General features: G+C 73.9%; 48 protein-coding genes, 1 tRNA gene, 1 other RNA gene and 6 pseudogenes (1 of these 56 only partly in view). 24 read left to right on the forward strand and 32 right to left on the reverse strand.

Annotated elements, in window-relative coordinates; all coding sequences use genetic code 11:
• The 3 genes from MCAG_RS07070 to MCAG_RS07080 all read left to right on the forward strand — a co-directional run.
• The coding region (locus MCAG_RS07070; protein ID WP_198141514.1) for a BBE domain-containing protein at positions 1–337 on the forward strand (337 nt) is incomplete at its 5' end.
• Positions 334–567: a hypothetical protein gene (locus tag MCAG_RS07075; RefSeq protein ID WP_036372666.1), complete on the forward strand. Its 234-nt coding sequence runs from the start codon at positions 334–336 to the stop codon at positions 565–567. The genes MCAG_RS07070 and MCAG_RS07075, both read left to right, overlap by 4 nt.
• Complete coding sequence (locus tag MCAG_RS07080; RefSeq protein WP_050777894.1) at positions 515–1147, forward strand: acyltransferase family protein; 633 nt, start codon at positions 515–517, stop codon at positions 1145–1147. Before MCAG_RS07075 ends, MCAG_RS07080 begins: the two co-directional genes overlap by 53 nt.
• 75 nt (positions 1148–1222) lie before the next feature.
• Here MCAG_RS07080 and mptB read toward each other — a convergent pair whose 3' ends face one another.
• The 4 genes from mptB to MCAG_RS07100 form a co-directional block, all read right to left on the reverse strand.
• Complete coding sequence (mptB, locus tag MCAG_RS07085; RefSeq protein ID WP_036372669.1) at positions 1223–2650, reverse strand: polyprenol phosphomannose-dependent alpha 1,6 mannosyltransferase MptB; 1428 nt, start codon at positions 2648–2650, stop codon at positions 1223–1225.
• Positions 2644–3636 (reverse strand): hypothetical protein, encoded by a 993-nt coding sequence (locus tag MCAG_RS34510; protein ID WP_050777895.1) that lies wholly within the window; start codon positions 3634–3636, stop codon positions 2644–2646. Before MCAG_RS34510 ends, mptB begins: the two co-directional genes overlap by 7 nt.
• Before the next feature lie 677 nt (positions 3637–4313).
• Positions 4314–7436, reverse strand: a complete 3123-nt coding sequence (locus MCAG_RS07095; RefSeq protein ID WP_036372672.1) for a bifunctional [glutamine synthetase] adenylyltransferase/[glutamine synthetase]-adenylyl-L-tyrosine phosphorylase — start codon at positions 7434–7436, stop codon at positions 4314–4316.
• 7 nt (positions 7437–7443) lie between these two features.
• A complete protein-coding gene (locus MCAG_RS07100; protein WP_083802214.1) occupies positions 7444–8277 on the reverse strand; it encodes a type 1 glutamine amidotransferase in 834 nt (277 codons plus the stop codon).
• Between the two features lie 80 nt (positions 8278–8357).
• Here MCAG_RS07100 and MCAG_RS07105 point away from each other — a divergent pair, with 80 nt between their 5' ends.
• Positions 8358–9290: an LD-carboxypeptidase gene (locus MCAG_RS07105; RefSeq protein WP_007072289.1), complete on the forward strand. Its 933-nt coding sequence runs from the start codon at positions 8358–8360 to the stop codon at positions 9288–9290.
• Between the two features lie 56 nt (positions 9291–9346).
• Here MCAG_RS07105 and MCAG_RS07110 read toward each other — a convergent pair whose 3' ends face one another.
• Positions 9347–9829 carry a hypothetical protein gene (locus MCAG_RS07110; protein ID WP_007072290.1) on the reverse strand — a complete coding sequence of 161 codons (483 nt, stop codon included), beginning with the start codon at positions 9827–9829 and terminating at the stop codon, positions 9347–9349.
• 180 nt (positions 9830–10009) lie between these two features.
• Between MCAG_RS07110 and MCAG_RS07115 the strand changes: the two genes are divergently transcribed.
• Positions 10010–10576, forward strand: coding sequence for a hypothetical protein (locus MCAG_RS07115; RefSeq protein WP_007072291.1), 567 nt, complete (start codon positions 10010–10012; stop codon positions 10574–10576).
• 144 nt (positions 10577–10720) lie between these two features.
• Here MCAG_RS07115 and MCAG_RS07120 read toward each other — a convergent pair whose 3' ends face one another.
• Together MCAG_RS07120 and glnA are read right to left on the reverse strand one after the other, a co-directional pair.
• Positions 10721–11146, reverse strand: coding sequence for a DUF350 domain-containing protein (locus MCAG_RS07120; protein ID WP_036372675.1), 426 nt, complete (start codon positions 11144–11146; stop codon positions 10721–10723).
• A 106-nt stretch (positions 11147–11252) separates the two neighbouring features.
• Positions 11253–12602 (reverse strand): type I glutamate--ammonia ligase, encoded by a 1350-nt coding sequence (gene glnA, locus MCAG_RS07125; protein WP_036372678.1) that lies wholly within the window; start codon positions 12600–12602, stop codon positions 11253–11255.
• Positions 12603–12825: 223 nt separating this feature from the next.
• On the opposite strand from glnA, the pseudogene MCAG_RS07130 reads away from it, so the two are divergent.
• The 3 genes and pseudogenes from MCAG_RS07130 (at position 12826) to MCAG_RS32290 (ending at position 16283) form a co-directional block, all read left to right on the forward strand.
• Positions 12826–14602, forward strand: a pseudogene (locus tag MCAG_RS07130) (NAD+ synthase).
• Positions 14603–14807: 205 nt separating this feature from the next.
• The gene (panB, locus tag MCAG_RS07135; protein ID WP_007072295.1) at positions 14808–15653 is read left to right on the forward strand and encodes a 3-methyl-2-oxobutanoate hydroxymethyltransferase; all 846 of its coding nucleotides are present in this window, start codon (positions 14808–14810) and stop codon (positions 15651–15653) included.
• 117 nt (positions 15654–15770) lie between these two features.
• A complete protein-coding gene (locus tag MCAG_RS32290; RefSeq protein ID WP_007072296.1) occupies positions 15771–16283 on the forward strand; it encodes a hypothetical protein in 513 nt (170 codons plus the stop codon).
• A gap of 191 nt (positions 16284–16474) precedes the next feature.
• Here MCAG_RS32290 and npdG read toward each other — a convergent pair whose 3' ends face one another.
• The 4 genes and pseudogenes from npdG to MCAG_RS30515 all read right to left on the reverse strand — a co-directional run bounded on the left by npdG (position 16475) and on the right by MCAG_RS30515 (position 19833).
• Entirely contained in the window at positions 16475–17173 is a 699-nt protein-coding gene (gene npdG / locus MCAG_RS07145) for an NADPH-dependent F420 reductase (protein WP_036372681.1), read from the reverse strand.
• A gap of 81 nt (positions 17174–17254) precedes the next feature.
• Positions 17255–18698: pseudogene (locus MCAG_RS07150) on the reverse strand (RNB domain-containing ribonuclease).
• Positions 18699–18752: 54 nt separating this feature from the next.
• Positions 18753–19547 (reverse strand): hypothetical protein, encoded by a 795-nt coding sequence (locus MCAG_RS30510; protein ID WP_083802215.1) that lies wholly within the window; start codon positions 19545–19547, stop codon positions 18753–18755.
• A gap of 82 nt (positions 19548–19629) precedes the next feature.
• Positions 19630–19833 (reverse strand): hypothetical protein, encoded by a 204-nt coding sequence (locus MCAG_RS30515; protein ID WP_036372683.1) that lies wholly within the window; start codon positions 19831–19833, stop codon positions 19630–19632.
• A gap of 288 nt (positions 19834–20121) precedes the next feature.
• On the opposite strand from MCAG_RS30515, the gene MCAG_RS07165 reads away from it, so the two are divergent.
• The 6 genes from MCAG_RS07165 (at position 20122) to MCAG_RS07190 (ending at position 26598) form a co-directional block, all read left to right on the forward strand.
• Positions 20122–20898 carry a nucleotidyltransferase gene (locus tag MCAG_RS07165; protein WP_036372686.1) on the forward strand — a complete coding sequence of 259 codons (777 nt, stop codon included), beginning with the start codon at positions 20122–20124 and terminating at the stop codon, positions 20896–20898.
• Between the two features lie 106 nt (positions 20899–21004).
• Positions 21005–22231 carry a S8 family peptidase gene (locus MCAG_RS07170; RefSeq protein WP_007072301.1) on the forward strand — a complete coding sequence of 409 codons (1227 nt, stop codon included), beginning with the start codon at positions 21005–21007 and terminating at the stop codon, positions 22229–22231.
• A 305-nt stretch (positions 22232–22536) separates the two neighbouring features.
• The gene (locus MCAG_RS07175) at positions 22537–23157 is read left to right on the forward strand and encodes a hypothetical protein (RefSeq protein ID WP_007072302.1); all 621 of its coding nucleotides are present in this window, start codon (positions 22537–22539) and stop codon (positions 23155–23157) included.
• Positions 23158–23395: 238 nt separating this feature from the next.
• Complete coding sequence (locus MCAG_RS07180; protein WP_007072303.1) at positions 23396–24904, forward strand: SulP family inorganic anion transporter; 1509 nt, start codon at positions 23396–23398, stop codon at positions 24902–24904.
• Between the two features lie 108 nt (positions 24905–25012).
• A complete protein-coding gene (locus tag MCAG_RS07185) occupies positions 25013–25936 on the forward strand; it encodes a DMT family transporter (protein WP_007072304.1) in 924 nt (307 codons plus the stop codon).
• Positions 25933–26598 (forward strand): HAD family hydrolase, encoded by a 666-nt coding sequence (locus tag MCAG_RS07190; protein ID WP_007072305.1) that lies wholly within the window; start codon positions 25933–25935, stop codon positions 26596–26598. The genes MCAG_RS07185 and MCAG_RS07190 overlap by 4 nt, the downstream gene beginning before the upstream one ends.
• A gap of 11 nt (positions 26599–26609) precedes the next feature.
• Here MCAG_RS07190 and rnpB read toward each other — a convergent pair.
• An RNA gene (rnpB, locus tag MCAG_RS30070) (RNase P RNA component class A) lies at positions 26610–27025 on the reverse strand.
• Positions 27026–27200: 175 nt separating this feature from the next.
• On the opposite strand from rnpB, the gene MCAG_RS07195 reads away from it, so the two are divergent.
• Positions 27201–27962: a sulfite exporter TauE/SafE family protein gene (locus tag MCAG_RS07195; RefSeq protein ID WP_007072306.1), complete on the forward strand. Its 762-nt coding sequence runs from the start codon at positions 27201–27203 to the stop codon at positions 27960–27962.
• An 83-nt stretch (positions 27963–28045) separates the two neighbouring features.
• Here the strand turns inward: MCAG_RS07195 and mctP are convergent, their stop codons facing one another.
• The 7 genes from mctP to MCAG_RS07230 form a co-directional block, all read right to left on the reverse strand.
• Entirely contained in the window at positions 28046–29701 is a 1656-nt protein-coding gene (gene mctP / locus MCAG_RS07200) for a monocarboxylate uptake permease MctP (protein ID WP_036372689.1), read from the reverse strand.
• A gap of 58 nt (positions 29702–29759) precedes the next feature.
• Positions 29760–30002, reverse strand: coding sequence for a DUF3311 domain-containing protein (locus tag MCAG_RS07205; RefSeq protein ID WP_036372692.1), 243 nt, complete (start codon positions 30000–30002; stop codon positions 29760–29762).
• 205 nt (positions 30003–30207) lie between these two features.
• Positions 30208–31440 (reverse strand): bifunctional RNase H/acid phosphatase, encoded by a 1233-nt coding sequence (locus MCAG_RS07210; protein WP_007072308.1) that lies wholly within the window; start codon positions 31438–31440, stop codon positions 30208–30210.
• A 5-nt stretch (positions 31441–31445) separates the two neighbouring features.
• A complete protein-coding gene (locus MCAG_RS07215; RefSeq protein WP_007072309.1) occupies positions 31446–32183 on the reverse strand; it encodes a zinc ribbon domain-containing protein in 738 nt (245 codons plus the stop codon).
• Positions 32173–33132, reverse strand: coding sequence for a Nif3-like dinuclear metal center hexameric protein (locus MCAG_RS07220; protein WP_007072310.1), 960 nt, complete (start codon positions 33130–33132; stop codon positions 32173–32175). The genes MCAG_RS07215 and MCAG_RS07220 overlap by 11 nt, the downstream gene beginning before the upstream one ends.
• Positions 33133–33303: 171 nt before the next feature.
• The gene (locus tag MCAG_RS07225; protein ID WP_050777899.1) at positions 33304–33906 is read right to left on the reverse strand and encodes a flavoprotein; all 603 of its coding nucleotides are present in this window, start codon (positions 33904–33906) and stop codon (positions 33304–33306) included.
• Positions 33903–35129: a helix-turn-helix domain-containing protein gene (locus tag MCAG_RS07230; protein ID WP_007072312.1), complete on the reverse strand. Its 1227-nt coding sequence runs from the start codon at positions 35127–35129 to the stop codon at positions 33903–33905. Before MCAG_RS07230 ends, MCAG_RS07225 begins: the two co-directional genes overlap by 4 nt.
• Positions 35130–35373: 244 nt before the next feature.
• Between MCAG_RS07230 and MCAG_RS07235 the strand changes: the two genes are divergently transcribed.
• Positions 35374–36045 carry a bifunctional DNA primase/polymerase gene (locus MCAG_RS07235; protein WP_007072313.1) on the forward strand — a complete coding sequence of 224 codons (672 nt, stop codon included), beginning with the start codon at positions 35374–35376 and terminating at the stop codon, positions 36043–36045.
• A gap of 676 nt (positions 36046–36721) precedes the next feature.
• Positions 36722–36979, forward strand: a complete 258-nt coding sequence (locus MCAG_RS07240; RefSeq protein ID WP_007072314.1) for a DUF3040 domain-containing protein — start codon at positions 36722–36724, stop codon at positions 36977–36979.
• Between the two features lie 15 nt (positions 36980–36994).
• Here MCAG_RS07240 and MCAG_RS36150 read toward each other — a convergent pair.
• From MCAG_RS36150 to MCAG_RS07255, 4 genes and pseudogenes are all read right to left on the reverse strand, one after another.
• A pseudogene (locus tag MCAG_RS36150) lies at positions 36995–37248 on the reverse strand (hypothetical protein); the annotation flags it as partial.
• 169 nt (positions 37249–37417) lie between these two features.
• A pseudogene (locus tag MCAG_RS36155) lies at positions 37418–37991 on the reverse strand (SWIM zinc finger family protein); the annotation flags it as partial.
• Positions 37988–41188: pseudogene (locus MCAG_RS30520) on the reverse strand (SNF2-related protein). The pseudogenes MCAG_RS30520 and MCAG_RS36155, both read right to left, overlap by 4 nt.
• A gap of 108 nt (positions 41189–41296) precedes the next feature.
• A complete protein-coding gene (locus tag MCAG_RS07255) occupies positions 41297–41818 on the reverse strand; it encodes a DinB family protein (protein ID WP_007072317.1) in 522 nt (173 codons plus the stop codon).
• A 115-nt stretch (positions 41819–41933) separates the two neighbouring features.
• On the opposite strand from MCAG_RS07255, the gene MCAG_RS07260 reads away from it, so the two are divergent.
• Positions 41934–42140: a hypothetical protein gene (locus MCAG_RS07260; RefSeq protein ID WP_036372697.1), complete on the forward strand. Its 207-nt coding sequence runs from the start codon at positions 41934–41936 to the stop codon at positions 42138–42140.
• A gap of 125 nt (positions 42141–42265) precedes the next feature.
• Here MCAG_RS07260 and MCAG_RS07265 read toward each other — a convergent pair whose 3' ends face one another.
• Entirely contained in the window at positions 42266–43417 is a 1152-nt protein-coding gene (locus MCAG_RS07265) for a polysaccharide pyruvyl transferase family protein (protein ID WP_007072318.1), read from the reverse strand.
• 150 nt (positions 43418–43567) lie between these two features.
• Positions 43568–44179, reverse strand: coding sequence for a TetR/AcrR family transcriptional regulator (locus tag MCAG_RS35885; protein ID WP_036376587.1), 612 nt, complete (start codon positions 44177–44179; stop codon positions 43568–43570).
• Positions 44180–44245: 66 nt separating this feature from the next.
• On the opposite strand from MCAG_RS35885, the gene MCAG_RS07275 reads away from it, so the two are divergent.
• Positions 44246–44926, forward strand: a complete 681-nt coding sequence (locus tag MCAG_RS07275; RefSeq protein WP_007072320.1) for a dihydrofolate reductase family protein — start codon at positions 44246–44248, stop codon at positions 44924–44926.
• Here MCAG_RS07275 and MCAG_RS07280 read toward each other — a convergent pair.
• Positions 44898–45695 carry an alpha/beta fold hydrolase gene (locus MCAG_RS07280; protein ID WP_036372701.1) on the reverse strand — a complete coding sequence of 266 codons (798 nt, stop codon included), beginning with the start codon at positions 45693–45695 and terminating at the stop codon, positions 44898–44900. The two genes, MCAG_RS07275 and MCAG_RS07280, sit on opposite strands and share 29 nt — an antisense overlap.
• Positions 45696–45881: 186 nt before the next feature.
• On the opposite strand from MCAG_RS07280, the gene MCAG_RS07285 reads away from it, so the two are divergent.
• From MCAG_RS07285 to MCAG_RS07290, 3 genes and pseudogenes are all read left to right on the forward strand, one after another.
• Entirely contained in the window at positions 45882–46355 is a 474-nt protein-coding gene (locus MCAG_RS07285) for a hypothetical protein (protein ID WP_157547934.1), read from the forward strand.
• A 271-nt stretch (positions 46356–46626) separates the two neighbouring features.
• Positions 46627–46941: pseudogene (locus MCAG_RS34525) on the forward strand (DUF6204 family protein); the annotation flags it as partial.
• A gap of 78 nt (positions 46942–47019) precedes the next feature.
• Positions 47020–48057, forward strand: coding sequence for an NAD-dependent epimerase/dehydratase family protein (locus MCAG_RS07290; protein WP_007072322.1), 1038 nt, complete (start codon positions 47020–47022; stop codon positions 48055–48057).
• On the opposite strand, the gene MCAG_RS07295 is transcribed toward MCAG_RS07290, so the two are convergent.
• Complete coding sequence (locus MCAG_RS07295) at positions 48037–49257, reverse strand: hypothetical protein (protein ID WP_232290105.1); 1221 nt, start codon at positions 49255–49257, stop codon at positions 48037–48039. The genes MCAG_RS07290 and MCAG_RS07295 overlap by 21 nt on opposite strands.
• Before the next feature lie 546 nt (positions 49258–49803).
• On the opposite strand from MCAG_RS07295, the gene MCAG_RS07310 reads away from it, so the two are divergent.
• On the forward strand, positions 49804–51033 hold the full coding sequence (locus MCAG_RS07310; protein WP_007072324.1) for a helix-turn-helix domain-containing protein: 1230 nt from the start codon (positions 49804–49806) through the stop codon (positions 51031–51033).
• Positions 51034–51044: 11 nt separating this feature from the next.
• Here the strand turns inward: MCAG_RS07310 and MCAG_RS07315 are convergent, their stop codons facing one another.
• Entirely contained in the window at positions 51045–51899 is an 855-nt protein-coding gene (locus MCAG_RS07315) for an alpha/beta fold hydrolase (protein WP_007072325.1), read from the reverse strand.
• 49 nt (positions 51900–51948) lie between these two features.
• On the opposite strand from MCAG_RS07315, the gene MCAG_RS07320 reads away from it, so the two are divergent.
• A complete protein-coding gene (locus MCAG_RS07320; RefSeq protein ID WP_007072326.1) occupies positions 51949–52617 on the forward strand; it encodes a TetR/AcrR family transcriptional regulator in 669 nt (222 codons plus the stop codon).
• Between the two features lie 393 nt (positions 52618–53010).
• On the opposite strand, the gene MCAG_RS07325 is transcribed toward MCAG_RS07320, so the two are convergent.
• From MCAG_RS07325 to MCAG_RS07340, 4 genes are all read right to left on the reverse strand, one after another.
• A tRNA-Val gene (locus MCAG_RS07325) sits at positions 53011–53082 on the reverse strand.
• An 82-nt stretch (positions 53083–53164) separates the two neighbouring features.
• Complete coding sequence (locus MCAG_RS07330) at positions 53165–53632, reverse strand: peroxiredoxin (protein ID WP_007072327.1); 468 nt, start codon at positions 53630–53632, stop codon at positions 53165–53167.
• 97 nt (positions 53633–53729) lie between these two features.
• Positions 53730–54167, reverse strand: a complete 438-nt coding sequence (locus MCAG_RS07335; protein ID WP_007072328.1) for a DUF3052 domain-containing protein — start codon at positions 54165–54167, stop codon at positions 53730–53732.
• Positions 54168–54279: 112 nt separating this feature from the next.
• A protein-coding gene (locus MCAG_RS07340; protein WP_007072329.1) for a thiamine pyrophosphate-dependent enzyme crosses the window boundary here: on the reverse strand, positions 54280–56152 show its 3' portion. 884 nt of this gene lie beyond the right edge of the window; only the last 1873 of its 2757 coding nucleotides appear in the window; its start codon lies beyond the right edge, outside the window — the gene reads right to left on this strand; its stop codon occupies positions 54280–54282.

The raw sequence follows: 56152 nt of genomic DNA on the forward strand, positions 1-56152 counted from the left end.
CACCGTCAGCTCACCATGTCGGGGCACTCCCCGGCGACCACTCCCGGCTTTGGTCGGCGTCCGCGCCTGGGTCCGGGACTTCTACCGGGAACTCTACGGCACGACCGGCGGAGTGCCGGTGCCCAACGAAGTGACCGACGGCTGCTTCGTCAACTACGCCGACGTCGACCTGAACGACCCGGCCTGGAACAGCTCGGGCGTCGCCTGGCACGACCTCTACTACAAGGGCAACTATCCCTGGCTGCGGCGGGTCAAGGCGCGGTGGGACCCGCGCGACGTCTTCCGGCACGCCCAGTCCATCCAGCCGGCCGGCCGACTGACCGGGGCCTCGCGATGACAACCGTCAACTTCGACGTACGCCGGCCCGGCAGCCGGTTGCAGAGCCTCACCGGGCTGCGCTTCCTCGCCGCCCTGCTCGTCTTCGGCTTCCACCTGTCGCTCAACCGGCACCTGCTCGGCGAGGGCGGCGTGCCGGCTCCCGGACCGGCTGCTCTGGCCGGCCGCCGGCCTGGTGATGGCGACCATCCTGGCGCTGCCGACGGTCGCCGGGCTGCTACCGGCCGGTGACGTGTTCGGCGAGGCGCACCGCAACTCCCCGCTGTACCAGCACTCGATGAACCAGGTCTGGTTCCTGTACGCGTTCCCGCCCGTCCGGTTGCTCGACTTCGCCCTGGGCATGCTGATGGCGTCGATCGTCCGGGCCGGACGGTGGCCAGGGCTGCCGGCGGCATCGGCGGCCGGACTCGTCCTGGTGGCCTACCTGGCCAGCCTGGCCGAGCCGCTGGCGTACCAGCTCAACGCCGGCTTCGTCATCCCGGTCGCGCTGCTGATCCCGGCCGTGGCCACCCTCGACGAACGGGGTCGCGGAGGGTGGCTGAGCCATCCGCGCACCGTGCTGCTCGGCGAGGTCTCGTTCGCGTTCTACCTGGTTCACGACATCCTGCTCACCGGGTTGGGCCGGGTGCTGGGCCCGCACACCCCGCCGCCGGGCGTGGGCCTGCTGCTCGCCGTCTGCGCGCTGGTGGTGAGCATCGGCGCCGGCTGGCTGCTGTACCGGACGGTGGAGAGGCCGCTCACCCGGGCCTGGGCGCGGCGCAGTGCCCGGCCGGCCCAGCCGGGCGCGGAGCGGACCCCCGCACTGGTCTGATCGTGGGCCCGGGGCGGCCGATGGGGAACCCGCCGGCCGCCCCGAACCCGACTGCGGCCACCGGCGCGCTCCCGTTCAGTCGGCGGCAGCGGCGGTGCCGGTCGGCTCGCGGTCCGCCCTGGCCGCCCGTACCGACCGCACGGCCGCCCAGATCAGCAGAAGCGTCATCAACGGGGCCCCGGGCAGCTTCGTGTACCGGGCCAGCCCGGTGCCGTCCGGCAGGATCAGGAACGCCGAGACCAGCGCGACGACGGTGAACCAGCGGGTATGGTGCACGGTCGTCGCGGCGAGCACGGTCAGCGGCCAGATCCAGTACCAGGGGTGCACGACCGGTGACATCGCCACCATGGCGGCGAGCGCCAGGCCGGCGTGCCACAGCGGGTTCCGGGTGCGGGCCCGCCACCAGAGCCAGAGCAGCAGCCCGGCCAGCACCACCACGCCGAGCGCCCGGGTCACCGGAAGCGCGTCGACGTGCGCGCCGAAAATCAGCGCGACGTACCCGGCGGTCTGGCCCACGGCGGTCGGCGGCGACGTCCAGGCGATCGCGTCGCCGCCCTTGGACAGCCCGCCGACCCAGCCGAAGTCCAGCCCACCGGCGAAGGTCACCCCGACCACGGTGGCGACCGAGCCGGCGACGACCCACCCGCCGTCGCGCGCCAGCGTGCGGATCCGGTACGGCCCGGTCATGGCGGCCAGCGCGGCGAACGGGATTACCACCACGCCGGTGATCTTGATGGACACGGCCAGCCCGAGCAGCACTCCCCCGGCCAGCAGCGGGCCGGGGCGGCCTGGCCGGGCGGCCACCGCAGCCAGCCCGGCGACCAGCAGGCCGACCATCAGCGCGTCGTTGTGCGCCCCGGCCACCAGGTGCACGCCGATCAGCGGGCTGGCCAGGGCCAGCCACAGCGCCCTGCCGACCGGGACCCCGCAACGGCGGGCCAGCACCGGCAGGCAGGCGGCGGTCAACGCCAGCCCGGCCACGGCGAACAGCCGGAACAGCACGATGCTTGCGGTCAGTGACCCCGTCGCCTTCACCACCGCACCGGCCAGCACCACGAACAGCGGTCCGTACGGGGCCGGGGTGTCCCGCCAGATGTACGAGATGGTGTCCAGCCACGGGCAGGGCAGCGCCGACACGCCGTGCTCGTACGGGCTGATGCCGTTGGCGAAGCTGGCCCCCTGGCACGCGTAGGCGTACACGTCGCGGCTGGCCATCGGCGGCGCGACCAGCAGCGGCAGCAGCCAGAGTCCGGCGGTGACCAGCGCCCAGCGCGCGGACGGCACCCCGTCGCGCAGCGTCCACCACGCGCCCGCCATCAGCGCGGTCCCGACGAGCCAGGCCACGATGATCAGTGGCCCGTGCGGGCCCTGCCAGATGCTGACCGGGGTGGGGCGCAGGTCGCCGCCGGGGAACGCCCCGCCGAGGAACGCGGAGAGCGACAGCAGCGCGGAGCCGGCGAGCCCCGCGTAACGGATCAGACGGTGACGGTCCACGGTCAGCATTGTCCGGACGGCCGCAGCGAGCTTCCCACCCGGTACGCCCCGGGCGTGGCCCCGCGCACCGTGACGAACCCGTCCGGGGCAGGGGCGAGGCAGCCACCCGGGCCGGTCAGGGTCAGCCAGCGAGACCAGCGCACCCGCACCGGCACGTCGCCGGGCGCGTCGACAGTGAACCCGACGGCGGCCCGGCCGGAGTCCACCAACCGGCCCGGCGGGCCGACCAGCGGGGCGGGTTCGGTCACCGCGTACAGCCGCCACGTGGCGTCCCGCCACACCTCCCGCAAGTACGGCTGACCGGCCGCGACGAGGGCGGCCTCCTGGCGGGCGGACCGGTCGGGCACGCTGCCCGGCGCGTATGCGACGTACGCGACAGCCTCGCGGCGCAACCAGCCGGCGTACCCGTCGGCGGTAAGGTCGTCGCCGTAGAACAGCGGGTTGCGGAGGGTGTCGACCTGCCGCTCCCAACCCCGGGCCAGCGGTACGGTGTCCGGCAGGTACGCCGACTCCCAGTGGTCGCGCAGCGGCACCACTTCGACCCGGCCCACCGGCTGCCGGCGGGCCAACTCGTCGACCAGCGGCCGGTAGTACGCCGCCGCGCTCTCGGGCGAGCCGGCCCGGGACAGGTCGGCGGTCATGACCGGGTTCTGCCACCAGAGGCAGGCGGCGAGCAGCCCGGCCAGCCACGGGCCGGGCAGGGGCGCATACCCGGCGAGCAGGGGCAGCGCGAACAGCATCGGCAGCCGCAGTGCGTTGGAGCCGATCGGGCTGGGCACGAGCTGGGCGGCGACCAGCAGCAGCACGGTAAGCGCGGCACCGGCGCGCAGCGTGCGGCGGCGGCGCGGCACCGCGAAGAAGACCACCACGGCGAGGGCCACGTTGATCCGCATCGACTCGGCGGTGAACGGCTGCGTGCCGCCGTTGCCGAACAGCAGCGCCATCGGGGCGAGCGCGAGCGCCGGGGCGAGGCACAGCGTCAGGCTCTCGGCCATTTGTTTTGTCGGCCCGCCACCCGCCGGGCAGCGCCCGCCCCGGCCCGGGGCCCCGGCGCAGGCTCGCCAGCAGCAGCGCCGAGCCGGCCAGGCCGGTGAACAGGCCGGCGACCGGGCTGGCCCAGGTGGCCAGCCCGGCGAGCAGCCCGGCCAGGGCCAGCCGCACCGGGCAGGCCCAGCCGCGCCGGCCCGGCACCGCGAACCCCGGCGGGTCGACGCCGACCGCGCACAGCGCGAGCAGGCCCAGCGCCAGCCCGACGGCGAAGGTGACCCGGCCACTGGCCAGGTTGCCGACCAGCACGACCGCGCCGAGGACCCCGGCGAGCAGCGGCCGGCGGGCGCGGTGCCGGGCGAACAGCCAGCCCAGCGCGGCGGCGGCGAGCACCGCGGCAACGGCACCGAGCGGGCGGGGCCCCGTCCAGACGGCCAGCCGGGCGGTGAACAGGCTGTAGCCGAACTGGTCGACGCCGCCGTACCAGCCGAGGTCGACCGGGGTCGCACCATGCCGGCCGGCGAACCCGGCCCGGGCCACCTGGGCGGCCAGGTCGGTGCCCATCGGCGGGGCGAGCAGGAACGCCACGGCGAGCAGCGTCGCCGCTCCGGCCGCCACGACGGGGGGTGTTAGCAGGGGACCCCTGCTATACAAAAAGCGATAAGAAGGGGCCCTTCCTTGCGCCTCAGCCATCGAGGACGTGTTCCATCGCCGTGCGGGAGCGGCGGCCGGTGCGCAGGTACTCGTCGAGGAACTCGCCCGGGTCGTCGCGGCCCAGCAGTCGGACCACCCCGGCCAGCTCCACGCCGTGCCGGGGCAGCTGGTCGCCGGCCCGGCCCCGCACCAGCATCAGCGCGTTGCGGACCTGCGCGGCCAGCGTCCAGCCGGCGGCCATCGCGGTGGCGTCCGCCGGGTCGACCAGGCCGGCTGCGCTCGCGGCCGAGAGCGCGTCGAGGGTACGCGTGCCGCGCAGCGCCGGCAGCCGGCCGGCGTGCCGGAGCTGGAGCAGCTGCACCGCCCACTCGACGTCGGCAAGCCCGCCCCGGCCCAGCTTGGTGTGGGTGGCCGGGTCGGCGCCCCGGGGCAGCCGCTCGGTCTCCACCCGCGCCTTGATCCGCCGGATCTCGACGATCTGCTCCCGGGTCAGCCCGTCGGCGGGGTACCGGACCGGGTCGACCATCGCCTCGAACTCCGTACCCAGGTCGGCGTCGCCGCAGACGAACCGGGCGCGCAGCAGCGCCTGCGCCTCCCACACCTTCGACCAGCGGGCGTAGTACTGCGCGTACGCGGCGAGGCTGCGCACGTGGGGGCCCTGCCGGCCCTCCGGGCGCAGGTCGGCGTCCACGCCGAGGGCGGGGTCGGGGGCGGGGGCGGAGAGCAGCCGGCGCAGCTCCTCGGCGATCGCGTGGGCGGCGGCGCTGGCCGCGCCCTCGTCCGCCCCGGAGGGCGGGTCGTAGACGAAGAGCACGTCGGCGTCGGAGAGGTAGTTCGACTCGTACCCGCCGAGCCGGCCCATGCCGATCACCGCGAACCGCAGGCCGGGCAGGGCCGGCTGGGCGGCCCGTGCGGCGCGCAGCGCGGCGGCCAGGGTGGCGTCGGTGACGTCGGACAGGGCGGTGCCGACGGCGGTGACGTCGGCGAGGCCGAGCGCGGCCCGTACGTCGGGGTCGGTACGGCCGGCGACGGCCCGCTCCTGGTCCCGGCTGGGGGTGGGGGCCAGCGACCCGGCCCGGCTCAGAACGTCGGCGCAGGCGATGCGGACCAGCTCCCGGCGGCGCAGCGCGCGTACCGCCCGGGTCGCCTCGACCGGGTCGTCGGCGTGCCGGGTCGCCGCGGCGGCGAAGCCCTCGCAGAGCACCCCGGCCGGGCGCGGGGTCAGCTCGTTCTCCTCGGCCAGCAGCCGCAGCGCCTCCGGCTCGCGGGCCAGCAGGTCGGCCGCGTACCGGGAGGAGGAGAGCACCCGGGCCAGCCGGCGGGCCACCGGGCCGGAGTCGCGCAGCAGCCGCAGGTACCAGGGGGTGCTGCCGAGGGAGTCGGAGACCTGCCGGTAGTTGAGCAGCCCCCGGTCCGGCTCGGGGGCGTCGGCGAACTCGCTGAGTAGCACCGGCAGCAGGGTGCGCTGGATGGCGGCGGTGCGGCTCACCCCGCCGGTGAGGGCCTGGAGGTGACGCAGCGCCCCGGCCGGGTCGGCGAAGCCGAGGATCTCCAGCCGGTGCCGGGCCGCCTCCGGGGTGAGCCGCAGCCCGTCGGCGGGGACACGGGCCACCGACTCCAGCAGCGGCCGGTAGAGCAGCTTGGCGTGCAGCCGGCGTACCTCGGTGGCGTGGGTGACCCACTCGGCGCGGAACTCCTCGACGGCGCTGCGGCCCGGCGTGGCCGCGTAGCCGAGGGCGGCGGCGAGCCAGCGCAGCGCGGCCGGCTCGGTCGGCACGGTGTGGGTGCGGCGCAGGCCCTGGAGCTGGAGCCGGTGCTCGACGCCACGCAGGAAGCGGTACCCGCGCAGCAGCGCCTCCCCGTCGGCCCGGCCCACGTAGCCGCCGGCCACCAGGGCGCGCAGCGCGGGGATGGTGCCGGGCACCCGCAACGTCTCGTCGCCCCGGCCGTGCACCAGTTGCAGCAGCTGGACGGCGAACTCGATGTCGCGCAGCCCGCCGGGGCCGCGCTTGATCTCGCGTTCCAGCTCCTTCGGCGGGATGTTGTCGATGATCCGGCGGCGCATCGAGCGGACGTCGTCGACGGCCTCGGGCCGCTCGGCGGCCCGCCACACCAGCGGGGCGAGCTGGTCGATCCACTCCTGGGACAGCGCCAGGTCACCGGCGGCCGGGCGGGCCTTCAGCAGCGCCTGGAACTCCCAGGTGCGCGCCCAGCGCCGGTAGTACGCCAGGTGGCTGGCGAGGGTGCGCACCAGCGGGCCCCGGTTGCCCTCGGGGCGCAGCGCCGCGTCGACGGGCCAGGCGACCAGCCCGCAGACGTGGATCAGCCGGGTGGCGATCGTGGTGGCCGCCGGCAGCTCGTCGTCCTCGGCGCAGACGAAGATCACGTCGACGTCGGAGACGTAGTTCAGCTCGCCGCCGCCGCACTTGCCCATCGCCACCACGCCGAGGCGGGGCACGACGGTCCCCTCGGGCAACTCGCCCACCGCGATGTCGTACGCCGCCGCGAGTGTGACGTCGGCCAGCGCGGAGAGCGCCGCCATGGTCTGCTCCAGTGCGCGCCCGCCGGTCAGGTCGGCCGCCGCGATGCGCAGCAGGGCCAGCCGGTACGCCTGCCGCAGCACCGCCACCGGCTGGGTGGACGCGCTGAGGCGGGCGGCGGCGGCCAGGTCGAGCCGGCCCTCGGCGGAGGGGGCGAGCCCGTCAGGGGCGGTGGCGAGCACCGGCCACTGGCCGGGGTTGGCCACCAGGTGATCGCCGAGGGCCGAGGACGCGCCGAGCACGGCGACCAGCCGCCGGCGCAGCCCCGGGTCGGCGTGCAGCCTGTCCAGCACCTCCGAGTCTCCGGGCCTGCTCGCAGAACCGTTGGCCGCAGCGGCCGTGCCCGCAGCGGCGGGGCGGGTGGAAGGGGCGACGGGGCCGGTGCGGGTGCGGCGCTCGGCCTCGACGAGGCGGTGCAGCTGGCGCAGGGCCAGGTCCGGGTCGGCGGCCCGGGACAGCGCGGCCAGCAGCTCGGCGGCCCGGTCGTCGACCGGTTCCTGTTCCTGCGGGTGCCACAGGTCGAGCCCGGCCGGGCCGAGCAGGTCGGCGGCGCGGGAGCTGTCGTCGGTGCCGAAGCCGTAGCGGGCCAGCCGGCCCCGGGCGGGTCTGCTCATGATCGGCTCAGTGCCCGAGCAGCGGCAGGGGACGCCGGACGCTGTCGTCACCCAGCTCGCCGAGGGCGAGGGCGGCGAACCGGATGGCGAACGGCTGCCACACCTCCTCGACGTCGGCCATCACCCGGTCGCAGGCGGCGACCACCAGCTCGGGGTCGTAGCCCAGCTCGTCGAGCAGGGCGGAGTCGGCGGCCCAGTCGGCGATCATGGCGGTGTCGCACTCGATGTGAAATTGCAGGCCCCAGGCCCGGTCGCCGAGCCGGAACGCCTGGTGCGGGTAGCGGGTGGAGGCGGCCAGCAGGGTCGCCCCGTGCGGCAGCTCGGTGATCTCGTCGGTGTGCCACTGGAGCACGTCGGGGATCAGCGGCACGTACCGGAACAGCGGGTCGGCTTCGGCGGCGTCCCGCCGGCCGACCACGGCCGGGCCGACCTCGGGCCCGGACGGGCTGCGCTCGACCAGGCCGGCGTGCGCCGTGGCGAGCAGCTGCGCGCCGAGGCAGACGCCGAGGGTCGGCACCCGGTGCCGGACGGCCTTGCGCAGCAGCCCCTCCAGCTTCGGGAACCAGGGGGCCCCGGGGGTGCCGTCGGGCGCCGGGTAGGCCCGCTGGTCGCCGCCGAGCACCACCAGCGCCACGTACCCGTCCAGGTCGTCGGGGAGGTCGTCCCCGGCATGCGGTCGCAGCACCCGCAGTGCCAGGCCCCCCTCCACCAGCCACTCCCCCAGCCGGCGGGGGTCGTCGGTCGGGTCGTTCTCGATCACCAGCGCGGTTCCCACGCCGTCGAGGCTATCGGGTACGTCGACCGCCACCCGGAACGCCTCGACCCGCGCGCCGAGCGGCATTCCGGTACTGACTGCGGGAACCCGCGGCGCGTTCCCGGTGCCCACTGCGGGAAGCCGCCGGGCGGTTAGGCTCGGCGGCTGTGACCGCCGACGACGCCGTCCTGCGCCCACCTGTCCTGCGCCCCGGCGACACGGTGCTGCTGGTGTCCCCGTCCGGGCCGACCCGGCCCGAGCGGGTGGCCCGGGGCATGGAGCTGCTCACCAGTTGGGGGCTGCGGCCGGTGCCCGCCCCGCACGCATACGCCCGGCGGGGCTACCTGGCCGGCGGGGACGAGCTGCGCGCCGCCGACCTGAACGCCGCGTTCGCCGACCCGCAGGTGCGCGGGGTGATCTGCACCCGGGGCGGCTACGGCGCGCAGCGCATCGTGGACGCCGTCGACATGGCGGCGGTGCGCCGGGACCCGAAGGTGGTCGCCGGCTTCTCCGACATCACCGCGTTGCAGCTCGCCCTGTGGCGGGGCGCCCGGCTGGCCGGCGTGCACGGCCCCGGGGCGGCCTGGCTGGACGAGCGCACCCCGCTGCGTTCCGCCGAGTCGCTGCACGCCGCCCTGATGACCACCGAACCGGTCACCGTCGACGCCGTGCCCGGGGAGGAGACCTTCGGCGTACGGGTGCCCGGCCGCGCCACAGGGACGCTGCTCGGCGGCAACCTGTGCCTGCTCGCCGCCACCCTCGGCACCCGGGACATGCCGGACCTGACCGGAGCGGTGCTGCTGGTCGAGGACGTGCAGGAGCCCCCGTACAAGGTCGACCGGATGCTCACCCAGTTGCGCCGCGCCGGGGCGCTGGACGGCCTGGCCGGGGTGGCCGTCGGCCAGTTCACCGACTGCGCGGACGGCTGGGAAACCACTGTCGCCGACGTGCTGACCGACCGCCTCGGCGACCTCGGCGTACCGGTCCTCGGCGGCCTGCCGATCGGCCACGGCCACGGCCAGCTCACGGTCCCTGTCGGCACCGAGGCCACCCTCGACGCCGAAGCCGGCACCCTCACCACCTCGCCCGCCGTCGCCTAGCCCCCCGCCCCGCGCCGATCTCGCAGCTGGGCCCCGACAGAGGGGGCGAAACGCCCTTACCCGACGAACCAGAGCGCCCCGTCGATGCCACAGGTGATGCCGACGGGGCCGGCGGCGTCGGTGGGCAGCGGGTGCAGCCTCACCGTACCGTCGAGCGCGATCCGGCCGATGGCGTTGGCCTGGTTGAGGGTGAACCACAGGGCCTCGTCGGGTCCCGCCGTGATCATCGACGGGAAACCGCCGGCGACCGGCAGCGGGTACGCGGTGTGCGCCCCGTCGATGTCGACCCGGCCGACGGTGTCGCTGCTCATCCCCGCGTACCAGAGGGCTTCGTCGGGGCCGGCGGCGATGCCGCCGGGGGCGGTGCCGGCCGGCAGCGCGACGGAGGTCGTCGCGCCGGCGGTGGTGATCCGGCGGATCCGGTGGTCGCCAGAGCGGGTGAACCAGAGCGTGCCGTCCGGGCCGGCGGTGATCCCGTACGGCCCGCAGCCCGGGTCGGGCAGGGCTGTCTCGCGAATGGTGGGCTGCGGCACGGACATCCGCCTCTCTGTCGAGTTCGGCCCACCCTGGCAGGGGCGCGGTGTCCCCCGGCAACCGGTTTGTCCGACCCGAGTGCCCGACTTTCAGCTCGCTGACAGGGTCGTCACGGCTCCGGCCCAGCTCGATTGGTCACTGTCGGTGATGTCATCGCACCCGAGCGAGGATTTTGGAGGACCTGAATGTCCCGCACGATGTCGAAGAAGCACCTACTGGCCGGTTTCGCGGCGGCCGGAGTGCTCGGCGTGGGGATCGCGGCGCCGACCATCGCGTTCGCCGAGGAGAGTGCTACCCCGCCGAGCGCCGGCAACAGCACCAGCGAGGACACCGATCGGCAGCAGCGGCGGGCCGATCGGCAGCAGGAACTCGCCGAGGCGCTCGCCAAGGAGCTGGGCGTCCCCACCGACAAGGTGGCCGCCGCCCTCAAGAAGGTCCGGGAGCAGCACAGGGCCGACCTGCCGGAGCAGGGCCAGCGTGGTGAGCGGCCCGACGCCGCCGACCGACAGGCCGCGCTGAAGAAGCGGCTGGCGCTGGCCGTCAAGGACGGCAAGCTCACCCAGGAGCAGGCCGACGCCATCACCAAGGCCGTCGAGGCCGGCGTCTTCCCCGGCGGGGGCGGCTGGGTCCGGCACCACCACAGCGAGGACGGCGGGATCCGGCACGGCCACGGCGGGGACGGCGGAATCTGGCACCACCACAGCGAGGACGGCGGGATCCGGCACCACCACGGCGGTCCGGTCGGCCCGTGAGAGCCACCGCCTGATCAACTCCATGTCGCCGACGTGGCGGGGTCCGGAGCACTCCGACCCCGCCACGTCGGCGACATGACGGGCCACCAACCCAACCCGCCGCGTCGATCCGGCCGGCCCTGCCCGCCGGAAGCGGCGGGCGGGTCAGGCGATGCAGGCGCAGACGATCAGCGCAGCCCCGAAGTGGGTGGCGGCGCTGACCCGGGCCGCCGGGTGCGGCTCGTCGGAGCAGATGATTTCGCCCAGCTTGCCCGGGGTCAGCAGGTCGAGCACGAAGAACGCCAACGCCATGATCAGCAGGCCGATCAGCCCGAAGACGACCGTGGACGCCAGCCCCTTGGCGAAGTCGCTGTAGCTGGTCAGGATCGCGGTGAACACGATTCCGGCGATGCCGAGTTGGTTCGCGGCGAGCAGCAACCCGGCGTTGGCGTTGCGCCGTACCCAGATCAGCTCGCGCAGCCTGCCGGGGGTGAGCAGGTCGACCAGGCCGAAACCGGCCACCATCAGCCCCACCCCGACGACCCCGAACACGACGCTCTGCCATGCTCCGCTGAGCAGGTCCTCCAGCACCGACTGCCTCCCGACCACCACCGGCCGCCCGGCGGGGTGCCGGCGCGGTGATCGAGACGATAGCGGCCCGCCGCAACCCCCCGACAGACCGCGCCGGCCGGCGGCACTACAGCGACAGGTAGCGCTGCCGCTCGTAGGGGGTGACCTCGCGGCGGTACTGCTCCCACTCGGCCCGCTTGTTGCGCAGGAAGAAGTCGAAGACGTGCTCGCCGAGCACCTCCGCGACCAGCTCGGAGCCGGCCATCACGTCGATCGCCTCGGACAGGTTCTCCGGCAGCGCCTCGTACCCCATGGCGTGACGCTCGGCGCTGCTCAGCGACCAGACGTCGTCCTCGGCACCCGGGGGCAGCTCGTAGCCCTCCTCGATGCCCTTGAGGCCGGCACCGAGCAGCACCGCGAAGGCCAGGTACGGGTTCGTCGCCGAGTCCAGCGAGCGGACCTCCACCCGGGCCGAGTTCGGCTTGCCGTACGCGGGGACTCGCACCAGCGCCGACCGGTTGAGGTGACCCCAGCAGACGTACGCCGGGCTCTCGGTGATCCGGTCCGGCAGCGCCTGCGGGAACAGCCGCTTGTAGGAGTTGACCCACTGGTTGGTGACCGCCGTGTACTCCCGGGCGTGCATGAGCAGCCCGGCGATGAACGACTTCGCCACCTTCGACAGCTTCATCGGGTCGCCGCCGTCGTGGAACGCGTTGCGCTCGCCCTCGAACAGCGACAAGTGGGTGTGCATGCCGCTGCCCGGCTGGTCGGTGAACGGCTTCGGCATGAAACTGGCCTGCACGCCGGTGGAGAGCGCGACCTCCTTGACCACGTGCCGGAAGGTCATGATGTTGTCGGCGGTGGTCAGCGCGTCGGCGTAGCGCAGGTCGATCTCCTGCTGGCCGGGGGCGACCTCGTGGTGGCTGAACTCCACCGAGATGCCGATGCGCTCCAGGGCCAGCACGGCCTGCCGGCGGAAGTCCCGCGCCACCGCGTGCGTGGTGTGCTCGAAGTACCCGCCCGTGTCGACCGGGGTCGGCACCGAGCCGTCCTGCGGGCCATTCTCCAGCAGGAAGAACTCGATCTCGGGGTGGGTGTAGAAGGTGAAGCCCTTCTCGGCCGCCTTGGACAGCATCCGGCGCAGCACGTGCCGGGGATCGGCCCAGGACGGGCCGCCGTCGGGCAGCAGGATGTCGCAGAACATCCGGGCGCTCTCGCCGCTCACTCCACCCTCGAAGGGAAACACCTGAAAGGTGGTCGGGTCGGGCATAGCCACCATGTCGGACTCGAAGACCCGGGCGAAGCCCTCGATCGCCGAGCCGTCGAACCCGATGCCCTCCTCGAACGCGGCCTCCAGCTCGGCGGGGGCCACCGACACGCTCTTGAGCGTGCCGAGCACGTCGGTGAACCACAGCCGGACGAACCGGATGTCCCGCTCTTCCAGCGTACGGAGGACGAACTCCTGCTGACGGTCCACTTCCACCCCTCGTGCCACTGTTTCCGCCGCCGGTCGGGCCTGACCGCCCAGTTTCCACCGGCTCCTTTACGCAGACGTTACGCGACCGGCCCGGACCGCGTCCTGTCGTGTCCCGCCCCCTGGCGGACGGACCCCAGGCAGGCGCCCGCCGCGCGGCGGAAGTGGCGACCGTCTCCGACCTGCCCGCCGTGTCGGGACGGGCCGGCTGGGGCAAGATGTGGACATGCCCACCCTGCGTCTCGCCCTGTCCCAGGTCAACCCGAGCGTCGGCGACCTCGCCGGCAACGCCGACCTGGTTCGCCGGTGGACCCGTACGGCCGCCGACGCCGGTGCCCAGCTCGTCCTGTTCCCGGAGATGGTGCTGACCGGGTACCCGGTCGGAGGACCTGGTGTTCCGCCGGTCCTTCGTCGCCGCGTCGCAGGCCGCGCTGCGCCGCCTCGCCGCCGACCTGGCCGCCGACGGCCTCGGCGGGCTGCCCGTGGTGGTCGGCTACCTGGACGCCGACGGCCCGCCGCAGGTCAGCTCCGACGCCGAGCCGGGCCGGGGGGCCCGCAACGCCGCCGCGGTGCTGCACGGCGGCGAGGTGGTGGCCACCTACTTCAAGCACCACCTGCCCAACTACGGGGTGTTCGACGAGGACCGCTACTTCGTCCCGGGCGACACGCTGACGGTCGTCCGCGTCGGCGGGGTGGACGTCGCCCTGACCATCTGCGAGGACATGTGGCAGGCCGGCGGCCCGTTCGCGGCGGCCCGGCAGGCCGGCGTCGGCCTGGTCGTCACCATCAACGGCTCGCCGTACGAGCTGAACAAGGACGACATCCGGCTGCCGCTGGTGCGCCGCCGGGCCGCCGAGGCCGGGGCCACCGTCGCGTACGTCAACATGGTCGGCGGCCAGGACGAGCTGGTCTTCGAGGGCGACTCGCTGATCGTCGGCGCGGACGGGACGCTGCTGGCCCGCGCCCCGCAGTTCGTCGAGCATCTGCTCATGCACGACGTCGAGCTGCCGGCGGCGGCCGAACGGGCCGGCGGCGACGGGGCACGCGCCGGCGGCGAGGTGGCCGACGGGATGCGGATCGTCCGGGCCACGGTCGGCGACGTCCCGCCCGCGCCCGGCGGCGCGGCGGCGGTGGGCGGAATTATCGAGCCGGTCGCCGACGAGGCGGAGGTGTGGCAGGCGCTGGTGCTGGGCCTGCGCGACTACGTCGACAAGAACCGGTTCCCGTCGGTGGTGCTGGGCCTGTCCGGCGGCATCGACTCGGCGGTGGTGGCGGCCCTCGCGGTCGACGCCCTCGGCCCCGGCCGGGTGGTCGGCGTCTCGCTGCCCAGCCAGCACTCGTCGGAGCACTCCCGGGCCGACGCGGAGGACTTGGCCAAGCGCACCGGGCTGGACTACCGGGTGGCGCCGATCCAGCCGATGGTGGACACGTTCCTGGCGAACATGTCGCTGTCCGGGGTGGCGGTGGAGAACCTCCAGGCCCGGGTACGCGGGGTGCTCCTGATGGCGCTGTCGAACCAGGAGGGCCACCTGGTCCTCACCACCGGCAACAAGAGCGAGCTGGCGGTCGGCTACTCCACCCTCTACGGCGACTCGGTCGGCGGCTTCAACCCGGTGAAGGACGTGTGGAAGACGCTGATCTGGCGGCTGGCGAAGTGGCGCAACGCCGACGCCGCCCGCCGGGGCGAGACCCCGCCGATCCCGGAGAACTCGATCGGCAAGCCGCCGAGCGCCGAGCTGAGCCCCGGCCAGCTCGACAGCGACACGCTGCCGGACTACGACGTGCTCGACCCGATCCTGATCGGGTACATCGACGGCGACCTGGGCCGGACCGGGCTCGTCGAGTCCGGGCACGACCCGGCGATCATCGACCGGGTGCTGCGGATGGTGGACACCGCCGAGTACAAGCGCCGGCAGTCGGCCCCCGGCACGAAGATCTCCATGAAGGCGTTCGGGAGGGACCGGCGGCTGCCGATCACCAACCGGTGGCGCGAGGACAGCTGACCCGGGCCGGGGCGGCACCACCCGCACCGTGAGCGCCGCCCACCGCGCGTCGGGCTCGGCGCGTCACTCTCCGGGAATCCGGAGGGCGCGCCCGGTCCCCCATGAAGTGAAATCCTCCACTGTCTCCTGCCGGCGACCGTCGCGCGGTGCGACGCTTGCGAGGAACCCGGGGACCGCGCGCGCGGCCTCGAGGAAGGAGAGAGTCATGGTGGAGTCCACCCCGACCGAGGTGACCGCCCTCTACGGCGGCCCGGCCACCCGGCGGGTCCGCACCCGCGACCTGCTCGCCGCCAAGGAACGCGGCGAGAAGTGGTCGATGCTCACCTCGTACGACCAGTACACGGCATCGATCTTCGACGCCGCCGGGATCCCGGTGCTGCTGGTCGGCGACTCGGCGGCGAACAACGTCTTCGGCTACGAGACGACGCTTCCGGTGACCACCGAGGAACTGCTGCCGCTGGTCCGTGCGGTGGTGCGGGCGACCCGGCAGGCGCTGGTCGTCGGCGACCTGCCGTTCGGCTCGTACGAGGAGGGGCCGACGCAGGCGCTGCGTACCGCCGTGCGGTTCATGAAGGAGGGCGGCTGCCACGCCGTGAAGTTGGAGGGCGGCCGGCGCTGCGCCGACCAGATCGCCACGATCGTCGGGGCCGGCATCCCGGTGATGGCGCACATCGGCTTCACCCCGCAGAGCGAGCACACCCTCGGCGGGTACCGGGTGCAGGGGCGCGGCGACACGGCCGACGAGGTGTTCGCCGACGCCCTCGCGGTGGCCGAGGCGGGCGCGTTCGCGGTGGTGCTGGAGATGGTGCCGGGCGAGGTCGCCAAGCGGATCACCGGGGAACTGTCGATCCCGACCGTCGGCATCGGCGCCGGGCCGGACACCGACGCGCAGGTGCTGGTCTGGCAGGACATGGCCGGCCTGCGCACCGGGAAGGCCCCCCGCTTCGTGAAGCGCTACGCCGACCTGGCCGGGGCGCTGGCCGAGGCCACCCAGCGGTTCGCCGACGAGGTCCGGGGAGGCGAGTTCCCCGCCGCCGAACACACCTTCTAGCATCCGGGGCCGACCGGCGGCTGCGCATCCGGGCTGGTGGACGGCGTGCCGCTGCGTCGTCCATCAGCCCGGTGTCGGTGGACGACGCAGCGGACGAAGCCGCTAAGGTAGCCGTCCGTGAATCATGCACGTATCTCAACCGTTGTCCTGACCTGCGTTTCCCTGGTCGCGCTCGCGGCGTGCGGCGGGAAGGAGCCGTCGCCGACGGCCGCGCCCACCCCGGCTGTCACCTCTGCCACAGCCGCCCCACCCACGGCCGCCGCCTCCCCCACAGCCGCACCCTCCACCGCCGCCGCCGATCCCGCAGCCGACAAGAAGCTCTGCCAGGCGGCGAAGAAGATCGGCGACGACTCGAAGGCGGCGCTGGTGAAGGCCGTGACGTCGGGTGGCGATCCGACGCCGGCGCTGAAGAAGGCGTACACCGAGATGGCGGACGGGATGGCGGACGTGGTCGCCACGGGCGGCTCCGGCAGCGAGGTCGCCGCCGCGCTGGCGGCGTTCGGCGCGGAGGCCCGCAAGGTGGCGAGCGCCTCGGACGTCACCGCCGCCGCGGACAGCCCCGTCCTGGAGAAGACCGGGGCGAGGGCCAACGTCGCCTGCAAGAAGACCGGCGTCAGCCTGAACTTCTGACCCGAGGGGTCTGAGCTGGTCCCGTCGGTCGCGGCGCGCCACGACCGACGGGACTCGTCGCACCCGAGCGGACCGGTGCCGCTGTGAAGAGAATCGACCGTCGACCAGCTTCAACTCGAAGGCGCGCTCCTCGAGCACAGACCAGGCCCGATCCTCATCCTTCGAGGCGGCCCGGGGCAGGCCATGGAATCTCAGAGGTCGGTGACGCGGATGCCGGCGTGGGCCTTGTAACGCTTGTTGATCGCGATCAGGTTGGCCGTGAACGCCTCGATCTGGTGGGCGTTGCGCAGCCGGCCGGCGTAGATGCCACGCATCCCGGGAATCCGGGCGGCGAGCGCGCCCACGACGCCCACCAGTTCGCGGTCCTCGGTGCAGATCAGCACGTCGAGGTCGATCCGGTCGATCGCCGGGTCGGCCAGCAGCGGGGCACTCACGTGGTTGAACGCGGCACAGACCCGGGAGTCGGGCAGCAGGGCGGCGGCCTGCTGGGCGGCGCTGCCCTCGGCGACGGCCAGCGCGTACGGGCCCTGCCGGTCGAAGCCGAGCGGGTTGACGCAGTCGACGACGATCTTGCCGGCGAGCGGCTCGGCCAGGGCCGCGACGGTGGCCGCGTGCCCGTCCCACGGCACCGCGATCACGACCACGTCGCTGCGCCGGGCGACCTCCTCGTTGCCGGCCCCGGCGACCTCGGCACCGGGAGACACGCCCCGCAGCGCCGCGATCTCGACGGCGGCCTCGGCGGCGCGCTCGGCCGACCGGGAGCCGATCAGCACGGACTGCCCGGCGCGGGCGAACCGGTAGGCCAGGCCCCGGCCCTGGTCGCCGGTGCCGCCGATGATGCCGACGGTCAGCCCGGACACGTCGGGCAGCGTGCTCGCGTCGTATGCCATGCGTCCATCCTCGCAAATCACGCGGGCCGGCAGCAGCGCCGGACGCTGTGCGAAAACCCACCGACCCGGCGATGCCCGCCGTCAGGCCAGCGCGAAGAGGACCTTCCGGGTGGTCGGGTCGGCCTCGACCAGCCGGACCCGGACCCGCTCGCCCAGGGGCAGCACCCCGGTGCAGCGGGCCCGCACCGGCGGGGCGTCCAGCGCCACCGTTCCGCCGGGCTGCCGGGCCGGCCTCGGCCGGCCGTTCGGCGGCGCGTCCACGTCGAGCACCGCCGCGTCGAAGGTTTCGCCGACCCGGTGCGCCAGCAGCACCGCCTCGGTCAGCTCGACGGCGGCCCGGGTGGCCGCGCCGGCCCTCCGGTCGGTCGCGGCCATCACCTGCGGCAGCTTCGGCAGCGCCGCCCGGGCCCAGTCGGGCACCGGCCGGCCGGCGTGCAGGGCCAGGCAGACCTTCGGTGGCGGTACCGGTCGGGCCAGCCGGGCAAGCGGTGCCGTGACGTGGGCGTACGCGGCAGCGACCCCGCCGTGCTCCGGCCGGTCGGGCACCGCGCCGTCGAACGCGGCGTACGCGGCCCCGCGCATCAGCTCGGCCGCCTGGTCGACGAAACGCGGCGACCCGGGGCTCCGAGGCGTCCAGCCCGGCCAGCACCTCACCCAGGCTGACGCCGGCCGGCCAGTCGACGCCCAGCGGGGCGGCGGCGGTGCGCAGCCGGGCCACCGCCTCCGGCCTCGGCTGCGGCATGGTACGCAGCAGACCGATCCCGCCGGGCCAAGCATGATGTCGGCGGCGGCCATCCCGGGTGAGCAGGGGAGATCTGGGCGTTTGTGCTCCTCAATCGGGACCCGGGCCACGCAGCATCAGCCGCCAGCCGTCGCCGTCCGGTTCGACGTCCTGCTCGGGCAGCGGCAGGTTGACCGCGCCCCGGCGCAGGCCGCGCGCGGTGAGCAGGGCACCGAGCTCGGGCAGCAGGGCGATCGGCTCGGGCAGGCGGCCGGCGTCGGCGTCGGCCTGGACGCCGACGTAGTCCAGCTTGGCGCGGCTGCGTACCAGGGCGCGTTCCAGCGCGACGCCGACCGTGCCGCCGTCAGGGGCGAGATCGATGGTCCACACCACAGCCGCCCGGTCCTCGCCGGGCAGCAGGCTGGCCGCGCCCTCGCTGAGGGTCTCCGGGTGCAGGGGCACGTTGCCGTCGGGCAGGTACACGGTCTGCCCGCGCCGCCAGGTCTCCTCCTCCAGCGCGCCGCCGGGGCGCACGTGGGCGGCGACGTCCGCGATGGCGTACCGGACCCGGAAGCCGCCACCGGGGCGGCGGGCGAGGTGCATCGCCTGGTCGAGATCCCGCGAGGTAGCCGGGTCGACGGTGACGAACGGGACGTCGGTGTGGTCGACGGCGGGCCGGGGCGGCGCGGCGGCCGCCGCCTCGGCCTCGCGCTGCGCTGCGGGCGGGAACCCCTCGGGCAGTTCCAGCTCGCGGCGCAGCGCGCCGAAGTCGATGCGGGGCGCGAGGACGCGTCGGATCACCACGGGGTCAATCCTGACAGCGCGACGGTTCATCCGCTCCCCCGCACGGCGGCAGGGTCAGCCGGTGGCCCTCCGGGCGGCGGTGCGGGCGCCGCGCGGCGCGGCGGCTCGGGCCGCCGCCGTGCGGGCCGGTGCGCTCCTGGCCGTGGTGGCCTTCCGCGCCGTGGTCTTCCGCGCAGCGGGGACCTTCTTCGCGGTGGCCTTCTTCGCCGCCGCCTTGCGGGCGGTGGTCGACGAGGTGGCCGTGGTCTTCTTCGCCGGGGCCTTCTTCGCCGGGGCCTTCCTGGCGACGGCCGTGCGGGCACCGCCGGTGGGCCGGGTCGAGGTGGTCTTCCGGGCGGTGGTCTTCTTCGCCGGGGCCTTCTTCGCCGCCGTGGTAGTCCGCTTCGCCGCCGTCGCCCCGGTGGTGCTCTTCGCGGCCTTCCTCGCTGGGGCCTTCCTCGTCAAGGCCGTCGCGGCGGTGGTCTTGGCGGCGGTGGTCTTCTTCACGGTGGTCCTCGCGGCGGTGACCTTCTTCGCGAGGGCCTGCTTCGCGGCGGTGACCTTCTTCGCGGGGGCCTTCTTCGCGGGGGTCCTCGTGGCGGGTGCCTTCTTCGCGGGGGCCTTGCTGCTGACCGGGGCCTTCTGGGCCGCGATCTTCGTCGCGGCGGTCTTCCTCGCGGCCGCCTTCTTCGCCGGCACCCGGCCGGCCCCGGCTCCGGAGGCGTTCGGGGATGCCTTGGTCACGGTCGACCGCCGGGTCGCCGAGGTGGCGGCCCGGGTAGTGCCCGTAGCCCGTCCGGCCGCAGCGGTCTTCTTCGCGGTCGTACGTTTGGCGGCCGGGCGGGTGGTGGCCTTTTGTGCTTCGGCCATCTCGGTTCCCTCCTTGGGGACATGCGCTCGCGTGCCTCCTCTCGGGGCACGGAGTTCCTCGGCGCGGGCCGTCCCGCGCCGCTTATCTGTCCTCCCCGGCCCAACGGGCGTCCTCGGCGTCCCACGCGTCGTTGCGCTCCCGCACCTGCTGCAGGGCGTTCTCCGCGTCGGCGGCCGAGGCGTACGGCCCGAGCACGTGCCGCGCCGCGCAGACGTCGGCCTCGGTCTCGACCCGGTGGTGTCGCGTGCACCAGTAGTAGTGCCCACCACTTCCGCTGTCGCTCATGGGATCACTGTGCACCGCACACCGCCCGGCCGCCACCGGTTCAGGCAAACAGTCGCCGATGTCTTCCACAGTAGACGCGCTGCCCGGCCGCCGGGCCGAAACGGCGGAACCGCCGGATAAGGCGGTGTGGGTGGAGAGCGGCGGCGACCGGTTGAGGGGGTTCCTGTCCCCTACCGACCGCCCTGGGACACTTCATATCAGCCTCGCCGCCCTGCTGGAGCGCCTTTGACGGGCGCACGACCGGGACTGCCCGGGACGGGGGCCCGGGCAGCGCGGCACAATGCCTCGGTGGACCCGGAGGTGGAGCGCTACGTGGCGGAGCTGATCGCCACGGCCGGGGACGTGCTCGGCGACGACCTCGTCGGGGCGTACGCGGCCGGTTCGGTGGCCCTCGGGGCGTACCAACCGGGGCGCAGCGACGTCGACGTGGCGTTGCTGTGCGCGCGGGCCCTGGCGGACGGGCGCAAGCGGGAGTTGGTCGCCCGGCTGCGGCACGAGGTTCTGCCCTGCCCCGCACGCGGGCTGGAACTGGTCGTCTACCACCACGAGGTGGCCCGGTCGGGCACCCCGGAGCCGGGATTCGAGGTGGAGCTGAACACCGGTGCGGGGATGCCGTCGCGGGTGACCTGGTCCGGCGACGAGCGGCCGGCCTCCGACGGCCGGTTCTGGTACGGGCTGGACCGCAGCATCCTGCACTCCTGCGGGCTGACCCTGGCCGGGCCGCCGGCCGGCGAGGCGTTCGCCGACATGACGCCGGCCGATCTGCGCCGGCTGTTGGTGGACGCGCTGACGTGGTGGCTGGCGCTGCCGACCCCGCCCGGGGACGAGCCGGCGGCAGGCACCGAGGACGCGGTGCTCGGCGCCTGCCGCGCGCTGGTGCGCTGCCGCGACGGGATCTGGCTGCCCAAGGTAGCAGCGGGGCGGCGGGTGATCGGGTGGGGGCATCCGGCGTCGGGCCTGATCGAGCGGGCGATCGCGGCCCGGCACGGTGGTCCGCCACCCGGTGGCCGAACGGCCCGCGCGTTCCAGCAGGGTGCGCGTGATGGGATTCGCGCGATGCTATGACCTATTCGATATATAGCCGCTTGTAGATCACTGGATAGCCTGTCATCACGATCTCAGACCGCGTAAGTCCAGCTCCCGCGCGGTCGACGACAGAGGAGACCGATAGATGACGTTGTCCCGCAAGGCCGCCACCCTCGGCGTGTTGACCGCATCGGCGCTGGCCACCACCATGATCGGCAGCCCGGTGTCCGCAGCACCGGCGGCCGGCGATATCCGCCACGCCGGTGGCGCCACGGCCGTTCCCTCCAGCTACATCGTCGTCCTGAAGGACAGCGCCGTCGGAGGCAAGGCCGGCACCCGCTCCGCCGCCGTCTCCCGCTCCGCCAGCAGCCTGACCAAGCAGTTCGGCGGCAGCATCGCCCAGGTGTACGGCGCGGCACTCAACGGCTTCGAGGTGCGGCTGTCCGAGTCCGCCGCGAAGCGCCTGGCTGCGCACCCGTCCGTCGCCTGGGTCGAGCAGAACCACGAGGTCAGCATCCAGACCACGCAGGCGAACCCGCCGTGGGGGCTGGACCGCACCGACCAGGCGGCCCTGCCGCTGAGCAATTCGTACAACTACACCAGCACCGGCACCGGCGTGACGGCGTACATCATCGACACGGGAATCCGCACCACCCACAACGACTTCGGCGGCCAGGCCGTCGACGGGTACGACGCGGTCGACAACGCCCTGCCGGCGGCCGACTGCAACGGCCACGGCACCCACGTCGCCGGCACCGTCGGCGGCACCTCGTACGGCGTGGCCAAGGACGTCAAGCTCGTCGCCGTGCGGGTACTCAACTGCCGCGGCCGGGGCACCAACGCCGGCGTCATCGGCGGGGTCGACTGGGTGACCTCCAACCACCAGGCCGGCCAGCCGGCGGTCGCGAACATGAGCCTCGGCGGCTCGGTGAACTCGTCGCTGGACACCGCCGTGGCGAACTCCATCGCCGACGGGGTCACCTACGCGGTGGCTGCCGGCAACTCCAACGCCAACGCCTGCTCCTCCTCGCCGGCCGCCGTCCCCGCGGCGATCACCGTCGGGGCGACGCAGAACAACGACGCGCGGGCCGACTTCTCCAACTACGGCACCTGCCTTGACATCTTCGCCCCGGGACGTGAACGGTGCTGTCCGCCTGGTACAACAGCAACACCGCCACCAACACCATCAGCGGGCACCTCGATGGCCGCCCCGCACGTGGCCGGCGCCGCCGCCCGCGTGCTGTCCAACAACCCGACCTGGACCCCGGCCCAGGTCGCCGCGCACCTGACCACCACGGCCACCGCCGGCGTGGTGACCAGCCCCGGCACCGGTTCTCCGAACCGCCTGCTGTACGTCTCCCCCGCGAGCTGATTCCCCACCTCCGAGTGCGGCCCCGGAGCGCCCGATCGCTCCGGGGCCGCACCACGTCCGGGGTCAGGCCGCGACGGCCCGGGGCCAGGCGGTGAGGTGCCCGGAATCAGGGCCGTGACGCCTCCGGTCGCCACGGCCGGCGCGGCCACCATCACCCGCCAGGCAGCCCCGGGACACTTTCCGGAACAGGACCCGTAGCGTGCAATAATTCGTTAAAACAGCCGTAACCGGCACCCCCGGTCGGGAGTTCTACCGTGTGTTAGCACGCGGCCACGCGTGGACGTGTACCGGCCTGGGGGTGAGCGGTGCAGCGCAGACTCGTCGCCGGCTCCCTCGCCCCGTTGCTCGTCTGCGCGCTCCTGCTGCACATCGGCCTCGCCTGCCGCGCCCCGTTCGACGCCGCCGCCCTAAACACCGTCGCGCCCATCGGGCCCGTTGGGCCCGTCGCGACCACCCGGCCCGCCCTGCCGACGCCGGCCGCCGCGCCCACCATTGCGATCGGGCCGATTGCGGACGCCGAGTCCAGCTCTACCGCCGGGCCGATGGTGACCGGGTCCACCGCTAGAGGGTCCACCGTGACCCTTCGGGCCAGCGTGACCGACGGTCCCGACCCGGCGGCCCAGGGCCGCGCGGCGTCGCGGGCCGGGCGGGTCACCCTGGAGGCGTACCGCCTGGTGACCACGCTCGCCGCACGCACCGGCCAGTCACCGGACCCCACCGTCGTGACCCGCTTCGACGGCAAGGCGTGCGGGTCGGTCACTCGCTTTGGCCGGGGCAACCAGAGCACCGACCGCCGTGACCCCGGGCCGCAGGCATCGTCGGCCCTGCCCGACGCCACCGTCCACCGGGACAACACCGCCGACGGACGCCCCGTCACCGCCGACGCCGGCCCCGACCCGATCCGGCTGAGCGTCCTGCGCTGCTGACCGGCGCGAGCGGGATCCCGGCCGCCCGGTGACGCGGGCGGCGTACGGCGACGGGTGACGACGACGTCCCCGGGCCCGTCGGGCACTCCCCGCAAACGCGACGACCACGCGCGTCACCCGCCGGCCGCCCGCGCCGCCGACACCCGTACCCCCGGCTGGGCCGGCGGTACGACCAGCCGGCGGCTGGCGGCGGGGGCCAACCCGTTGCCCGCTCACCCCGCATTCCCGGATGTGAACCATGTCGCCTTCCGCCCTGCCCTGGCGCACGCTGCGCGCCGACCTGTCCGCCTCCATCGTCGTCTTCCTCGTCGCCCTGCCGCTCTGCGTGGGCATCGCCGTCGCCTCCGGCGTGCCAGCCGAACTCGGCCTGGTCACCGGCATCGTGGGCGGCATCGTCGTGGGATGCATGCCGGGCAGCAGCATTCAGGTCAGCGGCCCCGCCGCCGGCCTGACGGTGCTGGTCGCCGAGGCGGTGGACCGCTACGGCCTCGCCGGCCTCGGCACGATCGTCTTGGTCGCCGGGCTGCTCCAGGTCGGCCTGGGGCTGCTGCGGCTCGGCCGTTGGTTCCGCGCCATCACCGTGTCGGTGGTGCAGGGCATGCTCGCCGGCATCGGTCTGCTGCTGATCGCCGGGCAGCTCTACGTCATGGCCGGTGCCGCCGCGCCGCACTCCGGGCCGGGAAAGTTCACCGGCCTGCCGGGGCTGGTGAGCGAGGTCGCCACGTCAACCTCGGCACTGATCTCGCTCGTCGTGGGCGGAGCGACCATCGCCGTGATGGTGTTCTGGGACAGCCTGCCCGGCCGGCTGCGGACGGTCCCCGGCGCGCTCGTCGCCGTCGTGGCGGCGGCCGCAGTGACCGCCGCGCTCGGGCTGCCCGTCGACACCATCGAGGTCGAGGGACTGCTCGCGGCGATACAGCCGTCCCTCGGGCACTGGGGCACCCTCACGGACCTCGGCGTACTCGCCACCATCGCCACGTTCACCCTGGTCGCCTCGGCGGAGAGCCTGTTCAGCGCGGCGGCCGTCGACCGGCTGCACCAGGGCCCCCGCACCGACTTCGACAAGGAACTCGTGGCGCAGGGCACCGGAAACGCGATCTGTGGCCTGCTCGGCGCCCTGCCGATGACCGCCGTCATAGTCCGCAGCTCCGCCAACGTGCGGGCCGGGGCGCGGACGAAGGCATCCCGGGTGCTGCACGGGCTGTGGCTGCTGCTGTTCGCTGCCGCCGCGCCCGGCCTGATCGGGCTGATCCCGCTGCCCGCGCTCGCCGCCGTTCTCATCCACGCCGGGGTCAAGCTGCTGCCGCTGCGGGCGATGCCGCAGCTGTGGCGGGAACACCGGGGCGAGGCGGTGGTGCTGGCGGTGACCGCCCTGGGCATCCTCACCACCGACATGTTCACCGGCGTGCTCGTCGGCCTCGGCCTGGCCGTGTTGAAGACCGCGTGGGAGACGTCGCACATCCGGCTCACCGTGCGCGACGCCGACCCGGGCCCGATCGAGGTCGCGATCACCGGTAACGCCACCTTCCTGCGGCTGCCCACCATCCTCACCACGCTGAACGACCTGCCCGCGGACCGCACCGTACGGCTGGACCTGGGCGGGCTGCGGCACGTCGACCACGCCTGCCGGACCGCGCTGGACACCTGGATCGAGACGCACAACGGCAACGCGGGCGTGTCGGTGCACGTCGTGGCCCCGCGCCCGGCGGAGGACGACCGCCCCCACACGGTCGACGCCACGGAGTAACGCGCCGCGCCTGGCCAGGGGTCGGGTTCGGCCCGTGTCGGCGTGGACCCGGCGGTAGTACGGCTCCGCCACCGACGGGTCCACGCCGGCATCAACTAGGTTGGCCCGGTGGCGACGAGGACGGGGTCCGCGCACCGGAGTGCTCGCATCGGGCTGCTCCAGGTGTGCGCGGCGGGCGTCCTGTGGGGCACCGGTGGGCTGGTGGTCACCGTGCTGCACAGCCGCGACGGCCTCGGGGCGATGACGGTCAGCGCATGGCGTACGGCGCTGGCCGCCGTCGCCCTGGTCGCTTTCGCCGTGGTGACCCGCCGGTCGGGTGTCGTGCTCGCGACGATGCGCACCCACCCGGTGCTGGCCGTTCTGGTCGGTTGCGGCACCGCCCTGTACCAGGGCCTGTACTTCGGCTCCGTCCTGCTGGTCGGCGTGAGCGTCGCGACCGTCGTCTCGCTCGGACTGGCACCGATCCTGGCCGCCGTCTGGGAGCACGCCGCTGCCCGGTCCCGGCCGTCGATGCGGCAGGCGGGTGTGCTGGCGGCTGCACTTGCCGGACTCGTGTTGATCAGCGCGACCGCGGGACACGGCTCACCGGCGCCCGGCAACCGGCCGGGCCTCGGGCTCGTCCTCGCCGTCGCGTCCGGGGCGACGTACGCCGCGACGACCGTGCTGGGGCACACCCTGGCCCAGCGGGTCGACTCCGTGGCCCTGACCACGTGCGCCACCGCCGCCGGGGCGCTGGCACTGCTGCCCTTCCTGGGCGTCGCCGCCACGGCGGGCGAACCGGTGCTCCCGACCGACCCCGCCTCGCTCGCCCTGCTGGGGTACCTGGGGGTCGCGACGATGGCGCTGGCGTACGGCCTGCTCTACGCCGGGCTGCGGACAACGTCCGGATCGGCCGCCACGGTGGCCACCCTCGTCGAACCGCTCTCCGCCGTCCTCCTCGCGGCGCTGCTCCTGGGCGAGCGCCTCACCGCGCCCGCGCTGCTCGGCGGCGCGCTGATCCTGGCAGCGGTCGTCGCCCTCCACCGAAGATGATCGACCGTGCCCGCGTGATCCTGCTCGACTTCGACGGCCCGGTGTGCGGCATCTTCGCCCGACACCCCGCGTCGACCGTCGCCCACGAGTTGCGTCGGCTGCTCGTCGACCAGGCCGTGACCCTGCCGCCCTACGTCCTGACCGAACACGACCCGCTCGCCGTGCTGCGCTTCACCGCTACCATCGGCCGCCCCGCCGTCGTCCGCCTGATCGACCAGGCGATGACCCGCGAGGAAGTCACCGCAGCCCGCACCGCCGAACCGACGCCGTACGGCCGGGAGGTCATCGTTGCCGCCCAGCAGACCGGCCGCCGGGTCGCCGTGGTGTCGAACAACTCGGCCGAGTCCGTCCGCGCCTACCTGAGCGCCCGCCGGCTCACCGCGTACGTACACCCGGTCATCGGCCGACCCGAGGCCGCCCCCGAGCGGATGAAGCCGGACCCGTTTTCGGTGCTGGCTGCCGTGCGGGAGTTGGGCGCCGAACCGGCGGAATGCGTCCTAGTCGGCGACTCGGTCAGCGACATCGAGGCCGCCCACGCCGCCGGAGTCTCCGCCATCGGGTACGCCAACAAGCCCGGCAAGCGCGAACGGCTCGCCGCTGCGGACGCCGTCATCGACAGCATGGCGGAACTGGTGACCGCCCTCACCGTCGACGAGCGGTAGCAGGTGGGCGACGGACGAGTCGACCTGTACGCCGGATTCTGTGCCCGGCGCGTACCCCTCCCGGGGTCCGCGCCAGCGGCGGCCATCCATCTAGGCCTGCCGTCGCCGGCAGGCTCGTGCGGCCTACCCGCAGACATCGGGCGGGCAGCCCTCAAGCGTCTGCGCTGTGCCGTCATCTTGCGGTGGCGGCACATTTTGGCCTTGCTCCGGGTGGGGTTTACCGAGCCATCCCGGTCACCCGGGATGCTGGTGGGCTCTTACCCCACCGTTTCACCCTTACCGTCCCGTTGGGGTCGGCGGTCTGTTTTCTGTGGCACTGTCCCGCGGGTCGCCCCGGGTTGCCGTTAGCAACCACCCTGCCCTGTGGAGTCCGGACGTTCCTCGGCGACGGGCCGGAGCCCGTCGACGCGACCGCCCGGTCGACTCGTCCGTCGCGCTCTCATCCTAACGACGCCCGGACGCGGGTTATTGCACCCCCTCGGATGCGGCACGACGTGCCCTCGCCGCGCTCCGAGGCCGCGAGAAGCCGTCCGTCGGCCCGGTCGAGCGGCCGATGTAGGTGGCGTGGCCGCGCGGGGTGGGGCGTACTAGCCTCGGGGATCATGGAGCTCTCCGACGCAGCGCTGCTGGTCACCGCCGGTCTCGCCGCGGGGACGGTGAACGCGGTGGCGGGGGGCGGCTCGTTGATCACCTTTCCGACGCTCATCGCGGTCGGCCTGCCGCCCGTGCCGGCGAACGTGACCAACTCCGTGTCGGTCTTCCCCGGCTACGTCGCGAGCGTGGCGGGCAGTCGGCGGGACCTGCCACGCGGGCGGACGCTGTGGGCACTGCTGCCGACCACCGTCGTCGGCACGGTCGTCGGTTGCCTGCTGCTGCTGGCCACGCCGGCGCGGGCGTTCGAACTGGTGGTGCCGTTCCTGGTGCTCGGGGCGACCGCCGTGCTGGCGTTCCAGGATCCGCTGCGCCGCCTCGTCGGGCACCCGGCGGACCTGGCGCCGCGCCGTCGTACCGTCACGGTGCAGGCCACGGTCGCGGTCGGCGCGGTGTACGGAGGCTATTTCGGCGCGGCCCTCGGGGTGATGCTGGTGGCCGGCCTGGCGTTGGTGCTGGACGCGACGCTGGCCCGGGTGTCGGCGATCAAGAACGTGCTCTCGGCGGTGGTCGGGCTGACCACGTTGGTGATCTTCGCCGCGTTCGGGCCGGTTAACTGGGCGGGCGTCGCGGTGGTCGCCCCGGCGACCCTGGTCGGGGGGTACGCGGGTGCGCGGCTGGTCCGCCGGCTGCCGCCGGTGGTGCTGAAGATGCTGATCGTGGTGTTCGGCGCGGTCATCGGGTTCTACCTGCTGTACCGGGCGTTCCGCTGACCGATCCGGCCCGCGGCGCGCGTGGGCACGCAAGGGCCCCCTGGACGGCGCGGCACGTCGCCAGGGGGCCGTTTCGCGTGCGCTCAGGCGGCGGGTTCGGGGGCGGCGTCGGCGCCCCGGGTCGCGCCGGGGGTGACGCGCGGGTCGCCCTCGTCGGCGAAGTAGTCGTCGCGGGTGGTGCCGTCGGTGCCCTCGGCCACCCGCGCGGCCCGCAGGGCCAGGGTGACCAGGGCGGCGACGACGAGGTTCACCAGCACCGCCACGATGCCGACGTAGATCGTCTTCTTCGTGTCGAAGCCGAAGTCGCCCAGCGGGAACGCCGAGCCGCCGAAGTGGGCGCGTTTCGTCGCCGGGTTGGGGATCTGGTAGAGCATCCACATGCCCAGGCCCATGCCGGCCGCCCAGCCGGCGACCAGCGCGCCCCGGTGGAACCAGCGGGTGTAGAGGCCCAGCGCCACCGCCGGCAGCGTCTGGAGGATGATCACGCCGCCGATGAGCTGGAGGTCGATGGAGAACTGCGGGTCGAGGAAGACGATGCAGGCCACCGCGCCGACCTTCACCACCAGCGAGGTGATCTTCGAGACGTTCGCCTCCTGGGCCGGGGTGGCGTCCCGCTTCAGGTACTCCTTGTAGATGTTGCGGGTGAACAGGTTCGCCGCCGCGATCGACATGATCGCCGCCGGCACCAGCGCGCCGATGCCGATGGCCGCGTACGCGACCCCGGCGAACCAGTCGGGGAACTGCTGGTCGAACAGCACCGGCACCACCGTGTTGCTGTCCACGCTGCCGGCGCTGGAGCCGGGCAGCGGCTTCACCCCGGCCGCGATGGCCATGAAGCCGAGCAGCGCGATCAGGCCCAACACCAGGCTGTACGCGGGCAGCGCCGACATGTTCCGCTTGATCACGTCCCGGTTCCGGCTGGCCAGCACGCCGGTGATGCTGTGCGGGTAGAGGAACAGCGCCAGCGCCGAGCCGAACGCCAGGGTGACGTACTGGAGCTGGTTGTTGGCGTTGAGCAGGATCCCGTCGTTCGGGTTGGGCGACGCGGCGAACTTCGCCTCGGCGGCGTCGAAGATCGACCCCCAGCCGCCCAGCTTCTGCGGCAGCCAGAGCACCGCCACCAGGATCACGATGTAGATCAGCGTGTCCTTGACGAACGCGATCAGCGCGGGCGCGCGCAGCCCCGACTGGTACGTGTACGCGGCCAGGATCGCGAACGCGATGATGATCGGCAGGTGCCGGGCCAGCGCGCTCTCGCCGGTCACCCCCATCGTCTTGAGCACCGCCTCGATGCCGACGAGCTGCAACGCGATGTACGGCATGGTGGCGACGATGCCGGTGATCGCGACGACCAGCGCCAGCACCGGCGAGTCGAACCGGCTGCGGACGAAGTCGGCGGGGGTGACGAAGCCGTGCCGGTGCGAGACCGACCAGAGCCGGCAGAGCACCAGGAACACCAGCGGGTAGATGACGATCGTGTACGGCACGGCGAAGAACCCGGCCGCGCCGGCCCCGAACATCAGCGCCGGCACCGCCACGAACGTGTACGCGGTGTAGAGGTCACCGCCGACGAGGAACCAGGTGATCCAGCCGCCGAAGCTGCGCCCGCCCAGCCCCCACTCGTCGAGGTGGGCCATGTCCCTCGGGGCCCGCCACCGGGCCGCCACGAAGCCCATGACGCTGACCAGCAGGAACAGCGCCGTGAAAACGATGATCTCCGTCAGGTGGTCGCGCCACATCACCGGACCTCCTTCGTTCGCGGCTGCGGGGCTCGCAGGCCCGGCTCACTCCTCGCGCTCACCGGTCACCCCGTTTCTTCGTCAGCCGGTAGACGAGCGTGGTGGTGGCCACGCCGAGCAGGATGTAGGCCAGTTGCAGCCAGTAGAAGCGCGGGAACCCGAGCACGCGCGGCGAGTCGGCGTTGAAGAAGACCGGGATCAGCGGCACCACGATCGGGATGAACAGCAACCAGTTCCAGGGGCTGTGGTCCTTCGCCCTGGACGACGCCGAGCCGGGTTCCTCCGGTTCTGATGCGCTCATGCGACACACCTCCGGTATTCGTGTCTCCCCATGGACGGCCGGACGTTACGACCCTGTGCCGGGCGTCACGTTCAACCAGCGCCGGGCGGTGCGCCGAGCGGGCTCCGGGCTGCGCCGAACGGCACACCTGTCGATGTCTCGGGCCCCTCGACGGCGCAAAGGGTGGCCGTTCCCGGGGGGAAACGGCCACCCTTTGCGGGGTGGGTCAGAGCGCGGTGAGGTGGGCGGTGTCGTTGACCGAGCGGACCGCGACGCCGCCGTCGGGCCACCGGTCCAGCACCGAGATGCCGGCGGCGTCGAGGTAGAGCCGGTGCAGGAACGCGTCGTCGGCGGCGAGGGCCTCGCGCAGCACCAGCTTGATCGGCGAGACGTGCGAGACGACCACCACGGTCTCCCCGGGGTACGCGGCCAGCAGCGCGTCCGTGGCCCGGGCCACCCGGGCGGCGACCTCGGTGAACGACTCACCGTCGGGCGGGGCGACCCGGGTCGAGGCGAGCCAGGCGTCCAGCTCACCCGGCCAGCCCGCGCGCACCTCGGCGAAGGTGCGCCCCTCCCACGCCCCGAAGTCACACTCGATCAGGTCGTCGGCCGTGCGTACCGCGACGGTGTCGCCGAGCGCCCCGGCGATCGCCCGCGCGGTGGCCGTACACCGGGACAGCGGTGAGCTGACCACGGCCACGGCGGCCGGGGCGAGGCCAGCCACCCGGGCTGCCGTGGCCTGCACCTGGGCCCGGCCCCGCGCGGACAGCGGCACATCGCCGCGGCCGGAGTAGCGACGTTGCTCGGTGAACTCGGTTTCGCCGTGGCGGACCAGGATCAGCCGGGTCGCCGTGTCGCTGGGGCGCGGCTCCCAGGACGCGGGGGTGGTCGCCGGGTCGGTCCCGGCCCCCCGGGTCGCGGCGCGGGCGGCGGCCTCCCGGGCGAGGGCCCGGGCGGGCGAGTCCGGGGCGGCCACCGCGCGCGCCGGCTCGGCGGCCCGGGGCGGTACGGCCGCGGCGCGGGCTGGGCCGGCGGCGGCCGACCCGGTGGCGGCGGCGTCCATCGCGGCGTTGGCGAGGGCATCGGCGTGCCGGTTGCGCTCCCGGGGGATCCACTGGAAGCGCACCGCCGCGAACCGGTCGACCAGCGCCGCGGCCTGCGCGGCGAGCGGCCGTAGCCCCGGGTGCTTGATCTGCCAGCGACCGCACATCTGCTCGACCACCAGCTTGGAGTCCATCCGGGCGTCGACCTCGACCGCGCCCAGCTCGGCGGCGGCCTCCAGGCCGGCGATCAGCCCGCGGTACTCGGCCACGTTGTTGGTGGCCGTGCCGATCGCCTCGGACCGTTCGGCGAGCACCTCGCCGCTGGCCTGGTCCCGGACCACCGCGCCGTAGCCGGCCGGGCCGGGGTTGCCCCGGGACCCGCCGTCGGCCTCGACGACGACCGTGCGCACCGCCATCGCGGCTACAGCCCCGACTCGGTGGTGCGGACCATGATCCGGCGGCACTCCTCGCAGCGCACCACGTCGTCCGGGGCGGCCTTGCGGATGCGGCCCATGTCCGCGCCGTAGAGCTCCAGCCGGCAGCCGCCGCAGCGGGCACCGGTGAGCAGGGCCGCGCCGAGCCCGGTGTCGGCGCGGATCTTGTCGTACAGGGTGACCAGCTCGGCCGGGAGGTCGCCAGCGAGGGGCTGGCGGGCCTGCCGCTTGAACTCCTCCTCCTTGGCGATCTCGGCGAGGGCCTCGTCGCGGCGTCGCTCGGCCGCCACCCGCCGCTCGCGCGCGTCGGCCGCCCGTCGCTCGATCCCGTCGAGTACACCCTGGGCGGTCTCCCGCTGCTCCATCAGCTCCAGCTCGGCGTCCTCCAGGTCGCTCTGCCGGCGGTTGAGCGAGACCAGCTCGTGCTGGAGCGCCTCCAGCTCCCGGGCCGGGCCGGTGCCGGCTGCCAGCCGCGCCTCGTCCTTGCCCTTGCGGGCCCGGACCTGCTCGACGTCCTTCTCGATGCGGGCGATGTCGCGGTCCAGGTCGTCGACGGCGACCTGGGCGCGGACCCGCTCGTCCTCCAGCGCGGACAGTTCCCGGGCGAGGGCCTCCAGCTCGGCCCACTCGGGCAGGGTGCGGCGGCGGTGGGCGAGCTGGGCGAGGGCGGTGTCGATCGCCTGGAGGTCGAGCAGGCGGCGCTGGACCTTCGGGTCAGCCTTCACGTCGGGGCTCCTTGTCGTCCGCGGCGGGGGCGGGGTCGGGGTCGGCGGCGGGCGTCGGGGCGCCGCCGGGCGCGGTGCGGGTGGCTGCCGGGCCGGCAGCCGTGGGGGCGGTGGCGTGCACCGTCCACGGGTCGGTGTCCAGATCGGACACGGTGGTCTCGACGCCCAGCTCGGCCCGCAGGACGGCGGCCAGGTCGTCGAGCCAGGGCCGCTCGGTCGCCCAGTGGGCGGCGTCCAGCAGGGCGGGCCCGCCGGCGGCGAGGTGTTCGCCGGCGGGATGGTGTCGCAGGTCGGCGGTGAGGTACGCGTCGACGCCGGCCGCGGTCGCCGCGCGAAGGAAGGCGTCCCCCGAGCCGCCGCTGACCGCGAGGGTACGAACCATACGCCCGGGATCGCCGGCTGCGCGAACGCCCCAGGCGGTGGCGGGGAGCACGGCGGCCGCGTGCCGGGTCAGCTCGGCGAGGGTCATCGGCCGGGGCAACTCGCCGATCCGACCGATTCCCCGCCCGGCGCCGGCCGCCGGCGACCCGGGAGCCGGGGGGTGCAGCGGGCGCAGCCCGGTCAGCCCGAAGCGGGCCGCGAGGGCGTCGGAGACGCCGGGGGCGGCCACGTCGGCGTTGGTGTGCGCGACGTACAGCGCCACGTCGGCCTTGATCAGGTCGTGGACGATACGCCCCTTGTACGTCGTCGGCGCGACCGAGGAGACCCCGCGCAACAGCAGCGGGTGATGGGCCACGATCATGTCGGCACCGGCGGCGAGCGCCTCGGCGACCGTCTCGGGGACCACGTCGACCACGCAGGCCACCCGGCGCACTCCGGCGGTGGGCTCGCCGAGCACCAGCCCGACGCGGTCCCAGTCCTCGGCCCAGGCCGTCGGATAGCGCTGCGCAAGCCCCGCCACCACGTCGGCCACGGTCGTCGGCGGCGGCGGGTTCGCGGTTGTGCTCACGGGGGGCCAGCTTACCGGCGCTGGCCGTCCGCCACGGCGTCGGCGGTGGGAAGGGGCCCCCGGACTGACGGAATCCGCTGACAAGGGGCCCCTGCTTCTCGGCTCTCTCGACTCGGGCTTCCCCGGCTCGGGTTTTCCCGGCTCCGGGCTGATCGGCTCGGGCTGTTCGGCTCAGGCGGCGGGGGTGGCCGCGCAACGCAGGCCGTTCAGGGCCGCCAGGACGGCGGCCCAGGGGAACGCGTGCAGGTGGTGCTCGCCGGAGCCGGGCGGGTGCAGCGGGACGACGTGGTCGCCGAAGAGCACGTCCACCCCCCACTCGGCCAGCCGGGCCAGGCTGGCCCGGAAGGCCGGATGCCTGGCCATGGCTTCGTTGGTGAACGGCACCGCCGCGATCGGCACCCCCTTGCCCTGTCCCTCGACGAGCAGGCCGAGGGCGAGGGTGTCGGTGATGCCGGCCGCCCATTTGTTGACCGTGTTGGACGTCGCCGGGCAGACGATCATCGCGTCGGCCGGGGGCAGCACGTCCGGGTCGCCTGGATTCTTGTAGCGGCTGCGGACCGGATGACCGGTCTGGCGGGCCAGCGCCGGCCGGTCGACGAACTTCTCGCCGTCCGGCGTGGTGACCACGCACACGTCCCAGCCGTCCTGCTGGGCCAGTTCCACGAGCCGGCCGACGTGGCCGGCCAGCGGCGACCCGCAGGCGATGACGTAGAGCACCTCGCGGCGCTCGCTGCCGCGGCGCAGATCGGTCGTCCCGACCCCCACCGCGCTCATACTCCCACTCCCATCTGCTCAGCCAACTCCGCGATCGGCGAAGGCGGCGCACCCCGTGTGCGACGCAGGACGTCCGACATCACCTCGTGGGCGATCGGGCGGCAGCGGATCTCCGAGGGGGCGAGCCGGTCGCCGCGTAGCAGCATCTCCCCGGCGCTGGCCACGTCGCCGATCTGGGCGAGGCCCCGGGCCAGGTCGAGCAGGTGGTGGGCCCGACGCTCGGGCAGCAGGGCGTTGAACGCGGGCTCGGTGATGCGCTGGTGGTGGATCTCCACTGCCCGCCCCCCGTCGCCCAGTTCCACCGCGGCGGCGGCCCGGTGCAGCTCCACGTTCGTCGGGCCGAACGAGGTCCAGTAGTGGTTCTGGTCGCTGCCGAGCTGCAGGGCCGCCTCGTAAGCGCCGTTGATCAGGTCGTCGACGGTGGCGGAGTCGCCGAGCCGGGCGGCGGCCATCGCGCCCTGGAGCAGCAGCATGCCGTAGACGGAAAGTCGTTGCGGGTCGTCGTTGCTCCCGCCGAGGGCCAGCCGGTTGGCGATGGTGAGGTTGAGCTCCAGCGCGGGCAGGGGCCGGCCCATCGCGGCCATCGCGTTGCTCACCCGGGCGGTGGCGATGCCGGCCAGTAGCTGGTCGTCGGCCCGCTGGGCGACGGCCATCGACCGGTCGGCGGCCAGCCAGGCCAGGTCGCACTCGCCGAGCTTGCGCAGCACCGAGGAGGCGATCTGGTACACCTGGCCGAGCAGGTTGGCCGCCTCTAGGGCACGGTCGCCGTCGTGGCCGGCGTCGGCGGCCTGGGCGTCGCGCAGCAGCTTCGGTAGCGCCCGGGTCAGCATCCCGTAACGGCCGTACTGGTAGGTGAGCCAGGCGTGGTTGACCGCCTTGCGCATGTCCGCCAGCGGCGGCGGGTACGGGGCCGCGTCGAAGTAGGCGCTCATCGAGTCGTACCGCTCCAGGGCGGCCCGGATCTCCTGGACCTCGACCTGGTCGATGCAGTTGAGCGCGTCGGTGCGCCGCTCCGGGTCCTTGCCGAGCAGCAGTTGCACGTCGACCTGGAGGATGTAGGCGATCTCGTAGAGGACCGAGAACTTGTCCAGCCTGCGCACCCCGCGCTCCACCTTGTCCACCCAGCTCTTGGACTTGCCGAGCCGGTCGGCGAAGACCTGTTGGGACAGTTTGCGCCGCCCGCGCCAGTAGGCCACCCGCCGGCCAATGGGCAATTCGTCCATCTTTCCGTCCCCCCTGCCGGTATCCAATCGGCCACCGGCGGCAGCCCGCAGGCGGCGTGAATCCGCTCGTCCTCAGGTTTTCGCTGGTCGCACAGCCAGTACGTCGGCCGCACGGGTGGTCCTCGTAGCTTTCGTGCAAGTTGCACCAGCCGTTTCGTCAGTCAACGACGACGGTCTACGGCAGTGACGGCGCTCGACAGGGGACCTGGCACCTAGCGGTGGCGGGCGGAGGGAGTACGGACGAATGTGGGGGAACGTCGGCCCGCGGGTCGCACAGCTGTCGCCGCTGGAACGGGTCCGGCTACGCCGGGTCGCCGTCCGTTACGCCGCGCACGGCTGGGAGGTGACCCCCGGCGCGTGCCTGGCACGCAGTCGCTTCGTGTGCGGCCGGGCCGGTTGCCCCACCATCGGCTGCCACCCCGCCCTCCAGGAGTGGGAGCGGGCCGCGACCACCGACCCGGCCCGGGTGGCGACCTGGTGGCGCAGCCGGCCGCACGGCGTGCTGCTGCCCACCGGGCGGGCGTTCGACGTCCTCGAGGTGCCGGCCCACCTCGGGCGGCACGTGCTCGACTCGGTCGGGACGCACCCGGCCGGCGCCGGGGTCCGGGGGCCGGTGGTGGTGACCCCGACCGGGCGCTGGATGTTCCTGGTTCGCCCGGGCGACCCGCTCCGCCCCGAGCTGGAGCACTGCTTCCACGTGGTCCGGCACGGCGTCGGCTCGTGGATCGCCGCACCGCCGACCCGGCTGCCGGAGGGCGCGGTCCGCTGGGCGGTCGCCCCGGAACAGGCACGCTGGCAGCTTCCGGACTCCTACCTGGTGCAGAACGTGCTGGTCGACGCCCTGCGGGCCACCGGCGTCTCGCTCCCGGCCGAGCTGCTCCCCGGCCACCTGCCGCTGCCCAGGCGCGGCTGGTGAGCGCCGCTGTCGGGCAGCGGACGCCGGTTGGGCAGCGTCCCGGCCGCTGCGGGCGTCGTTGACCTGGGCGAGGGCGCGACACCGCGCCGATCGGGGGTCTGATGTCCAGGGATGACGCGGCGCGCCGACCCGACGGGGCGGAACCGCCGCCGCCGCACCACCGCTGGCCGCTGCGCTGGCCACCCACCCGTCCACCCGGCTCGCGCCCGGGCCGCCCCCGCCCGACGGGCTCCCGCCCGGCCGGCACCCGCCGTCCCACCCCCTGACCCTGCCCCGGGGGTGGGACGGGTGCGGCGACTGTTGCCTGAGGGGTTGCCCCGGGAGGCAACGACCGGGTGCAGGGCTTCAAGGCGCGGTGGACGGGTCGGGAACGGCACTTGAGACGGCGCCCAACGCCGTTGTCCCGAGGTCCGGTTCGGGCACTGCCGCCGCCGGCGTCCGGAGCAGGGCGGACACGCACCGGGCGGGCCCCGGCGCGATGTTTCGCCCCGTCCTGCGGCGGCTGACGTCGTTCAACGGCACAGGGGAACTTGAGACGCGAACGAGCGGGCTTCAGGCGCCCGGCGGCGGCCCGTCGGAGGCCGTCCGTCGAAAGTAGCAGCAGCAGGAGCGCGTGAGCCGCCGCCGCAGCGGGTATGCCGCCGAACCGCTGAACGCGTGAGGGGAAGGCACCGCCATGCTCAGCAAAGAGGATCAGCGCAGGTTCGAACAGATCACCCGTCAGCTCCGGGAGAGCGACCCGGAGTTCTTCGCCCGCCTGGACCACCGGGCCCGGGCCCGTCGCGGCCGGTACCTGATGCTGTTGGCCGTCGTGCTGTGGGCCTCGCTGCCGGCGGCCACCGTCCTGGCCGGCCGACCGGCCGGGGCGATCTTCGCGGCGGTGCTGCTGGCCAACGCCGCCGTCATGTGGCGGTTCCGTCGCCGCTGGTGGTGACCGGCCGCGCCGGGGTCACCGGGGGCCGCCGTCCGCCTCGGGGCGGGCCCGGCCGAACTCCCGGTACGCCCGGCGCAGCCGCTCCACCAGGCCGGGACCGCCGAGCGCGGGCGCCGGGGCACCGAGCTGCCGCAGCAGCAGGGTCCGGCCCGTCGCCAGACTCGGCGGCCGATCCGGCAGCGGCACCGGCGCGACCCAGAACCGGTCGACCGCGTCGGCGAGCGCCGCGCGGGCAGTGGAGCATGCGCCCGGGCGGCACCCACGGCCGGGCACGGCCCGGCCGTGGGGCGGGACGTCCGTTCGAGATGGGGCCGTCCGGGCCGCCGTCCCTCGTGGCCGCACCCCGGCCGTCCCCGGTGGACGCCGGCGTAGCTCTCCCGCCGTCGTCGCGGCCCTGGGCCGGCGGCCGAGCGCAGGGCACGCAGCCGATTTCAGCAGGTTCGGCGCGGCGGCGGCCCCGCCAGTGCAGCAGCTCGAACGGGTCGGCGTCGAACGCCTCCGCGAGCAGGTAGAACGTCGCGGCGAGGTGCTTGCACGGTACGGCGAAGTCGGGGCAGTTGCAGCGTTGGTCCAGCTCGGCGACGTCGGCCGGGAACAGCGGCGCGCCGGTGGCGGCGAACAGCTCCTCCAGCTCGTTCGGGAGGTCACCGGCGAGCAGCCGGGCGCTGAAGAACGCCTGCACCGCCAGTGCCGCCTCCACCCGGTCCCACAGCGCCTCCGGGAACGGCTCCAGCGCTATCCGCACCCGGTACGGCTGAGGCCGCGAGCCCTGCACGCGCGCGGTCACCACGCCGGGGGCGACGTCGAGGTCGAGCACCTGCCCCGCCCGCGCGTACGACCGACCTCGGGTGAGCCGGGTGCCGAGCGCGAAGGACTCCAGCACCTCCAGGAACCGGCGCGACCACCAGGAACGGCCGATCGCGCCCCGGGTGCTGCGGGCCCGCAGCCCGCCCTCGACCCGGCGGGGCCGCCCGTAGTCGGCGAACGGGCCGCTCGTGCCTGCCCCGCTCACTCGACCACCGCCCCGGCCTCCAAAGCGAACAGCTCGCGCAGCCGGTCCGTGGACAGCTCGGTGACCCACTGCTCACCGGTGCCCACCACGGACGCGGCCAGGCTCCGCTTCTCGGCGATCATCGCCGCGACCTTCTCCTCCAGCGTGCCGGCGCAGACGAACTTGCGGACCTGCACCCGCCGCCGCTGGCCGATGCGGAACGCCCGGTCGGTGGCCTGGTCCTCCACCGCCGGGTTCCACCACCGGTCGACGTGCACGACGTGGTTGGCGGCGGTGAGGGTGAGCCCGGTGCCGCCGGCCTTGAGGGAGAGCACGAACAGCGGCGGGCCCGCGTCGGACTGGAACCGGGTCACCATCGCGTCCCGGTCGGCCTTGCCGACCCCGCCGTGCAGGAAGAGCACCTCACGGCCGAACCGGGCCGAGAGGTGACCGCGCAGCATCCCGCCGAACTCGGCGTACTGGGTGAACAGCAGGGCCTTCTCCCCCGCCGCGAGCACCTCGTCGAGGATCTCCTCCAACCGGGCCAGCTTGCCGGAGCGGCCGGTCAGCGCGGAGCCGTCGCGCAGCAGCTGGGCGGGATGGTTGCAGACCTGCTTGAGCCGGGTCATCGCCGCCAGTACCAGGCCGCGACGCTCGATGCCGTCACTGGACTCGATGCGGGCCAGCATGTCGTCCACCACCGCCTGGTACAGCCCCGCCTGCTCGGCGGTGAGGTTGCACAGCACCTCCATCTCCAGCTTCTCCGGCAGGTCGGAGATGACCGAGGAGTCGGTCTTGAGCCGGCGCAGCACGAACGGGCCGGTCATCCGGCGCAGCCGCTCGGCGGCCTCGGCGTCGCCGTGCCGCTCGATCGGTTCGGCGTACGCCTTGCGGAACGACGCCGCCGGGCCGAGCAGTCCGGGGTTGGCGAACTGCATGATGGACCACAGGTCGGCGAGCCGGTTCTCCACCGGCGTGCCGGTGACCGCGATCCGGTGTCGGGCGGGCAGCGCCCGGACGGCCTCCGCCTGCCGGGTCGAGGCGTTCTTGATCGCCTGGGCCTCGTCGACGACGACCCGGTGCCAGTCGATCCCGGCGAGGTCGACGGCGTCCCGGGCGGCCACCGAGTAGGTGGTGAGGACCAGGTCCGCCGCGTGCACGGCCGCGACGAAGTCGTCGCCCCGCGCCCGCTCGGCACCGTGGTGCACGTGTACGCGCAGCTTCGGGGTGAACCGGGCGGCCTCCCGCTGCCAGTTGCCGACCAGCGACATCGGACAGACCAGCAGGGTCGGGCCGGCGTCCGGCGGGTCCCCGGCGAGCAGGGCGAGTAGCTGCACCGTCTTGCCCAGCCCCATGTCGTCGGCGAGCACCCCGCCGAGGCCGAGCGACTGGAGGAACGCCAGCCAGGCCAGCCCGCGCCGCTGGTACGGCCGCAGCGTCCCGGCGAAGGCCGGCGGCGGGTCGAGCGGGGTGAGTCGGCGCTCGGCCTGCCCGGCGAGCAGGTCACCCAGCGCGCCGTCGGCGCTCACCTCCAGCACCGGCAGCGCGTCGGCGGAGTCGGACTCGGCCAGCCCGAGCCGGAGCAGGTCGGCCACCGTCAGCTCGCCCGCCGAACGCAGCAGCCGCAACCCGGCGGCCAGCCGCGCCGGGTCCAGCTCGACCCAGCGTCCGCGCAGCCGGACCAGCGGGGTCTTCAGCTCCGCCAGCGCGGCCAGTTCCTCGGCGGAGATCGACTCGTCGCCGAGGGACACCTCCCACCGGTAGTCGACCAGGGCGTCCAGGCCGAACCCGCCGCCGGCGGCGGCCACCGTGCCGGGGGCGGTACGGCTGCGCGCCTGCAACCTCGCCCCCAGCCGCGACGACGGTCGGCCGCCACCAGCCCGGCAGCAGCACCCCGAACCCGGCGGCGTGCAGCACCGGCGCGCCCTCGCGCAGGAACCGGTGCGCGCCCTCGACGTCCAGCTCCAGCGCCTCCGGCGTCGCCGTACGCAGGGCGGCGTCCAGCTCCGGCCAGAGCCGGCTGGCCCGGCCCAGCTCGGCGAGCAGAGTTTCCTGGGGGGAGTCGAGCCGGCCCGCGAGCCCGGGAAGGGCGTGCGGGGACCGCCAGATCTGACCGGCGTCGACGAGCAAGCTCGGCTCGTCGGCGGCCTGGAGCCCGAACTCCACCCGCCAGCGGCCCGGGTCGACCGAGGCGCTCTCCGCATCGTCCGCCGCCACGCCCGGCTCGCTCTCCGCATCGGCCGCGTCCTGGGCCAGCGCGGCGGCGAGGGCGTCGGCGATCGGGTCGGCGGCCGGCTCCACCAGCCGGAAGCTGGCCCGAACCGTGCCGCCGGCCGCGTCCCGCTGCCAGTCGGCCAGCGCGGCGGCCAGCGCGTCGAGGGCGGCCCGCTCGGCGGTGAACCCACCGTCTGGCCCGGTCAGCGCCGCGAGCCAGGCCGGCACCGCACCGCCCGGGCGGCCACCACCGGTCAGCCCGGTACGGGTGAGGGCGGCCCGCGCGGCGGCGTCGGTGAGCGCGTCGAGGGCGTCGGCGACCAACTCCCCGGCCGGCACGTCGCTGGCGGCCCGGGGCGGCCGGGGGCAGGGCCAGGGCGAGTGACCGCGCCCAGGCGGCGTCCGCGCCGGTGAGCAGGGGCCGCCACACCGCCCGCGCCCCGACCCCGCCGGTCGGACGCGGGCCGACGGCGTGCGCCGCACCCGCCCGGGGAAGCGGACGGAAGACGGCCGGCCTCCGGCCCGGGTGCGGGTGCGGGGGCGACGCCGGGCAAGGACCCGGCTCCTGCGGACCAGGTCGGCGGCGAACTCGGTCAGCTCCTCGAGGTGCCGCAGTGTTCGCGCTGGGCACCTCCGGGACGGTCGCCGGCAGCGCGCAGCAGCGCGAGCGCGTCCGCCGGGGCGTACCGGAGGGCGGGAGCGCGCCAGCCGGCGAGGGTGACCGGCCCACGGACCGGTTCGGCGACGGCCGTGCGGACCAGCTCCGGGGAGTCGGCCGGCGAGCCCGCCCGGGTGGGCAGGCGCAGCAGCACCGACCCGGGCTCGGCGGCGGCCGGCCCGGCGGCGAGCGCGGCGGCGAGGGTGGCGTGGTCGGCGGCGAACGGATGGGGGCGCTCGCGGGGGGCCCGGCCCGGCCGGCGGGGCGCCTGCGGCGGCAGGCCGCTGTCCTCCGCCCAGACGGCGAGCCCCGCGCCGGGCAGCCACGACCCGTGGACGACCAGCACCGCTCCCCCTTTGCCGACGACCCCCGAGAATAGACCGGATACGGTCGGGCGGCCGACGCACCGGGCCGACCGGCCGGGTCGGCGCTTTCCCGGTGCGGCCGGGGTGGGTCAGACCACGCCGGTGGAGCCGTCGGTCAGCTCGCGCAGGATGTCGGCGTGGCCGGCGTGTCGGGCGGTCTCCTCGATCATGTGCACCAGGATCCAGCGCAGGGATACCTCGCCGAGCTGCGGCTGCGGCACCACGTGGTCGAGGTCGAAGCGCGCCGCGATCTCCCGGGATCGGGCGCAGGCCCGCTCGTAGCCGGCCACGAGTGTCTCGACGGTGTCGGAGGCGTCGAGGGTGAAGCTGGCCGCCGCCTCCTCCTCGGTGGTCTGGTAGACGTCGCCGGGCTCCGGGGCGAGCAGGCAGGGAAACCAGTTCCGTTCCACCAGGGTCAGGTGCTTCACCAGGCCGGCGAGGGTGGTGAGGGAGGGCACGAGCCGGCGCCGGGCGTCAGCGTCGGTGAGGCCGGCCAGCTTGCGCAGCACGGTGGCGCGGTGGAAGTCGAGGAATGATTCGAGCACGGCACGCTCGTCGCCGGTGCGGGCCAGCACCGGCCCGAGGGTGGGGTCGACCTTGATCTCCGCCATCCCCGGACCCTAGCCCTCCCGAGCCGGTCGCGCTGCCCGAGCCGGTCGCGCGGGCCCGCTCGCCGGGGGCCGGCTATCGCCTGCGGTGCGTCGGCCGCCGGGGCAGGATGGGCCCATGGCATCAACGGCAGAGATTCCGCTGGCGGGCGGCAACGCCGACGGGCAGACGGTCACGGTCGAGCTGGACAGCAACGGCCGGCCGCCGCTGACCCACCATCACCTCGGCGCGCACGGGCTGGCCGAGGCCGAGATCTACGAGCTGGAGTCGACCACCGGCGGGGATCAGGGGTGGCTCTACCGGTGGCGGGGGCCGGCCGTCTGACCGGGCGCGGGCCGTCGGTGGCGACCGCGCGATACCGCCGACATGGCGGGTCCTCGGCACGCGGACACCCTGATGCCGCGGGCCTGGTGTCGATCGCCGGCCCCAACGGCACCAGGCGGAACGGGTCAGGCCACGGTGGCGCGGGTCAGGGTTCGCGAGCGCAGGCTCGCCAGCACCCCGCCGGCGACCTGGGAGGTGCCCCGGGCCTGGTCACAGACCTCGGCCACCCGACGCGCGGTCTCCGCGGCGCGCGCGTCCCGCTCGTCCCACAGCCGGTCGACCTCGGCCAGCAACGGCCCCTCGACCTCGCGTTCGACGCCGCGCAGCGCGGGCACGCCGAGCCGCTGGGCGAGGTCGAAGACCTTTCCGGCGTACGGCAGGGGCAGGAACGGGGTGCCGACCATCGCCGAGAAGATCAGGAAGTGCAGCCGCATGCCGACGGCGAGGTCGAAGTGCCTCATCAGCCCCAGCACCTGCCGGGGTGAGTAGTCGCCGTGCAGGATGCGGCCCCGCTCGGCGGCGATCATGTGCGACATGACGCCGTGCGAGTGCCGGATGTCGTCGCGTTCCATCGGTACGAACAGCACGTACGCGTCGATCCGGTGGATCAGGAAGTCGGCGATCTGGGCGATCAGTCGGTGGTAGCCGTCGACGTCGAGCCGTTCGGCGGCCCGACCCGGCTCCCGTACGCTGAGCCCGACCAGCCGCCTGCCGGCCGGCACGCCCTCCTCCCGCAGGAGGTGCTCGGGGAACTCCTGCGGCTCCAGCAGGAACGCGGGGTCGGCGGTCACCGTGATCGGGTTGATCAGCCCGGACTCCTCCAGCACCATCCGGGACTCCTGGTCCCGCACCGTGACCTCGACGGCACCGGCCAGGGTTTCCCGCACCATGCCGGTGTCCACCCCGTCGTTGAGCGGACCCACCCCGACCGCGTACGTGAGCAGGGGCAGCCCCCGCTCCTGGGCGACCCGGACCACGCGCAGGTAGCGGCGGGCCTCCCGGTCGTAGAGGATGCCGCCGCCACCGAGGATCAGCAGGTCCAACTCGGCCAGCACCTCGGCCGAGTCGACCCGGCTCACCCCCTCCCACGGCACGGCCTCGACGTCAGGGTGGGCCTGGGCGGTGTGCGCCGGGTTGCGGGAGAAGACGATGATCCGCGCGTACGGCTCGTGCGAGCGCAGGTCGGCCAGGAGGCCGGTCAGGATCGCCTCGTCGCCGAGGTTGCGGCCGCCGTACGAGCCCAGCACGCCGATGGTCGGTCCGGTGCGGTCCCTCATGCGCCTCGCTCCTCCCCGCAGGATGCGTTCCGGGTGGGTTTCCCGCTGGCCGCGGGGACACACGTACCACCTCGGGCGGTGCGGGCGAGGGGTTCGGCGGTCATCGGGGCCAGGGCGAGCGACACGGCGACTCCTCGGGACAGGACGCCGTCAGCCGCGCGACGCCGGCCCCGGGGCACCAGGTCGCGGGGCGGCACCGCCGACGAGGCGGGACACCAGGGCCGAAACCACCGCGTCGACGTCGAAGCCGGCGTCGATCGAGGTGGTGAGCAGGTCGAGCAGCAACCCGTCCACCGCATAGTGCAGCAGAGCGATCTCGAACGGGCCACCCGGTAGCCCGGCTGCGGCGTGGAACGCGACGTCGTCGGCGTACCCCCGGCGGAGCACCTCGGCCAGGCCCCGGCCCAACTCGGGGTGGCGGGCCGCCTCCAGCCGCAGCTCGATCAGCGCCCGGGTGACGTACGGCTCGCGGGTGGTCCGCTCGACGATGTAGCGGACGTAGTCGGTGGTGAGGTCGATCGACGGTGCGCGGGCGGCGAGCCGGGCGAGGACGGCCTCGTCGGGGGCGTACCGCTCGAAGACCCGCTCGCCGAGCGCGCCGAGCAGCGCCTCGCGGGTGGGGAAGTAGTTGGAGGCGGTGCCGGTGGGCACCCCCGCCTCGGCGTCGACGGCGCGGTGGGTGAGCCCCCGCGCACCGGCGGTGGCGAGCACGCGCAGCCCGGCGTCGGCGAGCAGGGCGCGTCGTTGCGGGTTCCGGGCCATGGTGAACACGGTAGCAACAACCACGACAGGTGTAGTACCTTCCAACCACGACAACAGTAGTGGTTGATGGGAGTCTCCTTGCGCAAGCTCGTGTACTACGTGGCCAGCACCCTCGACGGCTTCATCGCCGCCCCCGACGGGTCGTACGACTTCTTCCCCGTGGAGCCGGACGTGACCGCCCACCTCGCCGCCGGATGGCCGCAGGCCTTCCCCACGTTCAGCCACCCGCAGCTCGGCATCGACCGGCCCACCGGGCGCTTCGACACGGTGCTGATGGGCCGCGCCACCTATGAACCGGCGCTGCGCGCCGGCATCGCCAGCCCGTACGCCCACCTGCGGCAGTACGTCTTCTCCCGGTCGCTGCCCCCGTCGACCGCCCCCGGGCTGGAGGTCTTCGCCGGCGACCCGGTGGCCTTCGTCCGCGAGCTGAAGGGGCGGCCCGGCGGCGACATCTGGCTCTGCGGCGGCGGGAACCTCGCCGGCCAGCTGCTGCCCGAGGTGGACGAACTCGTGGTGAAGCTGCACCCGATCGTGGCCGGCAGCGGTATCCCGCTGGCCGCCCGGGGCTTCGAGGCACACCGGTTCGCCCTGACCGGCACGCGGGCGTTCGACAGCGGCCTGGTCCTCCTGCACTACGTCGCCGCGCCCGCCCCCTCCGCCCCGGCCGCCGCGCTGGCGACCCCGGCCGGCGCAGCGGCCGACGGTGCGGCGGCGGGCGTCACTGCGGAGGGCGCGCCGGGGCGGTGAGGAACGGCAGCACGGCGGCAGGCAGCGCCGGCGAGTCGAGCATCTCGTAGTGGGTCAGCCCCGGCAGGACGGCCAGCCGGGACGCGGGGCGGCCGGCGCCGTCCCAGCCGGCGTCGCGGTGGCCGCCGCCGAGCAGCCCGAAGAACTCCGCCACGTGGCCGGTCGGAACCGAGTCGGCGTCGGCGAAGACCAGCAGGGTCGGGTTGGCCAGGGCGGCCACCTGCGCCGACCAGTCGTAGTCGCGACGCAGCAGCTCCCCCGTCTTCGCCCACAGCGCCGGCCAGTCCTGCGGGCGGGGGGCGATCCGGGCGTACAGCTCGTGCGGCGGGGTGCCCCGCATCCGCTCCCCCGTCGCCGCGTCCTGGGCCGCCATCGCGGCCAGCACCTCCGGATACCACCCGCCGCGGCGGCACGGCGCGGAAACCACCACGAGGCGGCGCACCAGCGCGGGGTGCTGGATCGCCACCCGCAGCGCCACCCCGCCGCCCAGCGAATAGCCCAGCACGTCGGCCTCGCCGAGGCCCAGGTGGCGGATCAGCGCGGCGACGTCGTCGGCCATCGACTCGAACCGCAGGGGGCGGTCGACGTCGGCGGTGCGGCCGTGCCCCTGGAGGTCGACCGTCACCACCCGCCGGCGGCCGGCGAACGCCGGCAGCAGCGGGGCGAACGACTCCGCCGTGCCGTACCCGCCGTGCAGCAGCACCAACGGGCCGCCCGAGCCGCGCACCTCGTGCCACAGCCGCAGGCCGTTGACCTCCGCGTAGCTCACCCGGCGCACCTCCGGCTCCGCCCGACCCTCCCGCTTCCGATCCAACCCCAGCGGTACGACATTCCGGCCCGGAAACTTCTCCGGAGTTTTCTGTTGGCATCCCGGCCACCCGCTTTTCCCACCGGTGTCAGCGCACCAACCCTCGGCCGGACCACCCGCCGCGCCGAGCGAAGAGGGGTCAGACACATGCGAGAGGGATCGAACCAGAGCCGCTGGACGCGTCGCACGGCCGCCGTGGGCGGGGCGGCGCTGAAGCGCGCTCGTGCTCGGCCAGCCCCCAGCGGCCTGGCCACCGTCTCCGGCAGCTCGGCCCCCAGCCTCGGCACGTCCAACTGGTTCGAGAAGTCCTGCCCCGCCGGCAAGCACGCCATCGGGGCCGGCGGCGCCGTCGTCGGGGCGTCGAACAGCGAGGTGATCCTGGAGGACCTGCGCATCCAGCAGAACAGCGTCGTGGTGGCCGGCGCCGAGGACAACGGCTTCGCCGGCACCTGGTGGCTCGACGCCACCGCCATCTGCGCCGACCCGCTGCCCGGCGAGCAGCGCGTCGTCGACGACAGCGCCTACAGCTCCGCCGTCGTCCAGTCGGTGGTGGCCACCTGCCCGCCCGGCACCCGGGTGCACGGGTGGGCGGCGAGATCCTCGGCGGCGACGGCCAGGTGAGCCTGACCGAAATGCGGGCCACCTCCTCGACCACGGTGACCGTCCGCGCGATAAAGGACGAGGACGGGTCAGCGGCAACTGGAAGGTGCGCGCGTACGCGGTCTGCGCGAACTGACCCGGTCACGGCGGGCCGCCGGTCACCCCCGGCGGCCCGCGCCGTCGTGGCGGCGGGGCGTAAACCGCTTGCCGTACGCCGGGGCGCGGCACGATGAGGGTGGAGCCGCCGTCCGACGAGGCCGTGACTTCGTCCACCGATCGGAAAGCATCAGGAATGACGGGCAAGGCGTATCAGGTTATCGTGCGCGGCAAGTTCGCGCCGCTCGATGCCGGGCAGCGGGCCGCGCTGCTCGCCCGGGCCGACGAGCACGACGTGTTCGCGGCGCGGTTCACCGAGGAGGGCACGGTGACCTACGAGCGTTCCCTGGTCGCGTTCACCTTCCGCTGCGTCGTCCGGGCCCCTGCGGAGGACGCCGAGGACGTGGTGACCGGCCGGGCGGAGGCGCTCGCCTCAGCCGCCGTCCGGGGGCTGGGCGTCGACCACGGCGACCTCGCGTCGGTGTCGACGGACCTCGACAGCATCAAGGTCCGCCCCCGGGACGCTGACCGCAAAGAACTGAGACGACGACGGGCCGCCGTCCTCCCCAGCGGCCGGCATGCTTGGTGCATGCGCCTGTTGGTACTCGGCGGGACCTGGTTCGTAGGCCACGCGATCGTCACCGCAGCTCTCGACGCCGGCTGGGAAGTGACTACGTTCCACCGGGGCACCTCGGCCGGGACTGACCTTAAGGGCGTACGCACCGTCCAGGGCGACCGGACGAAGCCGGCCGACGTCGCCGCCCTGACCGGCACCGGGCCGTGGGACGCCGTGGTGGACACCTCCGGCTACGTACCGAGGAACACGCTCCACGTGGCGCGTGCGCTGGCCCCAGTCGCCGACCGGTACGTCTTCGTGTCGACGGTGAGCGTCTACCGCGACTGGCCCCGAAAGCCGCTCAGTGAGGACTCTGCGGTGCTCCCCTGTCCGCCCGATGCGGGCCCGAACCACGGCACCGACACGGAGGACGGGCCGACGCGGTACGGCTACCAGAAGTCCGGCTGTGAGGCGGCGGCAGTCGCCGCGTTCGGGCCCGACCGGACGACGATTCTGCGCCCCGGTGTGGTGCTCGGGCCTCGCGAGTACGTCGGCCGTCTGCCCTGGTGGCTTCGCCGCGTAGCCGCCGGTGGCCAAGTCCTCGCCCCCGGCTCGCCGGACCGCCCGATTCAGCCGGTCGACGTGCGCGACCTGGCCGCGTTCACCCTGCGCACCGTGGCCGACGGGATCTCTGATGCCTTGAACGTCTGCGCCCCGGTCGGGGCGGCCACGTTCGGGGAGTTGCTTGCCGCCTGCGCGGACGTCACCGGGGCAGCGGCCTCGTTCGAATGGGTGCCGGACGACGTGCTTCTCGGCCAAGGCGTGCGGCAATGGTCCGAGCTGCCCCTGTGGCGCGCCTACGAGGGCGTGTGGCGGGTCGACGCGACCCGCGCGCGCCAGGCCGGCTTGCTCTATCGACCGCTGAGCGAGACCGTGGCCGGCACCTGGCGGTGGCTGACGGAGGCTGGCGAAACGCGTATCCATGATCGGGCCGTCGAGATCGGGCTCAGCCGGGACAAGGAGCAACGCGTGCTGACCGTCTGGGAAGCGTCAGGAAAGCGGACGGGCTGACGTTTCGGCCAGCCAGACAGAGATGTGCTCGGCCAGCCGCTGCGCCTCCGGGTCAGTGGCCCACGGTTCCGTGGCCAGCAGCCGGCCGGCATTCGCCAGCCGACCGGTCAAGGAGACGTTCCGCTTCTGCGCCGGCAGATCGAGCACACTTCGCAGCGCATCGGCTGCGGCATCCCGGTCGCCCATGTGCAGATACGCGGTGGCCACGTCGATCTGGGCCCCGTTGATCTGGGAGTACGGCTGCCGGGGCGCAGGCACGGCTTCGTGTAGCCGCAGTGCTTCGTGGGCATACCTCGCCGCCTGCTCGCCGTTGCCCAGGTCCAGCCATGCCGCCGCCGCGCAGGCCGCCGCACGGGCATCACCGAATGCGAACTCACCACCGACCAGCCGGCTCAGGCCGTCGGGCGACGATGCGGCCACCTCACGGTCGCGCTGCGCCGCGTCCAGCACCCGCGCGACAGAGCCGGCATCGGCCAGCAGGGCGTGGGACCGGGAGGCGATGTACCGCAGACGGAGTCTCGGCTCTCCTTCGGGGGCGGCTCGCATCGCTCGGGCGAAGTAGGCCAGTGCGGCATCCGGTTCGTTGCGCCAGTTCGCCAACGTCATTCGCAGGCCGTAGGTCCACGCCTTGAGCGAGGCGTGTCCGGCTAGGTCCGCGTACTGCGTGGAAGCCCGGGCAAGCGCCGCCGACTCGTTCCAGTGCCCGAGGTCGAACGCGGTGGACGCCATCAGCGCCGTCCCCTGTCCGACGATCGCGTACAGGTCGGCCAGATCCCCCGGCCGCCGCGTGCGTTCGGCCAGCTTCCGGGCCTCGTTCCGCAGGTGACGCGCGCTCGTGAACACATCGAACGCGGCCATCCCGCCGGAGCCCGCGAGCAGGATCATCTCCTCCTGTAATGACTCGATAGATTCGTCGATGGCTGGCCCAAGAGTCAGTAGCGGGTCATCAGCCACGGATTCCGTGGCATCGCTCACGATGTCAACAACAGCAGTTCCGGCGGACGATGGGGCGTCGGATTTCTCGACGGCGTCGACGGATTCACGGAGGAAACCGTCCCGGACCACTTCGGATACCCGATTCAGGGCAGCAGTCAGGATCTCCTGATTGAATTTCCCGGGCACCGTATCCGGGCGGCTGTGCCAGTAGGCGACGGTCCTGACAGCGATCCCGAGCCAGCCCGCGAATCCCTCGTTCGTCATCCCCGCCGCTCGCTGGAGCAGGCAGGCACGGCGGCCTGTCCACCGGGGAGCCTCCACCACCGCGACCTCAACTCATCGATTGCATCAGTTTGCTCTCATCTTGCACCGCCATTGCCTGGGCTGGCCAGCCGCCACGACGGACGCTGACTGACGAAAGCCGCACGAGATCCTCTAGATGAGAAGTCCGACGATCGGCATCCCTGTCGCCGGGATTCCCCGTCATCGCCGCAGCCATAAGGAGCTTCATGAGGTCAACACCAGACGGCCAGAAATTCCGCGTGGGCCCGACGATAATCCGGGTCTGGAAGATTCTGAGTGGCCAGTCGCGGAGGGACTCAAGCCGGGGTCACGGTCTCGACATCGGCCAGGCCGGCCAGGAAGCGGAGTTCCGGGCGGCGCAGCGGCTGATCCTAAATGAGGCCGAACGCCAACGCGGCACCCCGGAGGGCGGGCGGCACCGATGGTACGACGGGCCGACCCGACTCGTGCCGCTCGCCTACCATCGGGCGCCCCGGCTGACGCGGCAGCAGCACGGGTACCGGTGCCGTGGATGAGCTGCCCGTGGGCCGCCGGATCGCATACTGGCGGACCCGGCGCAGAATGTCGCAGCAGGCGCTCGCCGACACGTTGGGCAAGTCAAAGAGCTGGGTGGACAAGGTCGAGCGGGGCGTACGCCGACTGGACAAGCTCTCCAACCTCCAGGAGATCGCCGGTGTCCTCCGGATCGACGTCCAGTTCCTGATCGGCACCGAGCCGGCGTCCTCCGGGTCAGGCGCGGCAGAAGGCGGACCACTCTCCGACCGTGACCTCGACGCACTCCGGACGGCAATGTTCCGGCATGACGCAACCATGGCCCGCCCCGATTGCACCCGCCCGCCCAGGGTCGAAGCCGAACTGGATCGCAGCGTCGAGCACGCCTGGCTGGCGTACCAGCACGCCGACTACCGGCAACTCCTGCGGATCCTGCCCGGCCTGCTGCACGACACCCAGTTGGCCCGGGTCGCACGTCCGAACAACGCACGGACGCACCACCTGCTCGGGCAGGTCCACCAGCTCACCTCGGCGCTGCTCGGCAAGGTGGGCGAGACGGGCATGGCCTGGCTCGCCGCCGACCGGGCCCTCACGATCTGCCAAGATGCCGGCGACGAGTCACTCGCCGCGTTGGCCGCCAGCCAGTTTGCCCGCGTGCTGCACTCCCTGGGACGCCACCGGCACAGCATGGAGGTGGCGGACGCCATCGCGACCCGGCTCGCCCCGCCGGACCCCCCGGGCACGCCGCCCGAGCATCTTCCCGGCTACGGAGCCCTTCTGCTCCAGGCCGCGACAGGCGCGGCCGGCTGTGGGGACCAGGACACCGTCCGTCGCTTCCTCGATCGGGCCGACGAGGCCGCCACCCTGATGGGCGAGGACCGGAGTCAGCACTGGGCGACCTTCGGTCCGGTCGCGGTCAGCCTGACCCGGATCACCACCGCACTCGACCTAGACGACCACGCCTACGCGCTCGCCCTCCATCGGCAGGTGGTTGGCAGCGTCGCCTTCCAACGGCTTCCCATGGAGCGCCGGGCGGCTCATCTGATCGACGTGGCCTGCCGGTGCGTACGCCTGGGTGAACTGCCCGAGGCGGGGCGGGCGCTGCTGCTCGCCGATCGGACCGCACCGTCCGAGGTGCGCCATCGCCCGGCCGCCCGAGATGCCCTGCGCATCCTGGTACGCCGCTCCGCCCGGCCCGCGCCCGAGATCGCCCGCCTCGCCGAGACACTGCGGCTGCCCGTCTGAGCCAGCCCGCCCTACGAGCCGGCCCGCTCCGAGGCGACCGAGGCGGTGAAGAACTCGGCGAGCGCGTCGACCAGGTGGCGCGGGGCACGGTTGAGCGCGTCGTGAGCCGCGCGCGGAACCACCAGGGTGCGGGCGTGCGGCAGGACCCCCGCCAGAGCCTCGTTGGTCGGCCGGTAGTAGGGCGGCCCGGCGGCGCCGCAGGCCAGCAGCACCTCGGCGTCAACGCCGGCCCACTGCTCCGGCGGACCGTCGTGGCGGAGGATCAGCGTGGTCTCGTCGAGAGTGATGGGCAGCAGTTCGCCCATGGTGCGGCCGATGGGCGTACGGATGAACAGCCGGCACATGGCGACCTGTAGGCCCAGCGGCAGGCGCGACGTGGCCGACTGGGTGTTGAGGCCGGCACCGGTAAGGGCCATGGCACGGGCGAGGTCGCAGGCCCGCGCCGCGTCCCGTGCGGCCGGCAGCCACGCGGCCGGGAACAGGCCGTCGACCTGGACCGCCGCGTCGTAGAGGGCGAGCCGGCCGATCGGCAGCCGCCGCGCGGCGGCGCGCAGGGCGATGAAGCCGCCGCCGCTGTGGCCGATGACGTTGCGGGCCCCGGTGTGGGTCAGTAGCGCCGCGAGATCGTCGATGTCCTGCTCGCCGTCGTAGGGCTCGGCGCGGGCGGCCGCGTCGGCCCGACCACGGCGGTTGTAGAGGTGCACGGTGAAGCGGTCGGCCAGCCGGGTGGCCAGGCGTCGGTAGATCTCGATGGTGACACCGCCGCCGTGGACGACGACGATCCCCGGCCCGGCACCGATGGAGTGGAGCACGATCTCGGCCCCGTCGGCTGCGGGTACCCGTTGCACGGTCCAACTCTGTTCCACGTCACCCTCCCTTAAACCGCGAACGTCGTTCGCAGTTTAAAGTGTAGCGGTGACCTCACCCGCCGAACCAGTGCGGCCGTCGATCTGGTCCCGCCCGGCCCGGGGCACGCGAGGCCCGGCACCGACGCACACCCGGGACGAGATCGTGGCTGCGGCGATCGCGGTAGCGGACGCCGACGGCATCGGCGCGGTCTCGATGCGGGCGGTCGCCACGGCGCTCGACACCGGCGCCGGATCGCTCTACCGCTACCTGACCTCCCGCGACGACCTGCTCGACCTGATGGCCGACCGGGCGGCGGGAGAACTGCGCCCGTACCCGGAGTCCACCGGCGACTGGCTGGACGCGATGCTGCGGATCGCCCGCCGGCAACTGGACCTGCACCGCAGGCACCCGTGGCTGGTGGAGATCCTGCCCCGGCCGACCGCCTTCGGCCCGGAGAGCCTGGCCTTCTTCGACCACTGCCTGGGGGTCCTGCGGCCGGTGCCGGCCGCGACCACCGCCAAGTTCGAGGCGATCGCCATGACCACCGGCGTGGTGTCGCTCTTCGCGCGCAGCGAGTCCGCCGGCCCGCCGGCCCGCTTCGACGGGATCGACCTGGCGGCGTTCCCGAACCTGGTCGCCGCCCTCACCGCGCCGCAGGCACCGCCGGCGCAGCGCGACCTCTTCGAAGCGACCGTACGCGGCGTCCTGCGCGGATTGCTCGGCGACGCCGGGTGACACCCAGCGGGGCGCCAGCGAGGGCGCTGACTGTCTCCCCGGCCACCCAAGCGCCGGGCAGTCACACCACACCGGGCCAGGTCCTCCGAGGGGGACCGGTCACCGCCCCACCTCGTCGGTCAGGAAGGCCACGGGATCTCGTAGTCACCTGACCTCGCGGTTCATCCGATCCGCAGGCACCGGCCGTGAAGAGCAGAAGGGCAGTGATCGCCAACCTGAAACAACGACGAGGAGTCATGGTTACGAGGATGCTGGCCAGCCGCCGGCGGAGCATGAGTTGCCGCGCTCATCCCGCCACGAACAGTGAGCTGATCGCGACCGGCGGCGCAGGTGAGGCCGCCTCATCGCCTGCGCCAGCATGTCCTGAGACGACGCAAGATGCTGTCCAGAGTGTGGGCGCGGCAGGTTTCGAACCTGCGACCCCTCGCTTGTAAGGCGAGTGCTCTCCCACTGAGCTACGCGCCCCGAACGCCCGCACGGCGGGCCGGAGTCCGGCAAGCTTACCCTGCCGGCTCCGGCCCGACGCGCCGGTGTGCCCGTGGTGGGATCAGGCGGCGACGGCGTCGGCCAGCGCCTTGCGCCAGCCCTGCTGGTCGCGCGCCTCGCCCGGCATGTTCATCTCGGCGAACCGGACGACGCCGGCCTTGTCGATCACGAACGTGCCCCGGTTGGCGATGCCCGCGACGTCGTTGAAGACGCCGTACGCCTGGGCGACCGCGCCGTGCGGCCAGAAGTCGGCCAGCAGCGGGAACTGGTAACCCTCCTTCTCGGCCCAGATCTTGTGGGCGTAGACCGAGTCCACGCTCACGGTGAGCACCTGAACGTCGTCGTTGACATACTCGTTGAGGTTGTCCCGCACCTCGCAGAGCTCGCCCTGGCAGATGCCGGTGAAGGCGAGCGGGTAGAAGACCAGCAGCACGGTGCGCTTGCCACGGAAGTCCGACAGCCGGACCTCCTGGTTGTTCTGGTCCTTGAGCACGAAGTCCGGCGCTTCGGCGCCAACCTCGATCGGCATGCGAGCTCCTTGAGTCGATTTTGGAGGTGGCACCAGACTGCCACACCCGACGGCCAAGGCCGCCAGGTGGCCGGCCCCACGCGCGGGGCCAGCCGGTCTACTTCTTGCCCTTGGCACCCCGACGCAGCACGAGGCGGGCGCCGCTCCAGTCCCGGCCGGCGTTGACCGTGGACGTCTGTTGGAGGCCAGCGGTGGGCGCGGACTCCGCGACCTCGCTCGGCTCGACGTGGCCCTCCCGCCCGGCCTTGGGCGTCAGCAGCCACACGACGCCGTTGTCGGCCAGCGGGCCGAGGGCGTCGACGAGCAACTCGAAGAGGTCACCGTCGCCGTCTCGGTACCAGACCAGCACCGCGTCGACCACCTCGTCGGTGTCCTCGTCGACCAGCTCTCCACAGCGGTCGGTCAGGGCGTCCCGGAGATCCTGGTCGACGTCCTCGTCGTACCCCATCTCCATGACGACCATCCCCGGCTCGATACCGAACCGGTCCGCCAGGCTGCGTACCCCGTCGGCGGCCTGACCAGCGGTCGCGCTCACTGTCGCGTGCCTCCTCATCTTGTCCCTGCTCGCGGCATCGCTGCGACGCCGTCAGGCAAAGTCCACACACTCGCGGCCCACCGCGCAAGTGGCGCACCGGGTGGAACGGAATTTACCGTGCCAGCAGCGTACGGGCACCCTGGGTGATGGCATCCTCGGTGACCAGCACCTGACGCGCCGCCGGACCTAATGGTACAAACGAGTCGACACCGGCCACCCGACGCGCCGCACCGACGTACCCGCCGTCGACCAGTGCCGCGATCACCCCCTCGCCGACCCCGCCGGAGCGGCGCGTCTCGTCCACGACCAGCACCCGGCCGGTCGCCGAGGCTTCCCGGACGATGTCCGCGACCGGCAACGGCGCGATCCAGCGCAGGTCGACCACGCGGCTGCCGACCCCCTCGTCGGCCAGGGTGGCGGCGGCGCGCAGCGACATCGGCACCCCGTTACCGAAAGTGACGATCGTGACGTCCTCGGCGGTGCCGACGCCGTACACCCGGGCCCGCCCGACCGGCGCGTGCCCACCGGCCCACGCGCCCGGCTCGGCGTAGTCGGCCACCCACTCCCCGTCGCCCTCGGCGTACAGGTCGCGGGTGTGGTACAGCGCGATCGGCTCCACCAGCACGCAGACGCTGCCGTCCACCGCCGCGCTGGCCAGGCAGGTACGCAGCATCGGCGCGGCGTCGTCCGGCCGCGCCGGCACCGCGATCACCAGACCGGGCACGTCCCGCAGCACGGCCAGGGAGTTGTCGTTGTGGAAGTGCCCGCCGAAGCCCTCCTGGTACGCCAGCCCGGGGACCCGCACCACCATCGGGTTGCGGAACGCACCCGAGGAGAAGAATCGCATCGTCGCCGCCTCGCCGCGCAACTGGTCCTCGGCGTTGTGCAGGTACGCCAGGTACTGGATCTCCGGCACGGGCAGCAGCCCGGCCAGCCCGGCACCCAGCCCGAGCCCCAGGATCGACGTCTCGTCGAGCAGCGTGTCGAACACCCGAGCCGCGCCGTACCGGTCGCGCAGCCCCTTCGTCACCCCGTACACCCCGCCCCTGACGGCGACGTCCTCGCCGAACACCACCATCCCCGGGTGATCGAGCATGCCGTCGGCGAGAGCGGCGTTGATGCTCTGCGCCAGGGTGAGCGGGCCGGCCGCCTCGGGCAACCGGCCGCCGAACGCCTCCGCGCGGGCCGCCGCGCCGGGCCCGCCGGCCCGGGCCGCCGCGTCGGCAACCGCGCGGGCCACCCGGGCCGGGCGGCGGGGCGCGATCTCGGCGACCACCTCGGCCGCGGAGGCGAGTTTCGGTTCACCGAGCGCCTCCTCGGCGATCCGGCGTACCTGCCAGCCACGCTCGTCGTACCGGGCCAGCAGTTCCTCGGTCGTGGCGACGCCCGCCTCCACGAGCAGCCGGGCGGTCGCCAGCAGCGGGTCGCGGTCCAGGTCCGCGGCGATCTCGCCGGAGCTGCGGTACGCCGTCTCCGCGTCCGCCCCGGCGTGCCCCATCAGCCGCACGGTGGTCAGGTGCAGCACGGCCGGCCGCCGGTGCCGGCGCACCCAGCCCGCCGCCTCCACCGCCGCCTCGTACGCCCGCAACGGGTCGGTGCCGTCGGCGGAGAAGTAGCGGATGCCGGGCTTGGCCCGCAACGTCGCCTCCACCCAGCCCTCCGGGGACCGGACGCTGATGCCGAGCCCGTTGTCCTCGCAGACGAAGAGCACCGGGATACGCAGCCCGGTGTGGTCGTACCAGCCGGCGGTGTTGAACGCGGCGGTGGCGCTGGCATGGTTGACCGAGGCGTCGCCGAACGAGCAGACCACGATCGCGTCCGGCGGCCACGGCGAGCGGGGCGGCTGCCCGACGTCGCCGAGCGGGTCCGCCCCGGCACGCCGCCCGGCCGGGTCACGGCGGCGCAGCCGCTCCAGGGCCAGCCCCGCGCCGACCGCCCGGGGCAGGTGCGAGGCGATGGTGGAGGTGGTGGGGATTATCGCGAGG

Origin of the sequence: Micromonospora sp. ATCC 39149 (genome assembly GCF_000158815.1) — a bacterium.
Lineage (GTDB): Bacteria > Actinomycetota > Actinomycetes > Mycobacteriales > Micromonosporaceae > Micromonospora.

Coding starts and splice junctions, on each gene's coding strand:
- MCAG_RS07095 (WP_036372672.1), bottom strand. CDS start 7,436: ATGAGCAGACCCGCCCGGGGCCGGCTGGCCCGCTACGGCTTCGGCACC.
- MCAG_RS07115 (WP_007072291.1), top strand. CDS start 10,010: ATGTCCCGCACGATGTCGAAGAAGCACCTACTGGCCGGTTTCGCGGCG.
- MCAG_RS07255 (WP_007072317.1), bottom strand. CDS start 41,818: ATGGCGGAGATCAAGGTCGACCCCACCCTCGGGCCGGTGCTGGCCCGC.
- npdG (WP_036372681.1), bottom strand. CDS start 17,173: ATGGCATACGACGCGAGCACGCTGCCCGACGTGTCCGGGCTGACCGTC.
- MCAG_RS07285 (WP_157547934.1), top strand. CDS start 45,882: ATGCGAGAGGGATCGAACCAGAGCCGCTGGACGCGTCGCACGGCCGCC.
- MCAG_RS34510 (WP_050777895.1), bottom strand. CDS start 3,636: ATGGCCGAGAGCCTGACGCTGTGCCTCGCCCCGGCGCTCGCGCTCGCC.
- MCAG_RS07295 (WP_232290105.1), bottom strand. CDS start 49,257: ATGACGAACGAGGGATTCGCGGGCTGGCTCGGGATCGCTGTCAGGACC.
- MCAG_RS07265 (WP_007072318.1), bottom strand. CDS start 43,417: ATGAGGGACCGCACCGGACCGACCATCGGCGTGCTGGGCTCGTACGGC.
- MCAG_RS07290 (WP_007072322.1), top strand. CDS start 47,020: ATGCGCCTGTTGGTACTCGGCGGGACCTGGTTCGTAGGCCACGCGATC.
- MCAG_RS07275 (WP_007072320.1), top strand. CDS start 44,246: ATGGGAGTCTCCTTGCGCAAGCTCGTGTACTACGTGGCCAGCACCCTC.
- MCAG_RS07260 (WP_036372697.1), top strand. CDS start 41,934: ATGGCATCAACGGCAGAGATTCCGCTGGCGGGCGGCAACGCCGACGGG.
- MCAG_RS07330 (WP_007072327.1), bottom strand. CDS start 53,632: ATGCCGATCGAGGTTGGCGCCGAAGCGCCGGACTTCGTGCTCAAGGAC.
- mptB (WP_036372669.1), bottom strand. CDS start 2,650: ATGCTGACCGTGGACCGTCACCGTCTGATCCGTTACGCGGGGCTCGCC.
- MCAG_RS07110 (WP_007072290.1), bottom strand. CDS start 9,829: ATGTCCGTGCCGCAGCCCACCATTCGCGAGACAGCCCTGCCCGACCCG.
- MCAG_RS07225 (WP_050777899.1), bottom strand. CDS start 33,906: ATGAGCGCGGTGGGGGTCGGGACGACCGATCTGCGCCGCGGCAGCGAG.
- MCAG_RS07240 (WP_007072314.1), top strand. CDS start 36,722: ATGCTCAGCAAAGAGGATCAGCGCAGGTTCGAACAGATCACCCGTCAG.
- mctP (WP_036372689.1), bottom strand. CDS start 29,701: ATGTGGCGCGACCACCTGACGGAGATCATCGTTTTCACGGCGCTGTTC.
- MCAG_RS07230 (WP_007072312.1), bottom strand. CDS start 35,129: ATGGACGAATTGCCCATTGGCCGGCGGGTGGCCTACTGGCGCGGGCGG.
- MCAG_RS07195 (WP_007072306.1), top strand. CDS start 27,201: ATGGAGCTCTCCGACGCAGCGCTGCTGGTCACCGCCGGTCTCGCCGCG.
- MCAG_RS07080 (WP_050777894.1), top strand. CDS start 515: ATGGCGACCATCCTGGCGCTGCCGACGGTCGCCGGGCTGCTACCGGCC.
- MCAG_RS07170 (WP_007072301.1), top strand. CDS start 21,005: ATGACGTTGTCCCGCAAGGCCGCCACCCTCGGCGTGTTGACCGCATCG.
- panB (WP_007072295.1), top strand. CDS start 14,808: ATGGTGGAGTCCACCCCGACCGAGGTGACCGCCCTCTACGGCGGCCCG.
- MCAG_RS07210 (WP_007072308.1), bottom strand. CDS start 31,440: ATGGCGGTGCGCACGGTCGTCGTCGAGGCCGACGGCGGGTCCCGGGGC.
- MCAG_RS30510 (WP_083802215.1), bottom strand. CDS start 19,547: ATGGCCGAAGCACAAAAGGCCACCACCCGCCCGGCCGCCAAACGTACG.
- MCAG_RS07205 (WP_036372692.1), bottom strand. CDS start 30,002: ATGAGCGCATCAGAACCGGAGGAACCCGGCTCGGCGTCGTCCAGGGCG.
- MCAG_RS07075 (WP_036372666.1), top strand. CDS start 334: ATGACAACCGTCAACTTCGACGTACGCCGGCCCGGCAGCCGGTTGCAG.
- MCAG_RS07190 (WP_007072305.1), top strand. CDS start 25,933: ATGATCGACCGTGCCCGCGTGATCCTGCTCGACTTCGACGGCCCGGTG.
- MCAG_RS35885 (WP_036376587.1), bottom strand. CDS start 44,179: ATGGCCCGGAACCCGCAACGACGCGCCCTGCTCGCCGACGCCGGGCTG.
- MCAG_RS07100 (WP_083802214.1), bottom strand. CDS start 8,277: ATGCCGCTCGGCGCGCGGGTCGAGGCGTTCCGGGTGGCGGTCGACGTA.
- MCAG_RS30515 (WP_036372683.1), bottom strand. CDS start 19,833: ATGAGCGACAGCGGAAGTGGTGGGCACTACTACTGGTGCACGCGACAC.
- MCAG_RS07235 (WP_007072313.1), top strand. CDS start 35,374: ATGTGGGGGAACGTCGGCCCGCGGGTCGCACAGCTGTCGCCGCTGGAA.
- MCAG_RS07180 (WP_007072303.1), top strand. CDS start 23,396: ATGTCGCCTTCCGCCCTGCCCTGGCGCACGCTGCGCGCCGACCTGTCC.